General features: G+C 55.7%; 60 protein-coding genes and 1 pseudogene (1 of these 61 only partly in view). 40 read left to right on the top strand and 21 right to left on the bottom strand.

The window, feature by feature from the left end:
* The 3 genes from tuf to B5E42_RS17425 form a co-directional block, all read left to right on the top strand.
* Positions 1-465, top strand: partial view of an elongation factor Tu gene (gene tuf / locus B5E42_RS17435; RefSeq protein WP_087241987.1) — the 3' portion only. The gene continues 738 nt to the left of window position 1, outside the view; 465 of the gene's 1203 nt are visible here — the last part of the coding sequence; its start codon lies off the left edge, out of view; it ends in the stop codon at positions 463-465.
* Between the two features lie 504 nt (positions 466-969).
* Entirely contained in the window at positions 970-1833 is an 864-nt protein-coding gene (locus tag B5E42_RS17430; RefSeq protein WP_087241985.1) for a mechanosensitive ion channel family protein, read from the top strand.
* Positions 1830-2312, top strand: a complete 483-nt coding sequence (locus B5E42_RS17425) for a hypothetical protein (RefSeq protein WP_087241983.1) — start codon at positions 1830-1832, stop codon at positions 2310-2312. The genes B5E42_RS17430 and B5E42_RS17425 overlap by 4 nt, the downstream gene beginning before the upstream one ends.
* A 50-nt stretch (positions 2313-2362) precedes the next feature.
* On the opposite strand, the gene B5E42_RS17420 is transcribed toward B5E42_RS17425, so the two are convergent.
* The gene (locus B5E42_RS17420) at positions 2363-2839 is read right to left on the bottom strand and encodes a DUF4830 domain-containing protein (protein ID WP_087241981.1); all 477 of its coding nucleotides are present in this window, start codon (positions 2837-2839) and stop codon (positions 2363-2365) included.
* Between the two features lie 105 nt (positions 2840-2944).
* Here B5E42_RS17420 and B5E42_RS17415 point away from each other — a divergent pair, with 105 nt between their 5' ends.
* The 9 genes from B5E42_RS17415 to B5E42_RS17375 all read left to right on the top strand — a co-directional run bounded on the left by B5E42_RS17415 (position 2945) and on the right by B5E42_RS17375 (position 13207).
* Positions 2945-3649, top strand: coding sequence for a pseudouridine synthase (locus B5E42_RS17415; RefSeq protein WP_087241979.1), 705 nt, complete (start codon positions 2945-2947; stop codon positions 3647-3649).
* Between the two features lie 563 nt (positions 3650-4212).
* The gene (locus B5E42_RS17410; RefSeq protein ID WP_087241977.1) at positions 4213-5304 is read left to right on the top strand and encodes a helix-turn-helix domain-containing protein; all 1092 of its coding nucleotides are present in this window, start codon (positions 4213-4215) and stop codon (positions 5302-5304) included.
* Positions 5305-5389: 85 nt separating this feature from the next.
* The gene (gene ftsE / locus B5E42_RS17405; RefSeq protein ID WP_087241975.1) at positions 5390-6082 is read left to right on the top strand and encodes a cell division ATP-binding protein FtsE; all 693 of its coding nucleotides are present in this window, start codon (positions 5390-5392) and stop codon (positions 6080-6082) included.
* Positions 6066-6956, top strand: a complete 891-nt coding sequence (ftsX, locus tag B5E42_RS17400) for a permease-like cell division protein FtsX (RefSeq protein WP_087241973.1) — start codon at positions 6066-6068, stop codon at positions 6954-6956. Before ftsE ends, ftsX begins: the two co-directional genes overlap by 17 nt.
* Before the next feature lie 18 nt (positions 6957-6974).
* Positions 6975-8219, top strand: coding sequence for a M23 family metallopeptidase (locus tag B5E42_RS17395; RefSeq protein ID WP_087241971.1), 1245 nt, complete (start codon positions 6975-6977; stop codon positions 8217-8219).
* A 28-nt stretch (positions 8220-8247) separates the two neighbouring features.
* Entirely contained in the window at positions 8248-9507 is a 1260-nt protein-coding gene (locus B5E42_RS17390) for a M23 family metallopeptidase (RefSeq protein WP_087241969.1), read from the top strand.
* 269 nt (positions 9508-9776) lie between these two features.
* A complete protein-coding gene (locus tag B5E42_RS17385; protein WP_087241967.1) occupies positions 9777-10910 on the top strand; it encodes a S41 family peptidase in 1134 nt (377 codons plus the stop codon).
* Between the two features lie 89 nt (positions 10911-10999).
* Positions 11000-12439, top strand: a complete 1440-nt coding sequence (locus B5E42_RS17380; protein WP_087241965.1) for a MerR family transcriptional regulator — start codon at positions 11000-11002, stop codon at positions 12437-12439.
* 114 nt (positions 12440-12553) lie between these two features.
* Positions 12554-13207 (top strand): YitT family protein, encoded by a 654-nt coding sequence (locus B5E42_RS17375; RefSeq protein ID WP_087241963.1) that lies wholly within the window; start codon positions 12554-12556, stop codon positions 13205-13207.
* Here the strand turns inward: B5E42_RS17375 and B5E42_RS17370 are convergent.
* Together B5E42_RS17370 and B5E42_RS17365 are read right to left on the bottom strand one after the other, a co-directional pair.
* Positions 13152-14360: a YibE/F family protein gene (locus tag B5E42_RS17370; protein WP_087241961.1), complete on the bottom strand. Its 1209-nt coding sequence runs from the start codon at positions 14358-14360 to the stop codon at positions 13152-13154. The genes B5E42_RS17375 and B5E42_RS17370 overlap by 56 nt on opposite strands.
* 102 nt (positions 14361-14462) lie before the next feature.
* Positions 14463-16031, bottom strand: a complete 1569-nt coding sequence (locus B5E42_RS17365) for an alkaline phosphatase (protein WP_087241959.1) — start codon at positions 16029-16031, stop codon at positions 14463-14465.
* Between the two features lie 311 nt (positions 16032-16342).
* Here B5E42_RS17365 and B5E42_RS17360 point away from each other — a divergent pair, with 311 nt between their 5' ends.
* From B5E42_RS17360 to lysS, 4 genes are all read left to right on the top strand, one after another.
* The gene (locus B5E42_RS17360; RefSeq protein ID WP_087241957.1) at positions 16343-16762 is read left to right on the top strand and encodes a YjdF family protein; all 420 of its coding nucleotides are present in this window, start codon (positions 16343-16345) and stop codon (positions 16760-16762) included.
* Between the two features lie 113 nt (positions 16763-16875).
* Positions 16876-17580, top strand: a complete 705-nt coding sequence (locus B5E42_RS17355; RefSeq protein ID WP_242967222.1) for a hypothetical protein — start codon at positions 16876-16878, stop codon at positions 17578-17580.
* A gap of 151 nt (positions 17581-17731) precedes the next feature.
* Entirely contained in the window at positions 17732-18205 is a 474-nt protein-coding gene (greA, locus tag B5E42_RS17350; protein ID WP_087241953.1) for a transcription elongation factor GreA, read from the top strand.
* A gap of 12 nt (positions 18206-18217) precedes the next feature.
* The gene (gene lysS, locus B5E42_RS17345; protein ID WP_087241951.1) at positions 18218-19723 is read left to right on the top strand and encodes a lysine--tRNA ligase; all 1506 of its coding nucleotides are present in this window, start codon (positions 18218-18220) and stop codon (positions 19721-19723) included.
* A gap of 170 nt (positions 19724-19893) precedes the next feature.
* On the opposite strand, the gene B5E42_RS17340 is transcribed toward lysS, so the two are convergent.
* Together B5E42_RS17340 and B5E42_RS17335 are read right to left on the bottom strand one after the other, a co-directional pair.
* Positions 19894-21123: a site-specific integrase gene (locus tag B5E42_RS17340; protein ID WP_087241949.1), complete on the bottom strand. Its 1230-nt coding sequence runs from the start codon at positions 21121-21123 to the stop codon at positions 19894-19896.
* Positions 21124-21180: 57 nt separating this feature from the next.
* Positions 21181-21381 (bottom strand): hypothetical protein, encoded by a 201-nt coding sequence (locus B5E42_RS17335; RefSeq protein ID WP_006573960.1) that lies wholly within the window; start codon positions 21379-21381, stop codon positions 21181-21183.
* Positions 21382-22313: 932 nt separating this feature from the next.
* On the opposite strand from B5E42_RS17335, the gene B5E42_RS17330 reads away from it, so the two are divergent.
* The 17 genes from B5E42_RS17330 to B5E42_RS17250 all read left to right on the top strand — a co-directional run bounded on the left by B5E42_RS17330 (position 22314) and on the right by B5E42_RS17250 (position 41928).
* The gene (locus B5E42_RS17330) at positions 22314-23378 is read left to right on the top strand and encodes a lambda-exonuclease family protein (RefSeq protein ID WP_087241947.1); all 1065 of its coding nucleotides are present in this window, start codon (positions 22314-22316) and stop codon (positions 23376-23378) included.
* Between the two features lie 17 nt (positions 23379-23395).
* Complete coding sequence (locus B5E42_RS17325) at positions 23396-25669, top strand: ATP-dependent RecD-like DNA helicase (RefSeq protein WP_058963805.1); 2274 nt, start codon at positions 23396-23398, stop codon at positions 25667-25669.
* A gap of 68 nt (positions 25670-25737) precedes the next feature.
* Positions 25738-26826, top strand: a complete 1089-nt coding sequence (locus tag B5E42_RS17320) for a hypothetical protein (protein ID WP_087241945.1) — start codon at positions 25738-25740, stop codon at positions 26824-26826.
* 38 nt (positions 26827-26864) lie between these two features.
* On the top strand, positions 26865-28643 hold the full coding sequence (locus B5E42_RS17315) for a YodL domain-containing protein (RefSeq protein ID WP_087241943.1): 1779 nt from the start codon (positions 26865-26867) through the stop codon (positions 28641-28643).
* A gap of 10 nt (positions 28644-28653) precedes the next feature.
* Complete coding sequence (locus tag B5E42_RS17310; RefSeq protein ID WP_087241941.1) at positions 28654-28905, top strand: hypothetical protein; 252 nt, start codon at positions 28654-28656, stop codon at positions 28903-28905.
* 73 nt (positions 28906-28978) lie between these two features.
* Positions 28979-29953 (top strand): Cas9 inhibitor AcrIIA9 family protein, encoded by a 975-nt coding sequence (locus tag B5E42_RS17305; protein ID WP_242962711.1) that lies wholly within the window; start codon positions 28979-28981, stop codon positions 29951-29953.
* Between the two features lie 11 nt (positions 29954-29964).
* Positions 29965-30510 (top strand): hypothetical protein, encoded by a 546-nt coding sequence (locus B5E42_RS17300; protein ID WP_087231245.1) that lies wholly within the window; start codon positions 29965-29967, stop codon positions 30508-30510.
* 1 nt (position 30511) lies between these two features.
* The gene (locus B5E42_RS17295) at positions 30512-32704 is read left to right on the top strand and encodes a PcfJ domain-containing protein (protein ID WP_087241937.1); all 2193 of its coding nucleotides are present in this window, start codon (positions 30512-30514) and stop codon (positions 32702-32704) included.
* A 64-nt stretch (positions 32705-32768) separates the two neighbouring features.
* Positions 32769-33251 (top strand): hypothetical protein, encoded by a 483-nt coding sequence (locus B5E42_RS17290; RefSeq protein WP_087241935.1) that lies wholly within the window; start codon positions 32769-32771, stop codon positions 33249-33251.
* Positions 33252-33263: 12 nt separating this feature from the next.
* Positions 33264-33482: a hypothetical protein gene (locus B5E42_RS17285; protein ID WP_006573947.1), complete on the top strand. Its 219-nt coding sequence runs from the start codon at positions 33264-33266 to the stop codon at positions 33480-33482.
* Positions 33475-33795 carry a hypothetical protein gene (locus B5E42_RS17280; protein WP_006573946.1) on the top strand — a complete coding sequence of 107 codons (321 nt, stop codon included), beginning with the start codon at positions 33475-33477 and terminating at the stop codon, positions 33793-33795. Before B5E42_RS17285 ends, B5E42_RS17280 begins: the two co-directional genes overlap by 8 nt.
* The gene (ligA, locus tag B5E42_RS17275) at positions 33795-35816 is read left to right on the top strand and encodes an NAD-dependent DNA ligase LigA (protein ID WP_087241933.1); all 2022 of its coding nucleotides are present in this window, start codon (positions 33795-33797) and stop codon (positions 35814-35816) included. The genes B5E42_RS17280 and ligA overlap by 1 nt, the downstream gene beginning before the upstream one ends.
* 79 nt (positions 35817-35895) lie before the next feature.
* Positions 35896-36120 carry a hypothetical protein gene (locus B5E42_RS17270; RefSeq protein ID WP_040647389.1) on the top strand — a complete coding sequence of 75 codons (225 nt, stop codon included), beginning with the start codon at positions 35896-35898 and terminating at the stop codon, positions 36118-36120.
* A 16-nt stretch (positions 36121-36136) separates the two neighbouring features.
* On the top strand, positions 36137-38254 hold the full coding sequence (locus tag B5E42_RS17265) for a hypothetical protein (RefSeq protein ID WP_087241931.1): 2118 nt from the start codon (positions 36137-36139) through the stop codon (positions 38252-38254).
* Entirely contained in the window at positions 38251-40725 is a 2475-nt protein-coding gene (locus B5E42_RS17260; RefSeq protein ID WP_087241929.1) for a hypothetical protein, read from the top strand. The genes B5E42_RS17265 and B5E42_RS17260 overlap by 4 nt, the downstream gene beginning before the upstream one ends.
* The gene (locus B5E42_RS17255; RefSeq protein ID WP_087241927.1) at positions 40718-41350 is read left to right on the top strand and encodes a hypothetical protein; all 633 of its coding nucleotides are present in this window, start codon (positions 40718-40720) and stop codon (positions 41348-41350) included. Before B5E42_RS17260 ends, B5E42_RS17255 begins: the two co-directional genes overlap by 8 nt.
* A gap of 158 nt (positions 41351-41508) precedes the next feature.
* Entirely contained in the window at positions 41509-41928 is a 420-nt protein-coding gene (locus B5E42_RS17250) for a regulatory YrvL family protein (protein WP_058963793.1), read from the top strand.
* Here B5E42_RS17250 and B5E42_RS19785 read toward each other — a convergent pair.
* The 4 genes from B5E42_RS19785 to B5E42_RS17235 all read right to left on the bottom strand — a co-directional run bounded on the left by B5E42_RS19785 (position 41909) and on the right by B5E42_RS17235 (position 43670).
* Positions 41909-42049, bottom strand: a complete 141-nt coding sequence (locus tag B5E42_RS19785) for a hypothetical protein (RefSeq protein ID WP_242868335.1) — start codon at positions 42047-42049, stop codon at positions 41909-41911. The genes B5E42_RS17250 and B5E42_RS19785 overlap by 20 nt on opposite strands.
* A gap of 239 nt (positions 42050-42288) precedes the next feature.
* Positions 42289-42510, bottom strand: coding sequence for a winged helix-turn-helix domain-containing protein (locus B5E42_RS19780; protein WP_242967220.1), 222 nt, complete (start codon positions 42508-42510; stop codon positions 42289-42291).
* Positions 42511-42729: 219 nt separating this feature from the next.
* Entirely contained in the window at positions 42730-43023 is a 294-nt protein-coding gene (locus B5E42_RS17240; protein ID WP_077138516.1) for a metalloregulator ArsR/SmtB family transcription factor, read from the bottom strand.
* A gap of 92 nt (positions 43024-43115) precedes the next feature.
* Positions 43116-43670, bottom strand: a complete 555-nt coding sequence (locus B5E42_RS17235) for a helix-turn-helix domain-containing protein (RefSeq protein ID WP_227604675.1) — start codon at positions 43668-43670, stop codon at positions 43116-43118.
* A gap of 169 nt (positions 43671-43839) precedes the next feature.
* Here B5E42_RS17235 and B5E42_RS17230 point away from each other — a divergent pair, with 169 nt between their 5' ends.
* The 3 genes from B5E42_RS17230 to B5E42_RS17220 are packed head-to-tail and all read left to right on the top strand — an operon-like array spanning position 43840 to position 45712.
* The gene (locus B5E42_RS17230; protein ID WP_058963791.1) at positions 43840-44043 is read left to right on the top strand and encodes a PLDc N-terminal domain-containing protein; all 204 of its coding nucleotides are present in this window, start codon (positions 43840-43842) and stop codon (positions 44041-44043) included.
* The gene (locus B5E42_RS17225; protein ID WP_058963790.1) at positions 44040-44957 is read left to right on the top strand and encodes an ABC transporter ATP-binding protein; all 918 of its coding nucleotides are present in this window, start codon (positions 44040-44042) and stop codon (positions 44955-44957) included. The genes B5E42_RS17230 and B5E42_RS17225 overlap by 4 nt, the downstream gene beginning before the upstream one ends.
* Positions 44954-45712 carry an ABC transporter permease subunit gene (locus tag B5E42_RS17220; RefSeq protein WP_058963789.1) on the top strand — a complete coding sequence of 253 codons (759 nt, stop codon included), beginning with the start codon at positions 44954-44956 and terminating at the stop codon, positions 45710-45712. Before B5E42_RS17225 ends, B5E42_RS17220 begins: the two co-directional genes overlap by 4 nt.
* A gap of 132 nt (positions 45713-45844) precedes the next feature.
* Here the strand turns inward: B5E42_RS17220 and B5E42_RS19775 are convergent, their stop codons facing one another.
* From B5E42_RS19775 to B5E42_RS17160, 11 genes are all read right to left on the bottom strand, one after another.
* On the bottom strand, positions 45845-46066 hold the full coding sequence (locus tag B5E42_RS19775) for a winged helix-turn-helix domain-containing protein (RefSeq protein WP_242967218.1): 222 nt from the start codon (positions 46064-46066) through the stop codon (positions 45845-45847).
* A 194-nt stretch (positions 46067-46260) separates the two neighbouring features.
* Positions 46261-46467: a helix-turn-helix transcriptional regulator gene (locus tag B5E42_RS17210; RefSeq protein WP_087241923.1), complete on the bottom strand. Its 207-nt coding sequence runs from the start codon at positions 46465-46467 to the stop codon at positions 46261-46263.
* 87 nt (positions 46468-46554) lie between these two features.
* A complete protein-coding gene (locus B5E42_RS17205; protein WP_087241921.1) occupies positions 46555-47199 on the bottom strand; it encodes an ABC-2 transporter permease in 645 nt (214 codons plus the stop codon).
* The gene (locus tag B5E42_RS17200) at positions 47196-48062 is read right to left on the bottom strand and encodes an ABC transporter ATP-binding protein (RefSeq protein WP_343214205.1); all 867 of its coding nucleotides are present in this window, start codon (positions 48060-48062) and stop codon (positions 47196-47198) included. The genes B5E42_RS17205 and B5E42_RS17200 overlap by 4 nt, the downstream gene beginning before the upstream one ends.
* On the bottom strand, positions 48059-48436 hold the full coding sequence (locus B5E42_RS17195) for a GntR family transcriptional regulator (RefSeq protein WP_087241917.1): 378 nt from the start codon (positions 48434-48436) through the stop codon (positions 48059-48061). The genes B5E42_RS17200 and B5E42_RS17195 overlap by 4 nt, the downstream gene beginning before the upstream one ends.
* Positions 48437-48697: 261 nt before the next feature.
* Positions 48698-48919, bottom strand: coding sequence for a winged helix-turn-helix domain-containing protein (locus tag B5E42_RS19770; protein ID WP_242967216.1), 222 nt, complete (start codon positions 48917-48919; stop codon positions 48698-48700).
* Between the two features lie 610 nt (positions 48920-49529).
* A complete protein-coding gene (locus tag B5E42_RS17180; RefSeq protein WP_087241911.1) occupies positions 49530-50144 on the bottom strand; it encodes an SdpI family protein in 615 nt (204 codons plus the stop codon).
* A complete protein-coding gene (locus B5E42_RS17175) occupies positions 50131-50430 on the bottom strand; it encodes an autorepressor SdpR family transcription factor (protein ID WP_087241909.1) in 300 nt (99 codons plus the stop codon). The genes B5E42_RS17180 and B5E42_RS17175 overlap by 14 nt, the downstream gene beginning before the upstream one ends.
* 31 nt (positions 50431-50461) lie before the next feature.
* Complete coding sequence (locus tag B5E42_RS17170) at positions 50462-50668, bottom strand: DUF1648 domain-containing protein (protein WP_087241907.1); 207 nt, start codon at positions 50666-50668, stop codon at positions 50462-50464.
* Between the two features lie 44 nt (positions 50669-50712).
* Positions 50713-52308, bottom strand: coding sequence for a hypothetical protein (locus B5E42_RS17165; RefSeq protein ID WP_087241905.1), 1596 nt, complete (start codon positions 52306-52308; stop codon positions 50713-50715).
* Positions 52259-53029 (bottom strand): ABC transporter ATP-binding protein, encoded by a 771-nt coding sequence (locus B5E42_RS17160; protein ID WP_087241903.1) that lies wholly within the window; start codon positions 53027-53029, stop codon positions 52259-52261. The genes B5E42_RS17165 and B5E42_RS17160 overlap by 50 nt, the downstream gene beginning before the upstream one ends.
* A gap of 160 nt (positions 53030-53189) precedes the next feature.
* On the opposite strand from B5E42_RS17160, the gene B5E42_RS17155 reads away from it, so the two are divergent.
* Both B5E42_RS17155 and B5E42_RS17150 read left to right on the top strand, forming a co-directional pair.
* Positions 53190-54101 (top strand): ParM/StbA family protein, encoded by a 912-nt coding sequence (locus B5E42_RS17155; RefSeq protein WP_087241901.1) that lies wholly within the window; start codon positions 53190-53192, stop codon positions 54099-54101.
* A 5-nt stretch (positions 54102-54106) separates the two neighbouring features.
* Positions 54107-54541 carry a hypothetical protein gene (locus tag B5E42_RS17150; RefSeq protein ID WP_087241899.1) on the top strand — a complete coding sequence of 145 codons (435 nt, stop codon included), beginning with the start codon at positions 54107-54109 and terminating at the stop codon, positions 54539-54541.
* A gap of 38 nt (positions 54542-54579) precedes the next feature.
* Here the strand turns inward: B5E42_RS17150 and B5E42_RS17145 are convergent, their stop codons facing one another.
* On the bottom strand, positions 54580-54915 hold the full coding sequence (locus B5E42_RS17145; protein ID WP_006573917.1) for a helix-turn-helix transcriptional regulator: 336 nt from the start codon (positions 54913-54915) through the stop codon (positions 54580-54582).
* Between the two features lie 131 nt (positions 54916-55046).
* On the opposite strand from B5E42_RS17145, the gene B5E42_RS17140 reads away from it, so the two are divergent.
* On the top strand, positions 55047-55592 hold the full coding sequence (locus tag B5E42_RS17140; RefSeq protein WP_242962713.1) for an SLOG family protein: 546 nt from the start codon (positions 55047-55049) through the stop codon (positions 55590-55592).
* 161 nt (positions 55593-55753) lie between these two features.
* Positions 55754-55986: pseudogene (locus tag B5E42_RS17135) on the top strand (DUF4368 domain-containing protein); the annotation flags it as partial.

Genomic DNA, 55986 nt, shown 5'->3' with positions numbered 1-55986 from the left:
GAAGTCGAGATCGTCGGCCTGTCCGATGAGAAGAAGAAGACCGTCGTGACCGGCATCGAGATGTTCCGCAAGCTGCTGGACTACGCTGAGGCCGGCGACAACATCGGCACCCTGCTGCGCGGCGTTGCCAAAACCGACATCGAGCGCGGCCAGGTTCTGTGCAAGCCCGGCTCCATTCACCCCCACACCAAGTTCACCGGCCAGGTGTACGTCCTGAGCAAGGACGAGGGCGGCCGTCACACCCCCTTCTTCAACAACTATCGTCCTCAGTTCTACTTCCGTACCACCGACGTGACCGGCGTCATCACCCTGCCCGAGGGCACCGAGATGTGCATGCCCGGCGACAACGTGGACATGAAGGTGGAGCTGATCACCCCCATCGCCATCGAGAAGGGCCTGCGTTTCGCTATCCGTGAGGGTGGCCGCACCGTGGGTTCCGGCGTTGTTATCGACATCGAGGAGTAATTTTACTTCCTTGGAAAATCCCCGCCATCCGGCGGGGATTTTCTTTTGCCGCGGTGCGGCCACCCGGGGCCCCATCGCAGATGGGGCGGCGCGAAGCGCCGTGCGAGCATTTTTGCGAAGCAAAAATCTCGGCGCAGGCGGAATTCATTTCCGCCGAGCATGTAAAATGGACAGGGTTCCCGCAGAAGCGGAGCTTCTGTGGGACAGGCCTCGCAGAGTTCCTGCGGCCGCAGCCGCAGGAATAAAATCAAAACCTGTCATTTCCGGGGACATGCGCCTCGGAAATGACACTTCTCATGGCGGAAGGGGCGACAATTTCGCAAGAAATCGAGTCCCTTCCGCCATGCAGCCTTTCTCGAAAAAGCGGCTTTGCCGCTTTTTCGACAGGCAGGGAAAATCCCGCCATCCGGCGGGGATTTTCTTTTGCCGCGGTGCGGGCCGTCCGGAAAAGAACTTGCCCCGTCGGCATGCCTATGATAGAATACGGGGGAAAGAAGGGATGCTATGCTGCTGACCAATCTGACAGAGGTCACCACAGAGGAGACCCAGGAGACCTTGGAAGCCCTGGGCGGCTTTTTCCACAACCTGAATCTCCGGACACTGCTCACCATTGGGCTGCTGATTGTGGGCTGCCTAGTTGTCATGAAAATCGTTCTCAGGCTGCTGGATCGCACCTTCCGGAGGCTGGAGCTGGAGCGGGGGCTGTGCACCTTCCTCCATGCCGCCCTGCGTGTGGTGCTGTGGCTGGTCACCGTATGCATTGTGCTGGGCTATATCGGCGTGCCCATGACCAGCCTGGTGGCGCTGGTGGGCGTCATCGGCCTGGCGGTGTCCCTGGCCATCCAGGGCACGCTCTCCAACCTGGCGGGGGGCATCCAGGTGCTGGTATCCAAGCCCTTCAAGGCGGGGGACTATGTGGAGGCCGGCGGGGTCTCCGGCACGGTGAAGGAGGTAGGTCTGGCCTACACCAAGCTGGCCACCGTGGACAACAAGGTGATCTCCGTGCCCAACGGGCAGATTTCCGGGGAAAAGATCATCAACTACACCACGGCGGATCAGCGGCGGGTGGATCTCACCTTCAACGCCTCCTACGACGACCCGCCTCAGAAGGTGATCGAGACCATCCGGCAGGTGGTGGGCGCCCACCCCCAGGCCCTGTTCACCCCGGAGCCCTTTATCCGGGTCAATGCCTACAAGGACTCCAGCGTGGAGTACGTGGTGCGGGTATGGTGCGCCACGGCGGACTACTGGCCGCTGTACCACGATCTGCTGGAACAGGTGAAGGAGGCCTTTGACAAGAACGGCATCCAGATGCCCTACAGCCATCTGAACGTCCACGTGGTGGAGCGGAAGGAGGAGAAGGGATGACGGACAACCGGGCTGTGAGCAGGGGACTGAAGCTGCTGTGCCTTGGGCAGGTGACCGCTGCGCTGATTCTCCTCCCCTTCCCCTTGCTGCGCGCGGCTGCTTTTGCGGCGACGCTGCTTCTGGCGGTGGCGGGCCTGTATCGGACGGGATGCCGGATAGCCATCCCGGTCGTCCTTGCAGCGCTGGCGGCCGGTCTGCTGCCCATACCGAGCATGCTCTCATACGCCGCCGTTGAGGTGCTCCGCCTGGCCGCCTTCTGCCTGGTGTATGCCGCTGCGCGAGAATGGAGGCGGCGGACGGCGGCCTGGGGCGGCGGGTGCAGGGCCTGTGCATCCCGCACGGCGCTGGAGCTTGCCGGCTATTTCTGCGCTGCTCTTTATCCAGGTTCGGAGATACCCAAAGTGCCCATGATGCTCTGCATGGGCGGCCTCCTGGTATCCACCTTGCTCTATCTGGCTTTCCTCGTCAGGGCATCCTAGGCTCTGAAAGGCTGACAGAAAAACGCGGCGCAGAAGCGCCGCGTTTTCGCCTATTCCGGCATCTGCAGTCCGTGGATGAAGCCCCCCAACTGGGGGGAGAGCACATCCCCGCCGATGACGGTATTTTTATAGATAAGCAGCCCCGCCTGAATGCCGGCCTCCCCGGTGGGGTAGTTGGTGATCTCATAGGTGTACCGCTTCACCCGCTTGCCGCAGTAGTCGGTGAGGTCGAAGCCCTGGCTCGCCTGGAGTTCCAGGTACTGGCTGTAGGTCTCGTCGAACGCCTCCGGGATGATCAGCTCCTCTACGGCGATGGGCTGGGCCGACACAGCCCAGCCGTAGCTCTCCAGATAGGCCACCCTGTCCTCGTTGGTGCGGACGCCCTTGGGGCTGACCGCGGCGGAGGCCGCCGTGCCCCGCCCTCCAGACAGTCCGGCGGCCGCCAGCAGAACCACGCATACCACGGCGGCAGCCGCCGCCACGGCCGCGATGCGTCCTTTGCGGATCTTGGCGGTGAAGATGAACACAGCGCAACGCTCCCTTCCCAAATTGGTTCCTGCTGATTGGTATGTTCTTTTTGCCCCTTCTATGCTAAAATGTTGAAAACAGGACAAGCAGATGGGGGGAACAGCATGGAGCGGCTGGACAAAATTCTGGCGAACACGGGACGCTGGTCGAGGAAGGAGGCCCGGGAGCTGATCCGGGCGGGCCGGGTGTCGGTGGACGGAGTGACTGCCCGCGCACCGGAGGACAAGGCGGATCCCGCCGCCGTCTTCACGGTGGACGGGGAGAACATCAGCGGGGAGAAGCAGGTGTACCTGATGCTCCACAAGCCCGCCGGGCTGGTGTCCGCCACGGAGGATCCCCGGCAGCCCACGGTGCTGGAGCTGCTGCCGGAGCATCTGCGCCGGGTGGGGCTCTTTCCCGCGGGGCGGCTGGACAAGGACACCGAGGGCCTGCTGCTGCTCACCAACGACGGCCCCCTGGCCCACCGTCTGCTCTCCCCCCGGCATCACGTGGACAAGACCTATTTCGTCCGGGTGGACGGCGCGCTGGACAGGGAGGACGCGGAGGCCTTTGCCGCCGGCATGACCCTGGCCGACGGGCTGGCGTGCCTGCCCGCCGGGCTGGAGCTGCTGGACACGCCGGATACCGCTATCGTCACCCTGCGGGAGGGCAAGTACCACCAGATCAAGCGGATGCTGGCCGCTCGGGGCAAGCCGGTGGTGTACCTCAAGCGCCTGACCATGGGGCCGCTGTCCCTGGATCCCGCCCTGGAGAAGGGGGAGTGGCGCCCCCTGACGGCGGAGGAGCTGGCCGCCATCCGATCCGTGTAGTGGCGGCCTGCGGCCGCCCCCGGGCGAACGCAGTTCGCCCCTACAACATATACGGGCAGTCCGGCGGCGCGTCAGGGATGCCGCGCCCTACGAGATGGGCCGCGGCCGCCATATATGGCGGCCCTACACGGCTTTGCCGCCATCTGTCCGTAGGGCCGCGATATATCGCGGCCGCCCACACATGCGCAGAGGTTTGGAGAAGGTGCGGGGCCCCGCCGAAGCCCAGCGCGGCAACCCGCAAGGGGTACGCCGTATCCGTAAGGCGGCAAAGCGAACGATCTGGAGCTTGCGGCGAGGCTGTCACGCTCCGCCTGTTCGCGACGCCCGGCTTCCCTCCGGCTCCGGGCACAAACAGCCAGTTTGCGAACTGGCCTGGTTTGTACCCGTCGCCCCGGTCCATCCGGGCTGCTCACGACGGCTTCGCGCTTCTCTTTCGGCAATTTCCACAAAAGTTTTTCAGAAAGCTATTGAAAAGGGCAAAAAGAACCGGTATAATAGAACGGCAGTGTATGTAGAGAGGGTTATCCCCCGAGGGGGAATCAATAAGTTAAGGAGGCATCACCATGTCCAGCAGGGTTTTTCAGAGCGTCGTTTTACAGATGAAGGACAGCACAGACAGAGCCATCGGCGTGATTGATTCTGAGGGAACGGTGGTGGCCTGCAACGAATTGAGCTGCATTGGCGAGCACTGGCCGGGCGTGGTGGAGGCGGTCAACCGGGGGGACGGCGGCGCCGTCCGCTTTGAGGGCCGCACCTTCAAGGCACTGGCCGGCTGGGGCGCCCAGTTCGACTATGCCGCCTTTGTCAAGGGGGAGGACGCGGAGGCCCAGACACTCTGCGCCATGGCCGTGGTGGCCCTCAACGGGGCCAAGACCTACTATGAGGAGAAGCACGACAAGGCCACCTTTGTCAAGAACATCATCTCCGACAACATCCTGCTGGGGGACATCTATGTCCGGGCCAAGGAGCTGCATTTCGTCTCCGAGGCGCCCCGGGCGGTGCTGCTGATCCGCCAGGTGGAGACCACCGATCCGGCCCTCATCGACGTGGTGCAGACCATGTTCCCCGACAAGCAGGTGGACTTTGTCCTGTCCATCAGCGAGACCGACGTGGCCCTCATCAAACAGCTCTCCGAGGGCACGGAGCCCCGGGATCTCTACCGCCTCGCCAAGCAGATCGAGGAAAAGATCACCGAGGAGCTCCACCTGCGGGTGGTCATCGGAATCGGCACCATCGTGGGCCACATCCGGGAGCTGGCCCGGGCCTACAAGGAGGCGGGCATCGCCATCGACGTGGGCCGGGTGTTCGACACGGAGAAGACCATCATCACCTATGAGAACCTGGGCATCGGCCGGCTGATCTACCAGCTGCCCACCACCCTGTGTGAGATGTTCCTCCAGGAGGTCTTCAAGAAGAACCCCATCGACGCCCTAGATCAGGAGACCCTGTTCACCATCAACAAGTTCTTTGAAAACAACCTGAACGTGTCCGAGACGGCCCGGAAGCTGTTTGTCCACCGGAACACCCTGGTGTACCGGCTGGAGAAGATCAAGAAGCTCACCGGCCTCGACCTGCGGGAGTTTGACGACGCCATCACCTTCAAGGTGGCGCTGATGGTCAAGAAGTACCTGATCTCCCGGGGCATCGACAACTGAACCACACCAGGAGGGGCGCCGCTGGGGCGGCGCCCCTCCTGGTGTCGCGCATTTCTTTCGAATACGACAGATGAGGTAACCGAGCGTGATACGTCTAATTGACATACAGAAGTCCTATGACAACGGGACGAAGGCCCTCAAGGGGGTCAACCTGCGCATTGACGACGGGGAATTTGTGTTCCTGGTGGGCCCCTCCGGCTCCGGCAAGTCCACCATCATCAAGCTCATCACCGCCGAGATCGCCCCCTCCGGCGGGCGGCTGATGGTCAACGGCTACAATCTGAACAACATCCGGCCCCGGCAGGTGCCCTTTATGCGGCGCACCCTGGGGGTCATCTTCCAGGATTTCCGGCTCATTGAGAAAAAGACGGTGAAGGAAAACCTCACCTTTGCCATGCGGGCGGTGGGGGCCTCCCCCCGGGAGATCCGGAAGCGGGTGCCCTATGTGCTGGAGTTGGTGGGCCTGGATCAGAAGGGAGACCGGATGCCCAGCCAGCTCTCCGGCGGCGAGCAGCAGCGCGTGGCCATCGCCCGCGCCCTGGTGAACAATCCCAAAATGATCATCGCCGACGAGCCCACCGGCAACCTGGATCCCATGCGCTCCCTGGAGATCATGATGCTGCTGGAGCGCATCAACGAGCTGGGCACCACCCTGCTGGTGGTTACCCACGAGAAGGAGCTGGTCAACCGCTTCTCCAAGCGGGTGGTGGCCATCGAGAACGGCAGGATCATCAGCGACGAGACGGGCGGGTATTACAACAATGAGACAACGATATGATTTCGGCTATTTCCTCTCCGAGGGCTTTCACAGTATCTTCACCCACGGCTTCATGTCCTTTGCCGCGGTGTGCATGATCGTCTGCTGCCTGCTCATCATGGGTTCCTTCACCCTGGTGGCGGTAAACGCGGAGAACATGTTCAGCGATCTGGAGGCGGAGAACCAGTTCACCGCCTTCATCGACGAGTCCATTCCCCAGGAGGAGGCCCGGGCCCTCCAGGACGACATCGAGGCGGTGCCCAACGTGGCCCGGGCGGAGTTCGTCACCAAGGAGGAGGCCCAGGCGGACTTTGAGGCGGACTACGAGGGCAACCCCCTCTTTGAGGGCCTGCCCTCCACGGTGTACCGGGATCGCTTCCACATCTATCTGGACGACATCAGCCAGCTCACCGAGACCGAGGAGGCGGTGAAGGAGGTGGCCGGCGTGGCCGACACCCAGTCCGCCCCCGAGATCGCCGAGGGCTTCACGGTGATCCGCAACATCGCCGGGGCGGTGGCCGTGATCCTGGTGGTGATCCTGCTGGCGGTGAGCCTGTTCATCATCGCCAACACCATCAAGCTGGCCACCTTCAACCGGCGGGAGGAGATCGCCATCATGAAGATGTGCGGCGCCACCAACGCCTTTGTCCGCTGGCCCTTCGTGTTTGAGGGCCTGATCCTGGGCCTGGTGGGCGCGGTGGCCGCCTTCTTCCTCCAGTGGGGCATCTACGTACTGGTGGGCAGGGCCATCAGCGGGGAGGACACCATCTCCCTGATCACCGTGCTCCCCTTCCAGCCCATGGCCCTGCGGGTGCTGGGGGTATTCGTCCTCACCGGCTTTGTCATCGGCGCCGGCGGCTCGGTGCTGGCCATTCGGAAGTTCTTGCAGGTTTGAGGAGGCCGGATTGCGGACATGTCTGGAAACCGTGTAAAGCACAGGGTGCGGCGGGGCGCCTGCGCCCTGCTGACGGCGGCCCTGCTGGCCCCCGTGTGGGGCTCGGCCCTGCCGGTGGGGGCGGTGACCCAGAGCGAGATTGACGCCCTCAAGGCCAGGCAGGCGGAGAGTCAGGAGCGGCAGGCGGAGCTGGAGGAGCAGCTGACCCGGGCGGAGGCCGACCGGGACGCGGCCCGGGAGCAGCGCCAGCTGCTGGGGCAGCAGCTGGACGCCATCAACGCCGAGCTGGAGAGCATCAACGACCAGCTTACCTGGTACGACGGGGAGATCGCCCGGAAGGAAGCGGAGCGCCAGGCGGCCGAGGCCCGGGAGGCGGAGCAGTACGAGCTGTTCTGCCAGCGGGTGCGCGCCATGGAGGAGGAGGGGACGGTGTCCTACTGGTCTGTCCTCTTCAACTCCGGCAGCTTCTCCGAGCTGCTGGATCGCCTGGCCGATGTGGACGCGGTGATGGCCTATGACAACCGGGTGATGGACGAGCTGATCGTCGTCCGGCAGGAGCTGGAGGCCGTCCAGGCCCAGCTGGAGGAGGCCCGGGCCGCCGAGCAGGCGGCCAAGGAGGCCCAGGAGGCCGTGAAGGCCCGCCAGCAGGAGAAGGTGGCCCAGGCCCAGGCGCTGCTGGACGAGCTCAACGCCGACGTGGCGGAGGTCAACCGCCAGCTGGACGAGGAGGACGCGTCGTGGGCCGCCATCGGGGCGGAGATCGACCGCAAGCAGAAGCAGCTGGAGGAGCAGCGGAAGCAGAACAACGTGCAGCTGCCCCCCGCCGGCAATGGCTGGATGTGGCCCCTGCCGTCGGCGAATAGGAAGCTGACCTCCGCCTTCGGGTTCCGGATGCACCCGGTGGATCACGTGCCCCACAGCCACACCGGCATCGACGTGGCGGCCTCCACCGGCACACCCATCTATGCGGCCCGGGGCGGCCAGGTGATCATGTCGGAGTACGGCACCGGGGTCAACTGGTCTTACGGCAACTTCGTGGTCATCGACCACGGGGACGGCACCACCACCCTCTACGCCCACATGTCCTCCCGGGCGGTGAGCGAGGGGGAGCTGGTTCAGCAGGGCCAGACCATCGGCGCTGTGGGCACCACCGGCAACGTGAAGGGGGCCCACCTCCACTTTGAGGTGCGCATCAACGGCCAGCGGACGGATCCGGAGGCCTATTACACCGGCCTCCCCCTGATCCGGGCCTACAACTGGTAAACGGACTGACGGAAAAAGGAGCGGCGACGTGGCAAAGAAGCAGAATCCCAATCAAAAACCCAAAAAGCAGAAGGTGGAGTGGCGCCGGGTGCTCTTCGGCGGGCTGGCGGCGGTGCTGGCCCTGCTGCTCCTGCTGCCCATGGTGACCATGATCCTGGGCGGCGCCGGGGCGGTGACCCAGAGCGAGATCGACGCCCTCAAGGCGGAGCAGGCGGCCAGCCAGGCCCGGCAGGACGAGCTGGAGGAGCAGCTGGCCGACGTGGAGGCGGATCAGGCGGAGGCCCAGCAGCGGCGGCAGCTCCTCCAGGCCCAGCTGGACGCCATCAACAATGAGATCGAGAACATCGACAAGCAGATCGCCTACTATGACGCGGAGATCGCCCAGAAGGAGGAGGAGCAGGCCGAGGCCGAGGCCAATGAGGAGGCCCAGTACGAGCTGTTCTGCCAGCGGGTGCGCGCCATGGAGGAGGAGGGGACGGTGTCCTACTGGTCTATCCTCTTCAACTCGGAGAGCTTCTCCGAGCTGCTGGATCGCCTGGCCGACATCGACGCGGTGATGGACTACGACAACCAGGTGATGGACGAGCTCATCGCCATCCGGGAGGAGATCATAGCCCTGCGCACCCAGCTGGAGACCTCCCGGGCGGAGGAGCAGGCGGCCCGGGATCAGCAGGCCGCCAAGCAGGCCGAGCAGCAGGCCAAGGTGGCCGAGGCCCAGAAGCTGCTGGATCAGATCAATGCCGATGTGGCGGAGGTCAACCGCCAGCTGGACGCGGAGAGCGAGGCGGCCGCCGAGATCCAGGCGGAGATCGCCCAGAAGCAGAAGCAGCTGGAGGAGCAGCGGCGGCAGAACAACATCACCATCGACTCGGAGACCAGCTATCTGTGGCCCCTGCCGGGCTACTACCGGCTGTCCTCCCTGTTCGGCTACCGCATCCACCCCATCACCGGCGAGGCCCACAGCCACACCGGCATCGACATCCCCGCCCCCGGCAATACCCCCATCCTGGCCTGCAAGAGCGGACAGGTGGTCACCTCCGCCTACCACTACTCCTACGGCAACTACGTGGTCATCGACCACGGCAACGGCAATTCCACCCTCTACGCCCACATGTCCTCCCGGGCGGTGAGCGAGGGGGATATGGTCACCCAGGGCCAGACCATCGGCTACGTGGGCACCACCGGCAGCTCCACCGGCAACCACCTCCACCTGGAGGTGCGGGACAACTACACCCGGGTGGATCCCGAGAGCAAGTTCCCCAGCCTGAGTTTGACACATCCGTGGTAAACACTCGAACAAGCGGCAAAGCCGCTTGTTCGAAAAGGGCTGCATGGCGGAAGGGCCTCGGTTTCTGACAAAACAGTCGGCCCTTCCGCCATGAGAAGTGTCATTTCCGACGCGCATGTCGCCGGAAATGACGGACTTTTATTTGATTCCGCCGTCTGCGGACGGCGGAACTCTGCGAGGCTTTTGGCGGAAAACGACGAAAACCTGGGGCGGGCGGAGGCGTTGGCCTCCGCCCGCCCCCTTTGATACCCGGAAAGGAAGGAACCCCAATGCGGCAAAAACGATTTTCCCTGTTCCAACTGCTTCTGGCCGCGGCGCTCACCGCCGCGGTGGTGCTGGCGGCGGGCGCCCTGGCGGTCAACCACCTGCTGGGCGGCGCCGGCGGCCGCTCCCTGGTGGAGGCGTGGCACCTGATCAACACCCGGTTTGTGGGGGAGTACGACCAGGAAGCGGTGATCGACGGCGCGCTGGAGGGCATGGTGAACGCCCTGGGCGACCGGTGGAGCTACACCCTGACGGCGGACGAGCTGTCCGCCCAGAACCAGCGGCGCACCAACCAGTATGTGGGCATCGGCATCACCGTCAACTACGCAAACGAGGAGGGCCTGGAGATCCTGGAGGTGGCCGCCGGCGGCCCGGCGGAGGAGGCGGGGCTTCTCCCCGGCGAGGTGATCACCGCCGTGGACGGCATCTCCCTGGCCGGGGAGGCACGTTACGAGGGGGCCGATCTCATCCAGGGGGAGGAGGGCACCACCGTCACCCTGGAGGTGCTGGGCGCCGACGGCGGCACCCGCACCGTGGAGGTGACCCGTGCCAGCATCGAGACCGACCCGGTGGAGAGCAGGATGCTGGAGGGGGACGTGGGCTACGTGGCCCTGTCCAACTTCTACGACAACAGCGCCCAGCGGCTGGAGGAGGCGGTGACCGCCCTCCAGGAGCAGGGGGCCCAGGCCCTGGTGTTCGACATGCGGGACAACGGCGGCGGCTACCTCCGGGAGCTCACCGACATGCTGGACTTCCTCCTGCCCGAGGGGCCCATCTTCATCAGCCGGGATCGGGCGGGCAATGAGGAGACCACCTATTCCGACGCCTCCTGCGTGGAGCTGCCCATGGCGGTGTTGGTCAACGCCAACACCTACTCCGCCGCCGAGTTCTTCGCCGCCGAGCTCCAGGAGCAGGGGGTGGCGGTGATCGTGGGGGAGCCCACCAGCGGCAAGGGCTACTCCCAGCAGACCTTCACCCTGGCCTACGGCGGGGCGGTCAACATCTCCACCGCCGCCTACTGCACCGGCAGCGGCACCTCCCTGATCGGCACCGGCCTGACCCTGGACGCGGAGGTGTACAACACCGACGACGGCACGGACGCCCAGCTGGCGGCCGCCCTGGAGCTGCTGGCGGAGTGATTTCCGCCCCAAAGCCGGAAAAACCTGCGAAAACCCTTGACTGTAAACCCGCTTGATACCTTACACTTGAGGCCAAGGAGGGGATCAGAATGACCATCGGCGAGCTGGAGGCCCTGCTGGACATGCCCCGGGCCAGCATCCGCTTTTACGAGCAGGAGGGCTTCATCCACCCGAAGCGGGAGGCCAACAACTACCGGGACTACTCGGAGGAGGACGCGGACACCCTGCGGAAGGTGAAGCTGCTGCGGCAGCTGGGCCTGTCCCTGGAGGACATCCGGCAGGCCCAGCGGGGGGAGCGCCCCCTGGCGGCCCTGCTGGCGGAGCAGGAGGCCGCCCTGGCCCGTCAGAGGGCCGATCTGGACTGGGCGGGGCAGATATGCCATGCCATGCGGGAGGACGGGGTGGACTTCGCCACCCTGGACGCTCCCAGGTACTTGAACCGGCTGAACCGCCCGGCGGATCAGCCCGGCTTCTTCGATCTGCGCTCCGACGCGGCCCCCACCGTGTCCCACCCCTGGCGGCGGTTCTTTGCCCGCAGCCTGGATCTGGGCCTGTGCAGTCTGCTGTGGATGGCGGTCTGCCTGTTCCTGTTCCGCTGGCACCCGGACAACACCTGGCCGATCCGCCTGCTGAACAGCTATGTGGCCTACGGCATCCTGCTGGTGCTGGAGCCCGTCCTCCTGTGTACCTGGGGCTATACGCCGGGCAAGTGGATCTTCGGCCTGGCGGTGCGCAATCCCCTGGGGCAGAAGCTCACCTGGGGCAAGGCCGTGGATCGCACGTGGGGGGTGTTCGCCCGGGGCGAGGGCTACGGCATCCCGTTTTACAGGCTCTGGCGCAAGTACAAGTGCTACCGCCAGTGCAAAGACGGGGAGCCGGAGGCGTGGGAGGAGGACACCTCCTACACCATCCGGGACACCAGGGTGCGGCGGTGCTGGGGCTTCGTGGCCGCCCGGGCGGCCTTGATTGGGCTGAGTGCCTTTCTGGCGCTCCAGTCCATGCTGCCCATCCACCGGGGGCCCCTCACCCCGGAGCAGTACGCCGCCAACGTCAACGACATGTGCCGGATCCTGGACATACAGTCCTATGAGCGGATGGACGCAGAGGGAAACTGGGTAGACGCGCCAAATTCCCATGTGATAAATCTGTTCGGCGGGAGCACGCCGTCCCACCAGCTCACGGTGGATGAGGACGGCCATGTCACCGGCGTGTGCATTGAGGTGGAGCAGCTCGGGGGAGAGCTGGTGTCCGGCAGCACCACCCAGCGATCCCTGGCGGCCCTGGCCTTCGCCGCCGCCCAGCGAAGTTACAACGGCATCTCCTGGTGGAGCAGCGGGGTGCTCCAGGCCATTGAGAGCCGGCGCTTTGACGACTACACCCTCCAGGCCGGGGACGTGACCATCACCCAGACTGTGGATGTTCAGGGCTATGATGGATTGGATGGAGGGAATCCTTTGGTTCTGTTACCCTCGGAGGATGGGGAGGCCCCCTATTATCATCTGGTGTTCACCCTGGAACAGACGACATAGACAAAAGCGGCGGCCCGATGGGCCGCCGCTTTTGTTTGAACTGCAAAGGGTGCGCCTCTTGACCCTCGTATGATACGAGGGTTTATAATGTGAGACAAATAAGGAGGTTTTAGTTTGATACCCGAGATACTCGCGGGCCCCGTCCGGAAGCTGACGGAGGGGCTCACCTGGAAGAAGATCCTTTGCATTGTGCTGGGGGCGGCCATTACCACCTTCGGCATCCACAACATCCACCAGCAGGTGGGCATCACCGAGGGGGGCATCATGGGCCTGATGCTGCTGCTCCACCACTGGTTCGGCCTGTCGCCGGCCCTGCTGACGCCCCTGCTGGATGCGCTGTGCTACCTGCTGGCCTTCAAGTGCCTGGGCGGGCAGTTCCTGAAGATCTCCGTCCTGTCCACCGGCAGCGTGGCCCTGTTTTACAAGCTGTGGGAGCAGTTCCCCAACATGCTGCCCGACCTCTCCCGCTGGCCCCTGCTGGCCGCCCTGGCGGGCGGCGCCTTCGTGGGAATCGGCGTGGGCCTGATCGTCCGGCAGGGGGGCTCCGCCGGGGGCGACGACGCCCTGGCCCTCACCATCTCCCGTGTGACCCACTGGCGGCTGTCCAGGGCCTATCTGTTCACCGATCTGACGGTGCTGGCCCTGTCCCTCACCTACATTCCCGTGGGGCGCATTGCCTGCTCCCTGGTGACGGTGACCCTGTCGTCCTTCCTCATTGACCGGATTCAGACCGCAGCGTTGCCCCGTCGGGCCGCGGAGGCGGAGTAAGGCCCGCCTCTGCGGTTCCCTTCCGCCCGGCCAGCAGGAAGCCGCTGGTGAGGGCGGTGAGGGGGGCCACGGTGACCAGGCCGAAGGAGCCCACCACGGTGTGGATGATCTCCGAGGCCACATATTTGTAGTTGAGAATGTTGTACAGGGGGGTGCCCTGGGCCATGAACACCATGAGCAGAGCCACATAGCCCCCGGAGTAGGCCAGCAGCAGGGTGGTGGTCATGGTGCCCATGGCGGCCCGGCCCACGTTCATGCCGGAGCGCACCGCCTCCCACCGGGAGAGATCGGGCCGCTTCTCCACCACCTCGTGGACGGCGGAGGTGATGTCCACCGCCAGATCCATCACCGCGCCGGAGGAGCCGATGAAGATGGAGGCCATGAAGATCTGGGTGAGGCTGAGATCCTGGAACCCGGCGTAGAGCAGGCTCTCGGAGTAGGACATGACCGCCCCGTGGATCTGGAACAGGTCGGTGAAGATCACACCCAGCACGCAGGTGACCAGCACCCCCAGGAAGGCCCCCGAAACGGCGGCGGCACACCGCCGGTCAAAGCCGTAGACCAGGGCGATGATGAACAGGGTGAGCACCAGGGTCACCGCCAGGCCCATGAAGATGGGGTTGTACCCCTTGAGGTAGAGGGGCACCAGCACCTTCCACAGCATGAGCACCGTCATCACGAAGGAGACGATGGCCCGCACGCCGGTGCGCCCGGCAAAGAGGATGAGGAACACCGCGAAGATGGCGGCCAGCAGAACCTCCTTGTTGAGGCGGTAGTGGTCGGTCATGGTGACCGAGAGGATCTCGTCCCCCTGGTAGCTCACCACCACCATGGCCTTGTCGCCGGGGGCGAAGATCTTGTCCTGCTCCAGGGAGCCGTTGAGCATGTTGACGCCGGTGGCGGTCTGGCCCTTGAAGCGGCCGCCCAGCAGCTCCAGGGTGCAGGTCTGCTCACCGGAGCGCACCAGGCCGGTGTCGATGATGGCGGAGTCGTCCACCGCCAGCACCCGGGCGGCGCAGCGGTCGGCCTCCCGGTACTGGAGGGCCCCCTCAAAGCCGGTGGGGATGGCCATCAGGATGACGATCAGCAGCAGGCACAGGGCCAGGGGGGCGTAATACCGGCGCTTGGCCGGGTCGCGGAGAAGGGAAGTCATAGGGTGTGATTGTCCTTTCTGCACCAGCAGACGGATGCGGCATCTGCCGCATCCGTCTGCTGGTTTTTTATGGAGTGGGAAAGTGGAAAGCGGGGGGAAGGATTACTGGACGCCCAGCATGTCGGCCAGCTTGTAGTAGACCTGGGTGTTGTCGTAGTAGCCGCTGAACACCTCGGCGTTGAGGCCGTGGGCCAGCACGGCCACGGGCAGGCCGGTGTGGCTGTAGGAGGTGAAGGAGATGCCGGACTTGTTGTTGATGATGTGGGTGATGGTGACGCTCAGGGGCTCGTAGGTGCCGTAGAGCACGTACTCCTCCTGCTCATACTGGCTGGTGGCGGTGCCGTTGATGCTCTTCTCGTAGGCGGCGCGGAGCTGCTCCAGCTCGTAGTCGGTGAGCACCAGCTTGTCGCCCTCCTCACCCTCGGTCTTGAGGCCGAACAGGGCCTCGATGTCCACCAGCACGTCCTCGAAGGAGGTCTTGTTCTCCTTGTACTTGGCCACGTAGTCGCTGTCATACTTGGCGAAGGAGATCTTCTGGTTGGCCAGCAGATCCAGGTAGGTGTCGTAGTCGGTGCCGGCGAAGCCGATGGTCAGGCCGCCGGTCTCGTGGTCGCCGGTGACCAGGATCAGGGTCTCCTCGGGGTGCTCGGCGGCGAAGTCGATGGCCACCTGCACCGCGTCGGCCAGGGCTTGGGTGTCGTGGATGGTGGAGGCGGCGTCGTTGGCGTGGCAGGCCCAGTCGATCTTGCCGCCCTCGCACATCATGAAGAAGCCGTCCTCGTCCTGGGAGAGCACCTCGATACCCTTGGCCACGTAGTCGGACAGGGCCCACATGTCGTCGGTGCGATCCAGCTCATAGGCCATGGCGTCGGAGTCGGCCAGGTGTTCGTCGATGATCACCACGGGGCCGGCGGTGACCTTCTCGGCCTCGGCCTGGGTGGTCACCACGTTGTAGCCGGCCTGCTCGGCCAGGTCGTACAGGTTCTCCTGGTCGCCCTCAGCGCCGTCGGGATCCAGCAGGCCGCCGCCGGCGAAGTACTCAAAGCCGGAGTCCACCAGCTCCAGGCCGATGTCGTAGTAGTCGTTGCGGCTGGCCTGGTGGGCGTAGAAAGCGGCGGGAGTGGCGTGGTTCAGGTTGACGGAGGTGATCACGCCGATGGAGTAGCCCTTCTGGCTGTGCAGCTTCTCGGAGATGGTCTCATACTCCACGGTGCCGGTCTCGTCCACGTTGATGGAGCCGGAGTAGGTCTTGTGGCCGGTGGACAGGGAGGTGGCGGTGGAGGCGGAGTCGGGGGCGAAGGAGTTGGAGTCATAGGTGACGGCGGAGCCGACGCCCTCGAAGTTCATGAAGTTCAGGTACTCGGGGCCGTCCAGAACGGCGCCGCCGTTGTCGTCCAGGCTGGGCTGGGCCTGCCAGTAGTCCTCGTCGGCCAGGGCGCCCAGATAGTCGGACGTGGACTGGATCTGGGGATAGCTCATGCCGTCGCCGATAAACAGGAACACATACTTGGGCGCGGTCAGGGCCTGAGAGGTGGCGGCCAGGGCCTGCACCTCAGCGGCGGGGGCGGACGTTTCCTCCGGGGTGGACGCGGTGGGAGTTCCGCAGGCGGTCAGGGCGCCGCCCAGGGTGAGGGCGGCCAGGGAGAGGGCCAGGGGACGCTTCCAGTTCATGCTCAATTCCTCCAAAGTTTGTTGTTAGACTGGTTGAAACCGTGAAGATCATAGCGGAATTCTGCCCCATGCCGCTATCAGCCCCCGGTAAAGGATTGCAAAAAACGGGTAAGAAATTGTAAAGAAGGATGTCGGTAGGGATTGACGGGGCGGGGCGGGCGTGGTACCATGGCCCCGCGAAGCGAAAAACACGGCCCGGTTGGTAGTCCGGGCGCGGCGGGGCGAGTCCCAGCCCCATGAGCCGTCAGTAACCTGCCTCCTTGGTTGTCCGCGCTCCGCGCAGTATCTATATTTAAGGAGGACAACTGCATATGGAATGTGACTGCGCGAGACTGACGGTCTGCTTTGAAGCGCCCTTCTGGGTGGCCGTCTACGAGCGGGAGGAGGCCGGGTGCCTGACGGTGTGCCGGCAGGTGTTCGGCGCCGAGCCCCGGGACGGAGAGGTGTATCAGTGGCTGCTGACGTCGTGGCGCACCCTGGCGTTCAGCCCGGCGGTGGCTCTGGAGCGGCGGGAGGCCGGACGGCTCAGCCCCAAGCGGGCTCAGCGGCAGGCCCGGGCCGCGGCGGAGCAGCGGGGGGTGGGTACCAGGGCCCAGCAGGCCCTCCAGCTCCAGCGGGAGGAGCGGAAGCAGGCGCGTCAGGCACAGAGCCGCCATCGGGACGCGGCGGAGGCGGAGCGGAAATTTCAGCTCCGCCAGGAGAAGAAAAAGGAGAAGCGCCGGGGGCACTGAGGCTTTTCCTGAGAACCGGAGGCACCGGGAGCATCCGCTCCCGATGCCTCCGGTTTTCCCTCCGGCATAAACCGGCCCCTGACGCATATCCTGTATCCGAGGTGGTGGACTTGGTGGGAATTGTGGCGCTGGAGGCGCGGAAGGGCCGCAGGCCGGCGCTGGAGGAGGGGGCGGTATGGGGCATGCCCGCCCTGCGGGCGGGCGTGCCCGCGCCGCCCGGCCTGCGGGATGCCAGGCTTCGCCGGAGGACGGAGCGGGCCGCGGCGGCCCTGGCCCGGGCTGGGGTGCGGCGGGTGCTGGCGGCGGAGGATTTCCCCTGCTGGCCGGTGCTGGAGGCCGCCGGGCTGCGCCCGGTGGAGACAGAGCCTTTCTGCCAGGCCATGGCCGTCCCCCTGGCCCTGGCGGCCCTCCGCCGGGCCCGGATCCTGCGCGCCCAGGCCACGGTGGCCCTGGCGGGGCAGCGGGTGAGCCGCCCCCTGTTCGCGGCGGCGGAGGCCCTGTGCCCCCAGGTGCGCCGCCTGGTGGTGGATGTGCCCGGCGAGGGGGAGGAACTGGCGGCCTGGCTGCGGGAGGAGTACGGCGCGGCGGTGCTGCCGCCGGGGACGGCGGCGGACGTGACGGCCTGCTTCGGCCCGGCGGGCGGGGAGAGCGGGGGCGCGGTGCTCCGGCTGTACGGCCCGGCGCCGCAGCTGGACGGGCTGCGCCTGCTGCCGGAGGAGGGAACGCTGCCGCCGGGGCTGGCCCCGCTGCCGCTGCTGACCCTGCTGTGGGAGTGCGGCCGCCTGCGCCCGGAGCAGATCCGGATTTTCCCCGCGTGACGGCAAAGAATTGACTTGACAGGAGGATGGAAACTACCTATAATATCGTATTAACGTGGCGGATTGTTTCTATTGTGACGATTGGACGGGCCCGGGCGGGCCCGTGAAATAGAGAACGGGAAGCAAAAAGGAAAGGTGTGCGCAGACAACCATGGCGAAAGAATTCAAGCTGAGCGCGGAGCGCTTGGAGGAGCTCAAGCAGGAGCTCAACTACCTGAAAACCGTCCGTGAGAAGGAAGTGGCCGACCAGATCAAGGAGGCCCGCTCCTTCGGAGATCTGTCCGAGAACAGCGAGTATGACGAGGCCAAGAACGAGCAGGGCAAGCTCTACTCCCGCATTGCGGAGGTGGAGAACATCCTGTCCAACTATGTGGTCATTGAGGAGCATGAGTCCGACCCCAACTCCGTCCGCCTGGGCTCCACGGTCAAGGTGATGGATCTGGAGTTTGAGGAGGAGGAGACCTACCAGGTGGTGGGCTCTCAGGAGGCCGACCCCATGAACGGCCGGATTTCCGAGGACTCCCCCTTTGGGAAAGCCCTGTTGGGCAAAGCCATCGGCGACGAGGTGCAGGTGGAGGCACCGGCCGGTGTTTTGCGATACCGTATCCTAGAGATTCAAAAGTAAGGAGCCAGAACAATGAGTACTGAAGAGAGAAGTGTCAACCAGCCTGAGGAGCAGCCCTCCCTGTCCGAACAGCGCCTGATCCGCCGCGCCAAGCTCAAGGAGCTCCAGGATGCCGGCCAGGATCCCTTCCAGATCACCAAATACGTGGTGAAGCACCACTCCGCCGACATCAAGGAGAACTTCGAGGCCCTGGAGGGCACCGAGACCTCCATCGCCGGCCGCATCATGTCCAAGCGGGGCATGGGCAAGGCCATCTTCTGTGATCTGCAGGACGTGAAGGGGCGCATCCAGATCTACGTCCGCATCGACGAGCTGGGCGAGGAGGCCTTCGCCAAGTTCAAGAAGACCGACATCGGCGACATCGTGGGCGTGGAAGGCGAGGTCTTCAAGACCAAGCGGGGTGAGATCTCCGTCAAGGCCCACAAGGTGACTCTTCTCTCCAAGTCTCTTCAGCCCCTGCCCGAGAAGTTCCACGGCCTCACCGACAAGGAGATGCGCTACCGCCAGCGGTACGTGGATCTGATCATGAACGAGGACGTGCGCCGCACCTTCCAGATCCGCACCGCCTTCATCAAGCACGTGCGCAAGTATCTGGACGACCGGGACTACCTGGAGGTGGAGACCCCTGTCCTCAACACCATCTCCGGCGGCGCCACCGCCCGGCCCTTCATCACCCACCACAACACCCTGGACATCGACATGTATATGCGCATCGCCACCGAGCTGAACCTGAAGCGGCTCACCGTGGGCGGCTTTGAGCGGGTGTATGAGATCGGCCGCATCTTCCGCAACGAGGGCATGGATCCCAAGCACAATCCGGAGTTCACCACCATCGAGCTGTACGAGGCCTATGCCGACTTCCACGACATGATGGACATCGCCGAGGGCATCCTGTCCACCGCAGCCAAGGAGATCCTGGGCTCCTACCAGGTGAACTGGCTGGGCGTGGACATCGACCTGACCCCTGGCTGGCCCCGCCTGACCATGACCGACGCCGTCAAGCAGTATGTGGGCGTGGACTTCGACGCCATCTCCGACGACGAGGAGGCCTGCAGGGCCGTGGAGGCCAAGGGCATCGACATGGAGGGCTGTGAGCGCACCTGGGGCACCGCCCTGTACGAGGCCTTTGACCAGCGGGTGGAGGAGAAGCTGGTGCAGCCCACCTTCATCACCATGTACCCGGTGGAGGTCTCCCCGCTGACCAAGCGCTCCCCCAAGGATCCCCGGCTCACCGAGCGGTTTGAGCTGTTCATCAACCACTGTGAGTTCGCCAACGCCTTCTCCGAGCTCAATGACCCCATCGACCAGCGCGGCCGCTTCGAGCACGAACTGGCCCTGCGGGAGATGGGCAACGACGAGGCCGGCATGATGGACGAGGACTTCATCAACGCCCTGGAGTACGGCTTGCCCCCCACGGGCGGCATGGGCATCGGCATTGACCGCTGTGTCATGATGCTCACCAACTCCGACTCCATCCGGGACGTGATCCTGTTCCCGACAATGAAGCCTCTGGACTAAAATTCCACAATATATAGTGTCTGACGAAACCGGACGGCACAAGATGTAGTAAAAAGGGCTTACAACTACAACTTTTCTACAACTTTTGCTTGAAATCAGACGGCATCAGACGGGCCAAAATGAAGGGCAAATCCGTGTTTTTTATGCGGATTTGCCCTTTTTTGCAATTTTCACATTAGCACCAAATTACCCTTGATTGCCTCTGCTTTTTCCCTCATGTTTTCTTGCGTAATATGCGTATAAATATCCATAGTTGTGGAAAAATCAGCGTGGCCCATCACCTGCTGGATAAACTTGATGTCGTTGGTGCTTTCACAGAGCCGCGTGCAGAATGTGTGTCTCATGTTATGTACGCTAAAATGCGGCAGCAGTTCCGGCTCACGATCTTCCAGTTCAGCCTGATCCATTTCTTCGGCGTTGTAGGCGATGGAGATACGCTGGATGGCCCGATTGATATTATGGGCACTGAGAAAGTAACCTTCCCGATTCCTAAAAAGGAAACCGTGATACCCATTCATCACAAGGTCTTCCGGATAGAGTGTGTCCATGACTTCAATCAATGTGCGGAGCTGTTCAGCAACCTGCGGATACAGGATAGGGATAGTGCGGGTGCCGCTGGCTGTTTTAGGGGTGGTGATATGAAAACCTGCTTTCCCATCGATCACGCGATAGATCAAGTTGTGATTGACAGAGATGGTGTTGTTCTCCAGGTCCACATCATTTTTAGTTAAGCCGGTACATTCCGCAACACGCATTCCCGTACCGAGCAGTACGACCATGACAGGCAGCCAGTGGCTATACATCGGTGACTTGGAAATGAACTGAAGGAAGTTCTTCTGCTGTGTCATGGTCAGCGCGATTCTTTTCTTCGGGGGCGCCCCGGCTCCCTCTGTTTTGAGAGAGCGGTAGACGCCTTTGCTTGGATTTTTTCGGATGTAGTCATCATCGACCGCCAATTCAAGCGTGGGGTGAATCAGGTTATTGATGCTTTCCAAGGAATTGACCGCAAAGCCTTTTTTCAAAAGCTTCGTGTAAAATGTCAGGATGTCGCTCTTTCGGATGTTGGGCAGGGGAATGTTGGCAAACGGCTCATCCTTCACATAGTTGCTCCAAAGATATTCGTAATTCGCCCGTGTAGAAGCCTTTAACTGGATCTTCGTATCCATGAGGACTTTGAACATATCATTTAGGGTGATTTTCATAGCCTCCTGGGTGCGAATACCGTCTTCGCTGTCACGGTTGAGAACTTTTTCTTTGGCCCGCAGGCTGGCAAGGTCAAAATCATAAATGTACTTTTTCTTCTTACCCAGCTTATAGACAAACATATAGCTGCCGTCTGAGCGTTGTGTTTCTCCTGGCCGCAGGTTGCGGCCTTTGTTGTCTTTTCTAACTTTTGGCATAGGCTGATACCTCCCGATGTTTTGTGTGTTGCTGCGCCCGGAATGGGCAAGGTTCTGTTAGCATGAGATCTCGTACAAATATTCCTTCACTCGCTGAACGCTCCAAAGGACACGAGAATTCATGGTGATGCGGGCGTGGGCCAGGTCGCCGATCTGAACGGCCGTATGCCGCCCGCAGTCGAGCAGTTTGCAAAGCGATTCCGTATCGACCGCCAAGCACTGATCCGGTGAAAGGTCATTGGGTTTTCTTTTTTCCATAATTGCCCTCCTTTATTTGCAATTACATATATCCCCTACGATTTGTAGTGGAAGGTTTTCAACAAAAACAATGAAGTCATTCAAATTCATCGGGAAGTGTAGGGTCTCTTCCAAAGGCCATTTCCTGCGCCGGGGCTTTCCGCCGCGTATTGCCAGGGCCCGCTGTGCGGTATTTCAATCGTGGGCGGGCTCCATGTGGTCATCGCACACTGTCCGCGATCCCTGTATAACTCCAATGGAAAAGGTTATGGGGCTTGTCAAGGTACAAAAAGAGCGTGCAGACCGGCTACGGAGTCCCATGCCATGTCTGTACGCCCTATATATAGGAGATGGCGGCCAAATTTCTGCAAATCCTGTGCCTTTTGATGAGTTTTTTTGAGCAATGCCATTTTCAGCAACAGAAAGATACTATATATAGATGATATTCCTTGACTAACGCAAGATATTGTGTTACACTGTTTCTGTAATTGATTTTTGTGCGTTTTCCCCTTGTGGGATACAGACCTAGTTTCTGTACCGCGGATTGAAAAATCTGCATTGCACACGCAGTCAAGATTGTACTTGTGCCAGTAGTATTACTGCGCCCCTCTGGGCCGGTATATTACTGGCTTTTTTGTTTTCCGGGACTTTTGCTCCCGTCAGCGAGGATGACTTTGGTTCATAGGCAACTATGGACATCAGGCGTTACGCCCACTGTCACCCTCGCTTTTTTCTGCCCAAATGCCGGGAACGGCTTTGAGGATATACCAAAATCACAGAAAGGCAGGTATGAACATGAATGTAAAAAAGCGGAGTCAGGAGTCTCTGACGAGTAAGAGAAAACCGATGGAGAGCTGGCGGCAGTACCAGAAGCTGAACCAGTCCGCACAGAAGCATTGCCCGGTGATTCGGGCGCCCGTCATTCCCCGCAGGACACGGAGGGGGTGTTGAGTATGCCGGCAGGCAGTGTGGCTGTCAAAGAGCGGCATCAGCCCCTGGTGCTGGTGGATACGGCAGGCTTGTCCGAAGAAGAATGGCTTGCTTACCGCCGGAAAGGCATTGGCGGCAGCGATGTTGCAGCTCTGCTGGGCATTTCACCGTGGCGGACGGCCCGGGATCTGTTTTATGACAAGCTGAACATTGCCGTGGTCGAGGACCATGAGGACAACTGGGTGGCCCTGGAGATGGGACACCTGTTGGAACCGCTGGTGGCGAAGATCTTCCAGCACAGGACCGGCTACAAGGTCTATCAGATCAAAAAGATGTTCCAGCACCCGAAGTATCCCTGGATGCTGGCGGATGTGGACTACTTTGTAGAACTGCCGGACGGCACCACCGCTATTCTGGAGATCAAGACCACAAACTACAACGCCAAAGACAACTGGTGGCTGGATGGTGAGGAAACCATTCCGGCCTACTATGAGTCCCAGGGACGGCATTACATGGCCGTTATGGATGTGGACCGCTGTTTTTTCTGCTGCCTGTATGGCAACAACGAGCAGGAAAGCATTATCCGTGATATGCAGAGAGATCTGGCCTATGAGGATGAGATGATTTTCCTGGAGCAGAATTTCTGGGAAAATCATGTGCTTACCAGAACGCCGCCGCCTTACACCGAAGATGGCGACCTCGTGATCGAGAGCGTGCGCCGGTACACTGGCCCCGCTGACAAGGAGGCCCCCGCTGTATCACTCGACCTGCCCCTGACGGCCAAGCTGATGCGTTTTCTCCAGCTCCAAGAGCAGAAAAAAGGCGCAGAAGCAGGCAAAAAGGAAATCGAGGAAGATATGAAGCGGCTGAAGGCTGCCATCATTGCCAAAATGGGGAAAAGCTGCAAAGCCATCTGCCAGCAGGATGGGGTGAACTATACCGTCACCTACAATCCGGTGCGGACCCCCGGTATTGACAAGGATAATCTGAACAGGCTGAAGCTGGAACATCCGGACATCTATGAGCAGTATGTGACTGTTTCCGTGCACCGCCGCTTCACGGTCAAGAGTGACGCCGAGGCGGCATAAAAGGAGGGAAAAAAGAAGTGATCCATAGAGGAACTTATGACGGGACGATCTACCACAACCCGGTGAACAAGTTCTGCATCATCAGCGTAAAGACCGCTGATAAGGAGGTGCCCCAGGAGGCCCGTTCCACCCGCCGGTACAGAGATCATCTGATCCGCTTTGTTGCGACGGGCTATGAACTGCCCCGCACGGACGCGGTAGAGCTGGAACTGGACGGCGAATGGACAAAGGGCAAATATGGTGTGCAGCTTCAGGTGGAACAGTGGCGCGAGATCGTTCCCAAGACCAAGGACGGCGTGGAAGGCTATCTGGCCTCCGGCCTCATCAAAGGTATTGGGCCGGCGACTGCCGCGCAGATCGTCTCCCGGTTTGGCGTGGAAACGCTGGATATTCTGCAAAACCATCCCGAGCGGCTGCTGGAGGTCAAGGGCATTACGGAAAGCAAGCTGGAGGATATCAAAACCTCGTATGCGGAGAGCCGGATGCTCCAAGACCTGATGACGCTGCTCTCCCCATTCAAGATCACGCCGAAAACGGCCCTGAAGATCTACCAGCACTTCGGGCCCGCCAGCGTGGACATCTTGAAAAGGAGTCCCTTTGAACTGTGCCAGGTGTCCGGTTTTGGATTTCTCCGGGTAGATGCCATCGTTCAGAAAAACGGCGGCGACCTGCATGACCCCATGCGGGTCAAAGGCGCGCTGTTCTGGGCGCTGGAGGACAGCAAGGGCGGCAAAGGACATTTGTTCCTGCCTGGTGAAACTTTGCGGAAGGAGGCTCTTCGGCTTCTCAACACAAAGATCCCCGTCCCGTCTCTCCGGCTTCATGAACAGGAGGTCGCGGATGTGCTTCAGGACATGATCCTTCATGGCGAGGTGGTATCCGTCAAAGATAACATCTACCTGCCCCGCACATTCGCACAGGAAGATGAAACGGCCCGGCGTATTGCCATGCGGCTGATAGAGCCGTCTGCGCCGGAGCGCATTGAGCAGGCGCTGGAGCAGGTCAAGCGTGAAATGGGGCTGGTGCTGTCTTCCAAACAGGAGGCAGCGGTCTACGCGGCTTACCGCCACAGCCTGTCCATTATCACTGGTTCTCCCGGCACCGGCAAGACAACGGTGCTCAAGACCATTTTGGAAGTTTATCGCCGCCTGCACCCGAAAGGTGAAATCGTTCTGATGGCGCCGACCGGCCGTGCCAGCCGTCGTATGGCGGAAAGCACTGGCTTTGACAAGGCGCGGACGCTCCACAGCGGCCTGGGCCTCGGCAGTGAAGAAGATGACGCCAACCGCAGCAGACAGCAGGAGCCGTTGTCGGCGGACCTGATCATTGTGGACGAGTTTTCTATGGTGGATATGTGGTTGGCAGACAAATTTTTCTCCCGCATCAAGGATGGGGCCCGTGTCGTTCTCGTGGGCGACCCCGACCAGCTCCCCAGTGTGGGCGCCGGGACTGTGTTCCGCGAACTGATCGACTGTGGCTTGATTCCCGTCACGGTGCTGGACCAGATCTTCCGTCAGTCCAAGGACAGCCTGATCGCTTATAACGCCAAGTTTATCAACGAGGGCAACACCAAGCTGTACTTTGGGCCGGACTTTGTATTTATGGCAAGCGATAACCAGGCGGAGGCTGCGGAGCGGATCATCGCCCGTTACTGCCGGGAAATCGCGGAAAGCGGCATCGACCGGGTGCAGATTTTGTCTCCCTTCCGTTCGGAAGGCGCTGCGTCGGCGGAACAACTCAACGAGGCCATCCGCGAGGTGGTCAACCCGTTCCGCTCTGCCGAGGAAGAAATCAAGATCGGCGTCAAAGTGTTCCGGGTCAACGACCGGATCATGCAGACCAAAAACACCGCCAAGGTGTCCAACGGCGACCTGGGATTTATCCGCTATATCAAAGACGATGAAGATGGCAAGCGCGTCGGCCTGGATTTCGGTGTGGGCCGAGAGCTGGAATACAGCGTAGAGGATATGGTCAATCTGGACCTAGCCTACGCCACCACCATCCACAAGGCAATGGGCTCTGAGTATGAAACGGTCATCATGCCGCTTTTGAAAGCGCACACCGTCATGCTCTACCGCAACCTGCTCTATACCGGCATCACCCGGGCCAAAAAGCGCGTGGTGCTGATCGGCCAAAAGCAGGTGCTGTTTATGGCGATCCACCGGAATGAAATCGTCAAGAGGAATACGCTTCTGGGCAAGCGCATCGGCATGTACTATAAGGCCTATGCCAAGCGGGCCGGAATCCCGGTCCCGGCGGCTCTGGAAGAAGAACTGAAATACGCTGGTTAAAAAAGAGGCGCAAGGTGCAGAAAATTGCCCCGCGTCTCCTATTTATTACACAGGAAGGAGTATATGACATGAACGACAGCAATGCGAAAACGATGTACGAAACTGTGCCTGCGGCCGCTGAACTGAACAAGGTGCCGGGCTTTGACCCGCTCAAGTTCCTCCGCCGCACCAAGGACACCCTGAAGCTGGACCTGCCTTACCAGAAACTCTGGTTCCGCATGGCCCATCCCAACGGCCGTATGCGTCTGACGGCGCTGCGGATCACGGAGCAGATGGCGATTTTTGAGGCCAAGGTATTCCTGGACCGCAGTGACGCGGAGCCGTTCAGTATGAGCACGGCCCAGCAGACTACCCAGGACAGCCGCGACTTCGTGAAAGCCGCCCAAAATGAGGCGCTGAGCCAGGCCCTTACGGACGCCGGTTTTGGCATCCAGCTGATCAGCGCCGGCGCCCAGGCCGATCTGATGGAGAAAAGCGCCGGAGCGTCTGTCAAAAAGGCCGCAGAACCGCCTGCCGGGCCGGCGGAATGCACGGCACCGCCGCAGGAGCCCCACAGCGCCCCTCAGAGGGCCGATGAGCCTGCCGAGGGGAAATCCCCTGCCAGCCCCGTTGAAACGCCGCAGAGGGCGTTTGAGGGCGAAAAGGCGGCAACAGCGACAACGGCCCCGTCGAAGGAAAACACTGCTTCGGAACCGGTGAAGCAGCACCTGCCGGTGGAGCCGGCGAAGAAATTCGATACGCTCCCGGTTGACGCTTCGCCAAAGACGGAACAGCCGGCGGCTGAAAATGAGCAGGCGGATGAATTGCCCGTCCGCGGCAATGTAACGGAGCTGCCGGTCCAGCACACGGAGGAATCCGAACCTGCCGCCGAGCCTATGCAGCCCGAAGATGACGCTGCCGGGGCGGCGGATACTGCGGTGGATACCCCCTCTTACACGAAGGACACGCCTATGGAGGATATTCTGCAGGTCATGACGCTGGAACAGGCCCAGCAGGTCATCGTAGACGATGGCATCTGCAAGGGCATGACGATTGCCCAGGTGGCCGAGAAGCGGCCTGTCAACCTGCGGTATTACTTGATCCCGGGCAAAAGCAAAAACAACATGGTCCGCGCTGCCGCCCAGCTGGTTTTGAATTCGCTTCAAAAGGCCGGCTGATATGGCCCCCGGCGAGGGCATGAAGGGAGGAATGACAGATGGGCTCGTACCCGGATGAATTTCCCTTCGGTATCATGGAAGTTGTGGAACTGCTGCACCTGCGGGTCAGGCGCCAGCAGGCAAACAGCGTCTATGTGGACTGCCCGTTCTGCGGTGACCGCCGCGGGCGGATGAATGTCAATTTCGTCAAAAATGTCTGGCGGTGCAATCACTGCGACGAACATGGCGGAATGCTGGCGCTATATGCAAAATTGAATCACACGACGACCTCTGACGCTTATTGGGAAATTGCAGAAGCTCTGTGTGACAATACCCACGAGGAACACGCACGCTCCGGGAATGAAGCCCAACAGCAGCCGGTCAGCACCGGGTCCCCATCTTCGGGGGCCCGGGCGGCCGCTGCAGGTTATTCTTCTTCCGAGCGAAAAACTGTGCCGCAGTCGGACAAAGCCAGCCCGGCCGAGATCCATCAGACGCTATCCCTCCTGCTGGCCCAGCTTACGCTGCGGCCGGCACATCGGGAACATCTGCGTTCACCAAAGCGTGGGCTGTCTGATGAACAAATCGAGGCGCTGGGCTTTAAGAGTACCCCGCCGCCCTTCTTATGCCGCTCTATCACGGACCGGCTGATCAGGCAGGGATGCAGGGTGCAGGGCGTACCCGGATTTTACCGGGACGACAGCGGCCACTGGACAATGGCATTTTATAAGAAGACCTCCGGCATCCTGATTCCCGCCATAGGCTTTGACGGCCGGCTTCAGGGATTTCAGATCATGCTGGATGTACCGCTGAAACACAAGGATGACCCGCCGGAGAAACCGGGGGCCAAGTACATCTGGTTTTCCTCTTCCTCAAAGACAGACGGGACAGGCTCCGGCAGCCCGGTACATCTGATCGGTGACCCATCCGCCCGGGTGGTCTATGTGATCGAGGGGCTGCTGAAAGCAGATATTTCCCATTGTCTGACCGGGCGCACCTTTGCCGCGATTGCCGGGGCCAACAACACCAGCCCGCTGGACCCGTTGTTTGCCCTTTTGGCGCAGAACGGCACGGAGGAAATCATTGAAGCCCACGATATGGACAAGTACAACAATCAAATGACGATGGCCGGGGCGTCGAAAATTTATCTGACGGCCCGGAAGTATGGCATGAACTGCCGGAGGCTGACCTGGAATCCCAACTATAAGGGATTTGACGATTGGCAGCTGGCACTTCGCCGGGAAAATCAACGGAGAAAGGAGATCGATAGACTTAGTTTTAAGGCGCAGTACCTCCGCGGTTTGTGTGAACTGGCGCATATTGAGGACTGCATCGAACTATGGCAGCACTTGGCTGAAAACAAAACCTGCCTGACGGAGTATCTTGGTTTGACCAGAGAGGAACATGAAACTTTCCTGCGGCAAGGCAGGGATGCCCTCGGCACCCTGCTGGAACCCCAGCGGCGGAAACAGAGATTTGTGCTCTATCAGTTGGAACTGGACGAGCAAAAAGCGATCCCATTTGCTTTCAAGGAACTTGCGGCGCTGCAAAAGGCCGGCTATGAACAGCCGCCCGCCGCCATGTACCGCATGGCCGGGTCTGGCGAAGTCTACTGCCCGGTGGAACAGAGCGACGCAGAGATTTTGAAGCGCCTGTTTGCTGACTGCCGGGAGGAACTGCCGGAGGGCTGCCACGGGCGGCCAATGGCGCTCTCTGATGTGGTAGAACTGGACCATTCTCCACGAAGGATCTACTACTATGTCAATGGGGAGCATGAATTTCCGCAGGTCAAGTTTTCCCCCATGCTTGCCAAAAAGGACATCAAAGAAGGGACATAAAGAGGCTTCAATGGTTGTTGTAAATGAGACGAAGAGAGGGCAACTTCTGGCGCTTCTGGAGCAATGCGCCCATCTGAACGCTGATGTGCGGCCCCGCACGGATAAGGGATATTTTACGGTGACGGTCCCGCCGCCGTGGAATGGCCCGGCCCAGCGGAAAGCCCAGGAGGTGCAGGACAGGATCAAAAAGTGGTCGGAGCAGTATCCCAATGTGGTATGTTACTGTTTCGACAGCTTCAGCACACTACTCTATGTGCTGTGACACAGGTAAACGATGGCATGGAACAGGTTTTATCCTGATCCATGCCATTTTTGTCAACGGAAAGGAGTTTATTATGGGATATTTTTCGGAAATGTCGCTGGATATGCAGGAAGGCCGCAAACCGTCTGCCGCCTCGCTCACCCGCGAGTGCGCTTTTGAGGACGGGGAGAACTTTGACGAGCTGCCGGTGCCGCCGGCTGACCGTCAGCCCGTACCGCCTGCCGCAGAGCCGGCGCCGCAGCCTGCTTTTGAGGACGACGGAGATTTGGATGAGGCCCCGGAAGAGCTGGAACAGCCTGACGAGGCTGAGTCTCCCGCAGAAAAAACCGATGAGGAGGACAATGCCGATGAGGGTCAGGCGGAGCCTGCCAAGGCCGATGCCTCCAATGCGGACGCTGACGAGGAACAGCGACGTGCCGAGCATGAGGCCGCCGAAGCCAAACGGAAGGCTGAGTGGGAGGCGAAACAGGCGGAAAAGAAGAAGGCCCTGCAGGAGCAGATGGACCGCTTGGCCGCCATGAGCGACGATGAGGTGGTGGCTGCTTCCATGCAGCGGGTCAGCGGCGATGTGGAAAAGCTGACCCGGCGCAATATGAAGGAGTGCGTGTCGGAGTATATCCAGACCAAGTGCCTGGAAGATCCGGCCTTTGCCCGCCTCACCATGCACCCGAAGAAAACAATGGTTCACTGCTTCCAGTACATCAGCCGCAAGGCATGGGAGTACATCCAGGACGAATTGAAAGCAAACGGCATCCAGCCGGGCCAGGGCAGCCAGGGGTATGGCTGCGATATTCCGGATGACCTGTGCTATCAGTGGTCGGAGGACTATTTCCGCGATCCGGACGCCAAAGAGGACCAGGAGCAGGAAGAAAAGTTTGTCCCCCGCCCCTACTATGGCAAGTCTTCCGTGAAATCCTCCAAGAAAAAGAAAGCCGAGAAAAAGCCTGCCGAGAAGAAAAAGCCTGAGCCCAAGCCGGCGCCGGAAAAGAAGCCTGCTGCTGACGGCCAGATGTCCCTGATGGATTTTGGCATGGCAAAGGCCGGCTGAGGAGGCAGCGTATGATTGCGTATAAAGGTTTTCGGCCCGGCATGATCTGCATTGACTATCAGTTTCAGATGGGCCTCAATGTGACGGAAAAGGCCAACTGCCGCCAAAATGGATTCCATTGTGCGGAGGACCCGTTAGACTGCCTGAGCTATTATGGCGATGTAGACCATTCGGAATATTACATCGTCAACGCCGGCGGGGACATCGATGAGGACGAGGTGGATTCCAAGATCTCCTGCACCGAGCTGACGGTCCTCAAACGGCTGACGAAAGAAGAACTGTTTCTCCACGGCCTCGCCTTTATGGCAGACCACCCCAAGCGGAAGTGGAACAAGCATGTTCGGAAGGACAGGGCTGAAGCGCGGGGTGGTTATGCGGTCGTCCGCGGCGCCGACCCCATAGCCAAGGGCTGCCGGAAGGGTGATGTATTGGCCTTTGCCAAGGAGGACCCGGCCACCGGCAGCATCCAGCAGATCGTGGTGGCTACCATTGATGGAAAGACGCTCCTGCCGGATGTCTGGTATGGAGCGAATCTTGAGAAAAGGACGGTGAGTTAATTTGAAGAAATCCATGCTTCTGGCGATGCCGATGCTGACGGCATCGCCGGAGATGAAACAAGCAGCGATGGCGGACGAGCCCAAAAAGGAGACGACTTATTACGGCCATACCTATACTACCCGCACCTATTTCGCATATATGAATTGTCTGGTGCAGGATGGCATTCTGAAAGCCGCTTTTTTCCTGCCGGATCATCTGCGGCTGGATGGAAACAACCCTGTCTATGAGGTGTTTCTCGACAAGGAAAACCGCCAGTTTCTGACCTACGATCACTTGGAGAAAAAATGGCGGGACGCCAAATTAGACCGTTTGGAATGGCATGGCAGGAACTACTACGCTACCTGCTGGGTCAGCGAGGAAGATGCGGCCCTGGTTCAAGACTATTTTTCCGGCGAGCGCGGTGGCGCCCTCGGCATTCTCGATTTTCAACGGAATGTGCGGGATGAGCAGCTGGAGCGGCGCCACAAACGGATTACCGACCCGTGGGACCAGGATCTTGCCCAGGTGCCGGAGCTGCCCAAGGATTGGGCGCACTGGGCCGACAAGGTGGCCGTGCGGGAAAATTTTATATTTTACCATTACAAGCGCGGTGGCGCTAAAACAGGCTACTGCACCTTCTGCGGGAAGGAGGTGCCCATTTCCGGGCATCCCTACCACAACAAAAAAGGGCGCTGCACCCGCTGCCGGCATCCCGTAATGTTCAAGGCTTTGGGGCGCGCAGGCTATTTTCAAACAGATAAGTATTATGCTTATCTGGTCCAGCGGTGCAGGGATGGATTTGTCGTTCGGGAATTCCGGGCGGACAGGACCTACCGAAAGGATACCCTGCCGCACAGCGAGCCCTATTGGCATGAGTTCCGGCGTTCGATTTATGACCGCACCGGCGAAATCCGCTCCTATTACTGGGGGATGTACTGCCAGCGGGAAACACGCTGGATCGCGGGAAGCCCCTGCTATTACGCTTATTATGGTGATCAATCCGGCCGGGTATATGGAAAGACTTTGCCCAGCCTGGAGAAAAAAGAACTTCGTCAAACCGGCTTGGCCGAGTGGATACGAAGCCATCCGATCACTGATCCTGAAAAATACTTGGCAGTCTGGAAAAGGCTTCCCCAGATGGAGCAGATCTGGAAGGCTGGACTGCAGCGGCTGACAAAGGAGTGTTTCCATAACTGCGACAATGTGCGGAAGCTGGTGCTGAACCCCAGTGAGCCCGGGCTGATCCGCGCTCTGGGTCTGGATGCCTCAAAATTCCGCCGCCTGCGGCAGATGGATGGAGACACAGAAACTTTGGCCTGGCTGCAGCTTGAGAAGCGGACCGGACAGCGTATCACGGACGACATGCTGCGCTGGAGCAAAAAGGAACAGATCAGCGCCAAGGATCTGGTGTTTATCGCAGACCGAATGAGCCTGGTGCAGATCAAAAATTATCTGGAGCGGCAAAAAGAGTATTTTGATGGCAGCTGCCAGCAGGCGCTGACCACCTGGCAGGACTATCTTGCTATGGCGGAACGGCTGCACTATGACACCAGCGATGAGATCGTCTACCGTGTGCGAAAACTGCGCCAGCGGCACGATGAACTGGTCCTTCAGAGTGAAGCCGGGAGCCTGGAAGAGCAGGCGTCGAAAATGGCGGCGAAATATCCCCATGTTAATGCCATCTGCGTGGAACTGCAGGAAAAATATGCCTACAGCGATGACGACTACACGGTGCTTGCGCCCCAAGACATCTTTGAAATCATCAAGGAGGGGCGCATGCTTCATCACTGTGTCGGCAATGATGGCGCCGGCGAGCGGTACTATGACCGCATGGAACGCCGGGAAAGCTTCATCATGTTCCTGCGCCGGACGGAGGAACCTAACGATCCCTACTATACTCTGGAGATTGAACCAGATGGAACAGTTCGTCAGAAGCGCACTTTGTTTGACCGGCAGTATGAAGATATTGAACAGGCAACAGAATTCCTGATCAAATGGCAGAAGGTCATTGCGGCCCGCCTTACCGGCCGCGACCTGAAGCTGGCTGAGCGGAGCCGTGAGCTGCGGAAGGAGGAATTCATCCAGATGCAGAAAGACCGTGTGATCATTCACACCGGGCATCTTGCCGGCCGTCTGCTGGCAGAGGTGCTGCTGGCCGATTTGATGGAAAATACGGAAGTCATGCAGCCGCAGGCACTCCCTGCTGCCGCGTGAGACAGGTTCAACGGCCGGGCGTCTTTCGGGGCGTCCGGCCCACTTTATAGAATGGAGGTCTTAGATGGGGAGAAAACGATTTGAGTACGAGATACGCGGTTACAGGTATGCGCCTGAGAGTTTCCGGGCTTTTAAAGGATTGCCGGGACAGAAAATGGAGCAGATCTCGTTGTCGGGTGAACAGCGTCGGAAAATGGGCTATCTCTGTATGACCCAAGGCGGCAAGGCGGGTGTAGCCTATGTAAAGCACATCGAGCGGGAGCGGGAACACAAGTGCCGGCGGTACATGACCTATGGCTTTCTTCTCAAAGACGAGCCGCATCGGTATGTGTATTGCTCCAATCTTCGGTGTAGGGAGAGTGACACGCCCAAAGAGCGCCTGCGTATCCTGCGCCTCTACCGGGAACATCTGGCCCAGACCGGCGGGCGTATTGAACAGAGTACCGAATGTGAGTTTGACGGAAATTTCCGCCCGGTTCATGTGCGGAAAAATTATGTGGTTGCCGACTTGAGCCGGCCGGTAGTGGTCTGGCTTTATACGGCATGAAAGGAGAACTCCATGAAACAGCTTGGAAATCTGGCCGTGGTCTGCGCCCAGCGCCCCGATGTGCTGATGCAGATTTATGGCAGCGAGGTAAGCGTACACACAGGAGAGGGGCCGGAACGGGCCGTCCTCACTGCAAAATGGGATGATGATGAGACGATCCAGAGCATCATCCGGGAATTGAATTTTGGCCGGTATGCCCCGGACAGGGAAAGGATGGTGCGGCATGATTAAAAACCTGAACCAGCTCAAACGCGCTCTTCGGCCTGGTATGCGTCTGGAAGTTATCGGCCACTGCCGGCCGGGGTGCATTGGGCAGCTGCGGGAGGTCACTTGGGTCAATACCCAGGGCTTTTATACCAAAACGCTCAATCCGCCCGATCCGAAGCTCAATGCGGCAAACGAGGGGCGCGGCGCCATCCTCTGGTGGGGAGCCGCGCGCACCTGGGAATTTGAAGATGGGGTGTGCAAGTCATACACCCGTAGCGAACATACGGCGGAGACGCTGATTATGGCGTTCCGTGTTTTAGAAAAGGAGGCGGCCTGATGGACCAGAATTTGTTAATGAAGCAGCGGGAGCTGAACGACCGGCTCAACCGCTACCGGAATGAGTATTACAATCTCAACAGCCCAAGCGTCAGTGATGCGGTCTATGACCGATTGTTTGAGGAACTGCAGGAGTTGGAAAGTGCAACGGGCGTCCAGATGTCAAATTCGCCCACCAATACCGTAGGATACCCGGCGGTCAGCAAACTGGAAAAAACAAATCACTCGATTCCGCTGCTGTCTCTGGATAAAGTGAAGAATGCGGAGGATTTGTGCCGCTTTATGGGAGAGCATCAGGTGATGTTCATGCTCAAGTTGGACGGCCTTACCATCAAGCTGACCTATGAAGGGGGCAAATTGGTGGAGGCAGCTACCCGGGGCGACGGTGATGTGGGCGAAATCGTGACCCACAACACCCGCGCTATTGGCGGCATCCCCGAGAATATCCAATATGAAGACCGCCTGGTGGTCACCGGCGAGGCGTTCATCCGCCCCAGCGATTTTGAACAGCTGAAGACCACTCTGGTGGACAGCGATGGGAAACCCTACAAGAACGGCCGCAATCTGGCGGCCGGCTCAGTGCGCCTGTTTGACGCCGGGACCTGCCTGGGACGGCGACTGATGTTCATGCCGTTCACTGTGCTGGAGGGCATGGAGGAACTGCCTCGCAAGTCGGAGCGCCTCAAGGCGCTGCGGCCGCTGGGCTTTCTGCCCTGCAAGTACATGGTCACCAAGCGCCCTTTGACGCAGAAGGAAACCGAGGACGGTATCCGTCAGCTCAAGGAGTATGCGGCGGACGCTGATATTCCCATTGACGGTATCGTTATTACTTACAACGACATCGCGCTGTCCAAAAGCTGCGGGCGCACGGGCCATCACTACAAGGACGGCCTTGCCTTCAAATTTGAGGATGATTTGTTCCAGACAAAGCTCCAGACGATTGAATGGACGCCCGGCCGCACCGGCGAGATTGCCCCGGTTGCCATTTTTGAGCCGGTGGAGATCGACGGATGCGAAGTGTCCAGAGCCAGCCTGCACAACCTGTCCTTCATTGAGGATCTGGAATTGGTGCCGGGCTGCCGTATCCTGGTGAGCAAGCGAAACATGATCATTCCCCATGTGGAGGAAAACCTGGACCGGGGCAATTTTTCTATGGATGCCGTGATCCCGCACCAGTGCCCCTGCTGCGGAGAACCGACCAGAATCCATGAAACCAGTGGCCGCGGTGAAAACGGCGAGGAACGGGTCATCAAGACCCTGTTCTGCGACAACGCCGCCTGCGAGACCCGGCGCCTTAAACAGTTCGTCCATTTTGTGAGCAAAAAGGCCATGAACATTGAGGGACTGTCGGAAGGAACGCTGGAAAAGCTGATTGGCCGCGGCTGGATTCACAGCTATCTGGACATTTACCGCCTGGATCAACATAGGAATGAGATCATCCGGATGGACGGTTTCGGTGAAAAGTCCTGGCAGCGTCTTTGGGACGCCATCCAGCAGAGCCGCAGCACGACATTCGAGCGGTATGTTATCGCTATGGACATCCCGATGGTCGGCAATACCGCCAGCAAGGTCCTTTGCCGGGAATTTCACGGCAGTCTGGACGAATTCCGGGATGCCGTCTATGGGGGCTATGACTTCCGACAGCTCCCGGACTTTGGAGAGACGCTGCACAACAACATTCAAGAATGGTTTAACAAGGAAGAAAATTTCTGTATTTGGGAGGAATTACAGATGATGATGAACATTCAGAAACCGGTGGAGGCCGACAACCAGACCATCAACAGGGACAATTCTTTTTCCGGAAAGACCATTGTGGTCACGGGAAAGGTCGAGCCTTACACCCGCGACGAGATGAACAGCCTGATCGCCTCATTGGGGGCAGTGGCCGGCAGTTCGGTGACCCGCAAGACCGATTATCTGGTCTGCGGCGAGAAAGCCGGCAGCAAGCTGTCCAAGGCGCGGGAACTGGATATCCCGGTGCTGACGCCGGAGGAATTTTTCCGCATGGCCGGTGTGGCTTAACCAGTCGGTTCATCAGAGTTTGACAATGGGGAGAGGGCGGTCTGCGTCCTCTCCCTATATTTTTATGGAGGAACACCATATGGAAAGAAAGTATTTCATCCCTGTTGTCAATCGCGTTTATACCAACCGCAATAATAAACAGTACCGCTGCACCGGCTTCGTGGAGGGCAGCTGCCCGTGGGAAACGGTAGCCTATTTCACAAGGCTGTCCGACGGCTGGAGCCTGACTGCGCATGGACCGCAAATTTACGAAGATGGGACGATTGAATGGAACTATTCTACCGGCGGGCATTGGCCGCAGTGAAAAGGAGGGAAATATTGTGACCCAAGAAATTATACCTGCATACAGCACCTTCCAGAAGGACATAGATCTTACGCTGTATCACGCCTTTGCTGAATTGGTTGTACAGACAGCCCAGGACGGTGAGGCGAGAATCCTCTACCGCCAGCTGGAAGCGAGACAAATCTGGCAGGAAGATCAGAATGTTTCCAGCTATTTTGAAGCTTACAGCCTGCGCTATCCCGGCGAAGTGCTGGAACGCTTCGAGGAAAAACTGGGGACAGACATACGCATCCTGCGCGCGCTGGCGCTGGCCCTGGGCTACACCCGCCGGTGCCAGGCCGACACAATGTTTGTGGGCAATCAGCGGAACGATTTTATTCAAAAACTTCGCAGGACCACCGGGACGGATGTTTACCTGCAAGGCGCGCTCTATCTGCTGGAAACCGACGCTCTCCGGCGCCGCACGCGGCTGGATGAACTGGCCGCCAGGGAATACGCCAGGACGGAGGAGGCTCTGTTTGTGCTCTCCCTGTTTGATGATCCGGAGACCGGCTATCGGGCTATGCGGCCGCAGCTGACGCGGCTGTTTGGACCAGAAAGGACGATTTCTATGGCACGGGATTTCGGCGTGCTGGAATGGTTCATCCGTTTCTACGCTGAAGAGGCAAAACGCTATCGGGGAAAAAACGATCTGGTATTGCGGACGCTGATGAAGCTGCCCTACATGAACATGAAGCCGGACAGTCGGGAATTTTCGGTTTTGCATACTGCCGGGTACAGCATGGAAGAGATTACAATGGCAAATTCCCTGGCGGTGTGGGCCGACCGGATACCGGACCGGCTCTCATCCAAAGGCATTGTGGCGGAAAAGATCGCGGTGGCCTGCGTCCGAATGCTGCTGAACGGCCCGGATGGACAGCCGGAAGAGATCTATGCGTACATCAGCTGGCTGTTCCAGGTTTACAAGAAATTTGAGGTCAGGTACGAGGGATATCAGGATCTCTGGGCAGCCATCCAGACGGGGCTTGCACCCACAGCCCCCCAGACTATCCTCTGGATGAATCAAACAATTAAAAGACAGTTCCCTTATCGCTTCGATGTCTTCGACCCGCGATACGACATTCTGGCAAACGAGCTGAGTAATGAGGAATATGCGGAACTGTTTACCGTGCAGATGCTCCGTTCCCGTGCGGCGATCCCGCTACGGCGCTGGCTTACGCGGTATCAGGCCCTGACTGGTGTGGAGTATATTGAGTATTTTAACAAGCGCCATTGGCTTACGCTTCGCAGCTTTGTTTTGCTGGTGGAGCGAAAGGAGATCAATTTGTGGCAGTTTTTTGAGCAGCACAAGGGGGACGGGGCTCGTGCCCATCCTCTGGAGCTTTTAGAGGAATATGCGCTGAAAATCTCCAGCTGTCGGTGCTTTCGGTTTGCGCAAAAGCTGTTCAGTCAGTACACTTTCTCCCAGCTACAGGAAATTTTCGGAGATAACTTTTATTTCCACCAGAAGTTTGTCAAGAAGGAAAGCTATTATAACAAAAAAGTCCAATCGTTCTCTATGGTCCGGCCGTTCCTGACAGCGGAGCAGCACCGCCAGCTTTATGACTGGATCGATGCCTCGCTCTTTCAGACAGAGCCGGAATACTATGATTCGTTTGTCCTCTGTGCCCTGAAGGCCCCGGTGATCCAGCGCATCTATGACAAACCGCTGCTGGCGTCTGTGCTGAGGCAGCTTCTGACACACGATGCCTGCAATGGCTACGAAGTAAATCAGTTAAAGGAGCGGTTCTATTCCAAGGAAGAAATGGAGACCGACCGAAAAGCCACCGCCGAACAGGAAGAACAGGAAAAGGAACGCCAGTGGCAGCAGCAGGTCATGAAGTGTCAGGAGAAACTGGCAAGTTGCTATAATGGCAGCGCGGAATCCCTGATCCAGTTCATGCACGGATATCATTTTGGTGAGATCAGGAAAGCTGCGCTGGGTATGGTCTATGAAAAATTGTTGGAATGGCCGGCAGGCTACGCTCAGACCCTTGAGGCGGCGGAAATGTGGAAATTTTTTGAGCTGTGCGGGAGTCTTGTGATGTATGAGCCTCGGCCGCGCAGAGAGATATTGACAATGGTGCAAACCATCGTAGGAGGTGAAGCAGCATGACAAACACATTGAAGCATTTAGCCCTGCTCGTCCGCATGGAGAGCAGCGGCCTGAAACTGGGGTTGACGGGAAAATTCCCGGAGGATGCCCTGGACCAGACCTGCGAGCGGGTGGAAACTTTTCAATTACAGAACAGGCTCCGCACCGGAAATGACAATACGCAAATTCAGAAGGAACTTGTACGGACGCCGGAATTTGCGGCGCTCTACCATGCGCTGTGCAATGATGGGGTGGATGACCGGTCGATCACAAGTATGCTCCAGTCGGCTGTAGCCTGCGATGAGCAGTTGACGCAGTATCCCAAAGAACAGGTGCTGGCGGCAGCGGGAACGGATATCCCTTTGTCCCTGCGATTTTATTACATGAAATTCTACCTGCCGTTTATCAAGTATGAGGAAGAAGGAGAGGCCATCATTGACAACATCAATGCCTTCCCGGCCACAGAACGGGAGGAATTATCCGCATTGACGGACGCACAGAAGAACATGATGCGGCAGCCGTTTCTCGGCCCGTACCTGTTCAACTGGAACAACAATGCGCGCGAGGCGCTGGAGCTGCTGGAACAGAACAAGCCCCTTCAGCGGGTCCTGACACTGCTCTACCGGCAGGGGGTGGCGCTTGATCTGAACGCGGCACGGCTCAAAGACCTTTGCTGGGTAGAGACGGCCGATGTGATGAAATTCCGCCGCCTGCTGGCCGCCTTTGAATATGATACCGAAGACATCGATGCCTTTTTTGAGCGGTGGCTGGAAAATCACGCGGGGCAGTATGACCTTAACTGGTTTATCTCGCACACAGCGCCGCTGGACAAAGGACAGCGGCAGGAGATCCTGCGAAATGACCTGAGCTATCTCAACGCCCTGTACTCCGGGAGGCTCCATCTGGATTTCAGCTCTATCCGGCGTCATCAATTCCCTATCCTCACTTATGCAGTGCGGCATGGGAAGAAGCATTTTCTGGATCTGGTGAGCGAGCACAGCGAGCTGTTCCTTTCGCTGGGACGGTATGCGCTGCTGTTTGAGGATAAGTTCTGTGAACACTGCAACCTCAACAGCCTCACAGCCAGGAACCTGCAGGCGTGCGATACAGTAGAACGCGGCAGCAGCCATTTTGACCTGCTGGAAGACGGCAGGCAGTACACCTTTGAAGAGATGTGGCTGCTGTGGCAGCAGGATGAAATCTATGTCCGGCTCTACGCCATGCTGACGCCCCTTTCCGTGGACAGACGGCTGCTCACTTTGCGCCAGCTATTGAAGCATGGGCTGGTCAGCCACCACATGGAAGACCAGGAACTGGAACAGCTTGCCCGGTGTCTGCTGGAAAAGCCGTTCAGTGAGTGGTATCGAGGCACTTTTGGACACATCCGCGGCCTGACCCGGAGGACGGCCATGTGGCTGCTGCGGAAATATGAGCAGCTGCAGGTATTTATCCAGGAGATGCAGTCCGAGGCGGACGCGATCTTTGCGCTCAACAACGGGGCGGTGATTGCCGGACAGAAAAACTGGACGCAGGTTCGTGCCGCTGTTTTGACGATGGATCGGGACTGGCTTGACCTGAAAGAAAGGTTTTCCATTACCGATGAATTTGTGGAGCAGCACAGGGAGCCGGTCACCAATTTCCTGCTGCGCGGCGGCAGTGCGATGGTGCGCTCTCTGTACGGCTACCTGCAAGGCAACGACAAGGCTATTGAGGCCTTGAGAAGGATCGTACAGGCCGAACTGATGGGCCAATTCTATGCGTTGAAATATTTTGCCGATGACCTGCAGCGGGAGATTCGCTATCCCATCAGCGAGGTGCAGGAGGCAACATGGAAACCCAATCTCACACTGAAGCGGGGAGCATTTTCCGCGGAAGAAGCGGATGATTTCTACTTTACGATGAGGCTGGGAGAATTGCCCCGCACCACATGCCTTTCCTGCTGGGACGGAAACCAGAGGGACTGCCTGCTGGCAGCCTTTGATTCCAACAAGAAGATGATCTTGATTCGGAAAGGTGAAGACATTGTGGGCCGCGCCTGCATCCGGCTGACAAAAGGGGCGTTCCAACGACCTGCGGACTTTAATTTTTCTTTTGCTGATCTGGCTCAAGTGCAGTCGGCGGATAAAAAGCGCGCTGCTGACGAAATGCTGGTTCTGTTTTTGGAGCGCATCTATACTTCCAGATTGAACGATGAAGAAGTGAAAACCGCAATGAAGCTGGCCGTTTCCCTGGTGACGCAGAAAGCGGCGGCCATCGGCGCCGTCGCTGTGCTGGCGCGGCGCTATCTGGGCTGCTATGACCGCGATCAGTATGTTGGCAGCCACTTCTATGTGTATATCTCAAAATCCAAAAACGGACAGCAGTATCTGGATTCAATGGGAGGCGCCGCGGTGACTTCCCACAAAGAGCAATATACGGGGGCTGTTTTTCTCGTAGAACAGGCGGCGATGCGCACGGCAGCGCCGCAGAAGGAGGATGAATTATATGAATGACCGCACTCTGGTAAAATTACGATGCAATAAGGAAATGTTGGATATTCGGACTGTATCCTGGACCCGGAAATCCCCCTACAGTTTTTCCATTTTGAGAAGCGAACTCCAGCAACTGGAGCAACGGCCACAAAACCGGCTGATTTCCGGTGACTGCGGTTCCTTTGCCGTCCTGCGGCTGACGCAGAGGCCAGGTGACATGAAGATGCTGGAGATCCGGTTCACCTGGCTTCAGGAGATCGGCGCCGGTAAAGTACACGGCTGGCAGGAGAATATTCGGCTACCCTATGAGCCGTTCCATGTTTTTGTGGAAAATGGAGAGGATATGGATGGCGCAGAGTGGCGCCACCTTTCCGTTCCGGAAATGCTCATGCCTCGTTATGAGTTCCACAGCCGGAAAAATCTCCATGAGGTTGCCCGGCGGCCCGTTCTCCGGCGCAAGCTGGGACGAGTCCTGGGGCGGCATTTCCAGTGGCGCGGCACAGAAAAGATCGTCATTTATGATGACGGCCAGCCTTACAGCTTCTTTTTTGAAGAATACACGCCTTATGGCATAGGGATCTGCGGCGGTATCATCCTGAATAGCGCCGAGGACTTGGCAAAGGCCCAGTACAGCGTACATACCTAAACAGTACGCTGATTTCGTGTAACAAACGCAACGCCGCCGGGCAGAGGGATTTTCCTTCTGCCCGGCGGTATTTTTTGTTTCCAATGGAAAAGTTCATATTCCTATGATATACTCATATCAGCTTCAAATTCAAATCACGATATAAGGGGGCGAAACTCTTGGATAATAACAGCAACAAAAAGCGGGAAAAAATAATCACATTCATTTTTGGGGCGCTTCTAATCATCATCGTCCTGGCCATAATCGCCATATTCAGCGGTGCAATTATGCGTCTGCTCGGCTTTGAATATGAGAGCGTCGGCGGCTTTATCCTCTATTTTATAATCGCATCGGTTGTTTCGTATCCCATAAATTTAATAGCGGGCGCACTACCAAAAGCTTTGCTTAATCTTGACAGAATAACAAGGGAAATAGCTGTCTGTATGTATGTGTTGTTAGATACTATCGCTACATTTTACGGTTTCTATATCGTCGATTATTTCATGCCCTCTGTATCTGCAAATACTATTTCGCTGATTGTTTTGGCTCTGGTGTTTGCGCTCTTTGGGATTAGCGATATCAAGAAAAAAGAGTGCTAAGTTCACTTTTTTCACATTTTCCATTATGATACTTTGTATAGTCGCCGTATTTATCTGCACTTGCAGTTATGGCAGCTTCGTTCCGCTCCCAATACAATCCGATGATTTCATTGTCCTTCATTGCGTCCTCCTTTCCTGTTGCGTAAAGGCCTTTCACCTATATACACAACAAAATTTGTTATTCATTGCATGAAAAATGAAAAAAGGTTAAAAAATTTGGGGGACTCAAAAGTATAATTTCAACCGCGAACTCTCAGTGCAATTTAGCTTTTCAAAAAATTATACCACAGTGCTTCGGAAATCTGTACTGAACTGTGAAAAGTAGCGCCGCCTCGATTCTAACGAGGCGGCGCTGTTCTTCTATTTTGTTGTGAAGCGGTAGCCGTGGCCCCGCACTGTTTCGATGATGCCAGTCCCCAACTTGCGCCGGAGCTTATAGACCATGCTGGAGATCCCCGTCCAGCCGGCGTCAAAGGAGTCCGTGGCGACAGCTTCATAGATCTGGCGGGCAGTGAACACCTGCCCCGGCCGGCGGGCCAGCAGGAGCAGAATATCAAACTCCATCGGCGTCAGGTCTACCATTTGGCCGGACTGCCACACAAGCCTGCGCTGCGGGTCGATTTGCAGAGAGCCAAAGAGCAGCGGGGCATCTGCGGAGGCGGTCACTGTGGAGAAGTTCGCAACAGAAGCAAGAGCCGTCACAGTGTTTGCAAAGATGGCGTCCTCGTCGTCGCTGAAGGATAGAATTATAAATTTCCCAATTTTCCCCCACCTCCTAATTTTTGCTCGAATAATTTACAATCACTTATTTGACTTAGCATTATATAGCCCCATTAGCCACAGATACACTTCATCCAATGCGCCGCGATTGATGCTATATATCCTCTGTTTTTCTACTTGACGACAGCAAATTAAGCCACTCCTTTGCAACAGAGAAAGATGATAAGAAATCGAGGCAGGTGTTATCTGAAAATATCCTGCAATCTCTCCGGCAGAGTGTGGTTTTTTGCTTAGCCGCGTTAGAATTTCTCGTCTGGTTGAATTTGATAACGCATGGAATTTTTTGTCCAGTGCATTTTCGCGCCCATTTCTCATAATGTATCTCCATTGTTCCCGATAACAAAATATTACCATTATGGGAATATTAAGTCAAGAGAAAACGCCCTGTGCATATAGGGCGTTTTTCTCTATTCGTCCGCTTTATGCTCCGGGGAGATAATCAATCCAACCGTTCTTAATCTGCGACCCGGCTCTGGTTTATTATCTTGAAGTGGATATAAGATTTGAGCAATATCCGATACCACTTTTTCCAGTTCCTCATCTGTCAAATAAACATGAGAAAGGCTAAGACCAGACCGATCCCTTTTTATGTCAATTCCCGGTGTGTCGCAGTATTCTTGAAAAATCTTGGCGAAGGTCAAAAAATACTGAAAGAACATCTGCATATAAATGGCACCAGAATTTTCTCCGAGAACTGATGGAGGATCAGACGGGTCAAAAGTTAATGCGTAAGTCTTTTCAACTGTTCCGCGTATTGGTGTTTCATTAACGATTTTCAATAGTCCATCATCGGTCATTCGTTTCAAATTACGATATAGTGTAGTTTGAGGAATATCTGAGCATTTTTCAGCCAAATACTTTGCGGTAACTTCCCCTCGACGCATTATTTCTATCAGCAGGCGGCTCTTGGCCGGATTTGAAATACATTCCATAATCTTTTCATTCAAATTCTTACTGCCCATGTTCAACCTCCTTTTTGAAAATATTATCATTTCGGAAATAAAAAGTCAAGGGAGGGTATTGCTTTTTTGTTTCCATAGTGGTAATATAACCTGTGCGGGAATATTAAGGCGAAAATGTCGAACCCCCGCAAATATCGATACGAATTATAACAATAGGAGGTAAATTGGTATGTCTTTGTTGCAGGAAATATTTCCGCTTCTTATTCCCATCTTTGTGATTGATGTGATCCTTGCCGTGGCCGCTGTCCGGCATATTCTCCGGCATCCGCATTATCGCTTTGGGAACAGGGCTATGTGGCTTGTAATCTCTCTGGTTATCCTTATGTTTGGCCCGATTATCTATTTTGTTTTTGGGAGAGGTGAGGAAAAATGAATGTGCTTTCTATCCGCAATCTATCTAAAAGTTTTGGACAGCAGCAAATTATAAAAGATCTGAATATGTCTGTTCCAGAGGGGAGCGTTTTTGGCTTCATTGGACAAAACGGTGCAGGAAAAACAACAACAATGAAAATGGTTTTGGGGCTTTTGCAGCCCGATCAGGGAGAAATCCTTGTGTGTAATGAACCGGTTCGCTTTGGGCAGACCAAAACAAATCAGTATATTGGATATTTGCCGGATGTGCCGGAATTTTATAACTATATGACTGCAATGCAGTATCTTACACTGTGCGGAGAAATTGTTGGCCTTCCCAAAGAAAGCATTTCTCAAAAGGGAAAAAAGCTACTTTCCCTTGTCGGTCTTGATGGCGTAGAAAAGCGTGTTGGCGGTTATTCGCGTGGTATGAAACAGCGCCTTGGAATTGCACAGGCGTTATTGGCTGATCCTAAACTGCTGATTTGTGATGAACCTACCAGCGCCCTTGACCCGGTGGGAAGAAAAGAAATCTTGGACATTCTTTATAAAATCCGTGGGACAACAACGGTTTTGTTTTCAACGCATATTTTATCCGATGTGGAGCGCATTTGCGATCATGTGGCACTCTTGAATGACGGTAATATTGCTGTTGGCGGAACGCTTTCGGAAATCAAAGCGTTGCATAGCCATGACAGCCTGTTAATTGAATTTTCAACCGAGGCCGATTTACAGCATTTCAAAGAATGTATGACAGGACAATCGCTCCTGAACGGATCAGAAGAAAAGGGGCGGGAAATTGTAATACACAGCCGGGAGATGAAAAAGGCCCAGCATACCATCTTCTCCACTTTAGCCGAAGCAGACCTTGTGCCGGTCAAGGTGGAACTTATGGAGCCGTCGCTTGAAAGCCTATTTTTGGAGGTGATAAAATGAAAGGCTATATTGCATTTGTAAAAAAAGAGTTTGTAGAAAATCTAAAAAACTACCGCTTTTTAATCCTGTTTGCAATCTTTGCGGTTTTCGGAATGTCCAGTGCTTTTCTGGCAAAATTCACGCCGGAAATTATAGCTGCATTTGGAGCCGGATTAGAAATCACCGAGGAACCTGTCGCCCTTGACGCATGGCAGCAATTCTTTAAAAACATATCCGGCATTGGATTTAGCGCATTTATCATTCTGTTTGGAAGCTGTATGTCCAGTGAGTATTCCAAAGGGACATTGCTACTGCTGGTGACAAAGGGATTGGCAAGGCCATCTGTGATTATGGCAAAGTACACCGTAGCAGCAGTATCTATGACGGTTAGCTTTTGGGTGAGCTTTGTAGGTGCCTATGGATATACATATTACCTTTGGCCAGATGCTTCACTTTCAAATGTTGTACCGTCTGCGTTTTTTATGTGGATGATTGGATTTCTCTATCTTAGCATCCTCATACTCGGTTGTGTTCTATTCAAGCAGACTTTTACAAGTATCCTGTTTACTGGCGGGATTGTAGCCCTGTTCTCTGTTTTAAGTGTTGTAAAACCGTTATCTGCCTTTAACCCGGTTGTCCTCACTTCACGAAATGTTGACCTGATTTCAGGTGAGATTTCAATGACGGAGTTTCTTATTCCATTTATTGTTTCAGTGGTTTTATCTGTGGTATTTTTAGCGGCAGCAATCCGGGCATTTAATAAAAAGCAGTTATAAAGCCCGAAATTTTACTCCCTCATTCCCCAAAATAAAGAAAGGTTGCTGTCGATTACACTATCGAGCCAAATTGTTGAACATACCGATATAACAGCAGCGCCGCCCCGGTAGAGCCGAGGCGGCGCTGTTCTGCTATTCTGGTGTGAAGCGGTAGCCGTGGCCCCGCACTGTCTCAATGATGCTGGCGCCCAGCTTGCGCCGGAGCTTATAGACCATGCTGGATATCCCCGTCCAGCTGGCGTCAAAGGAGTCCGCAGCAACAGCTTCATAGATTTGGCGGGCGGAGAACACCTGTCCCGGTCGGCGGGCCAGCAGGAGAAGAATATCAAACTCCATCGGCGTCAGGGTCACCATCTGGCCGGACTGCCACACAAGCCTGCGCTGCGGGTCGATTTGCAGAGAGCCAAAGAGCAGTGGTGCATCTGCGGAGGCGGCCACCGTGGAAAAGTCTGCGACTGAAGCAAGGGCTGTCACGGTATTTGCAAAGATGGCGTCCTCGCCATCGCCGAAGGATAGAATTATAAACTTCCCATGTGGATCACCTCCAATTACTTCCGAATTCTATCAGTGAAGTCAAATACATCTTCAATTTTCATATCAAATAGTTGCGCAATATCAAAAGCCAGCCAAATAGATGGATCGAAACGACCTGATTCTACAGCATAAATTGTCTGGCGGGAGACATTAACCATTTGCCCTAGATCTGTTTGAGTCAACCCATTTTCTACTCGAAGTTGTCGGACTATATTTTTCAATCTTCCTTCCTCTATTGGTGTGGAGTTTGTTCTAAAACTTCTTTCAAATGATTTGTGCAGAGACATTGAAAGTGACAAGCGGCTTAATTAGCAATATTTTTTCTTAAAGAGTGCGACTGATAGAATATAGGAAATTGCAAAGAGTACCAGAACGCCAATAAAGCCGATAGCCATGCTTAAATCAAAATGCTCTACGATAAATCCCATAATTGCGTTATCAGTTACTTTTGACCAAATTCCAAGTACAACCAGCAGGATAATCAAAATGAACATCACCGCAAATCCTGCATTGACACCCATCCAATAGTTAGAGGGCAAAATAAAGGCGAGGAACAGCAGCACAATACAGAAAGAGGCTACCGACAAGAAAAGATAAAACCCATATCGATATGCGGGAAAACAGAAATAGGAAATGGTGTTTACTACAAGCGCAACACACAATCCAATGACAGCACCAATGCCTGCAAAGGCATATCGGCTGGTAACGATTTGTTTTTTGGAAAGTGGCAGAGCAACGGCATATTTACTCCATTTCCATTGTTCATCGGAGTTTGCAAGAGTAATAATCATAGAAGCAATTTCCAACGGAACAAGAAGAAAACTGATGTAAATAGAACCAGCTCCTTCCAGAATAATCATCAACGCAGCGATAATGGCGAGATCCATGATAAGGCGGGCAATTCCGTATTTTTTCTTGACTGTCAGAAAATCTTTTGTCAGTAACCCTTTCATTTCATTTCCCCCTTTACATAGAATAGCATGATTTCTTCAATCGTAGCAGGTCCAACGATTACATCTGGGTTCTTTTTAGTGATTGTGTGCCGATTCCGAACTAGGACCTTATATTGGTAATCTTCTTTTCGATAGGCAATAATCTGCGATTTGTCCATAGCATCAAATACGGCAGCTTTACAGTTGGCTATTCCGTAATTGTCAATCAAATCGTCTTTCTCATGAGAAAAGACTAGTTTGCCCTTATGGATGAAAGTAATATAATCTGCAACCTTTTCCAAGTCACTGGTGATATGAGAGGATACCAGTACAGAGTGCTTTTCGTTTTGAACGAAATCAATCAGCATGTCTAACACATCATCGCGAATAATTGGGTCTAGGCCGCTGGTAGCTTCATCCAAAATCAGTAGTTCTGCATTGTGAGATAATGCTACGGCAAAGGCCAGCTTCACTTTCATGCCTTTGGAGAAGTCTTTTATTTTCTTGTTTTTTGGCAATTCAAACTTTTCAAGGTGCTGATGGTAGAGCTGCCAATCCCAGCCAGAGTAAATGCCACACATGAATTTTCCGATTTCTTCTGGCGTGAAAATGTCAGGGAAGTGGTTCTCATCAAATACGACGCCAAGTTTATCCTTGATCTCAATTTCGTCTGCAATATGATCCTTGCCAAAGATGAGGACTTGACCATCGCTTTTTTGTGTTTCATTTAAAATACAGTTGATAGTCGTAGATTTGCCAGCCCCATTCTCTCCTATTAGGCCCATAATTACGCCGCGAGGTAAAGCAAAGCTCACTCTGTCAAGAACAAAATCGCCATAGTCTTTTGATAGCTCTCGGATTTCTAAAACATTATCAGTCATCATTCATCCTCCTGATACATAAGTGTAAGCAGTTCGGTCAGTTTATCCAGAGATATTCCGCTTGTGCGGGCAATCTCGATTGCCTCTGCAAATTTTTCTTCTATTCTCTTTTGTTGTTCTTCCAGGTAGAAGTCCTGATTTTGTGCTGATACATAGCAGCCTTTTCCTGCCGTTATTTCGATGAACCCATCATCTTGTAGGCAACCATAGGCTTTTTGAACAGTCAAAATACTGATGCGTAAGGATTTTGCCATAGCTCTCACCGAAGGAAGTGGCTCACCGGCACTTAGTTCACCGCTCATAATAGCGGCTTTAACTTGAGATGCGATTTGTTCATATAGCGGCTGGCTTGCCTTGTTGCTTACGACAATCTCCAATCTATCTCTCCTCCTCTCTGTTATGCACTGTATTAACTGTATTGCTCTATGATAACAGTATATAACGGAAATACGCTGATGTCAATAGACTGACAAAAATTATAGCTGCATCTCTTAATTTTTGAGGTACAGCTATTTGCAGAATTTCATTGTAATTTTGCCTTCACCTGAGGTATGAGAGCTGCATTGTCGCTGGCGCTCATACCTCTTTGCAATATAACAGTAGCGCCGCCCCGGTAGAGCCGAGGTGGCGCTGTTTTGCTATTCTGGTGTGAAACGGTAGCCGTGGCCCCGCACCGTCTCGATGATGTCGGAGCCAAGCTTGCGGCGGAGTTTATAGACCATGCTGGAGATCCCGGTCCAGCCGGCGTCAAAGGAGTCCGCGGCGACAGCTTCGTAGATCTGACGGGCGGTGAACACCTGCCCTGGCCGGCGGGCCAGCAGGAGCAGAATGTCAAACTCCATTGGCGTTAGGTCTACCATTTGGCCGGCCTGCCACACCAGCCTGCGCTGCGGGTCGATTTGCAGAGAGCCAAAGAGCAGTGGTGCGTCTGCGGAGGCGGCCACCGTGGAGAAGTCTGCGACAGAAGCAAGGGCCGTCACAGTGTTTGCAAAGATGGCGTCCTCACCGTCGCTGAAGGATAGAATTATAAACTTCCCATGTGGATCACCTCCTCTTAAATTTTTCCTTGTATAGTTACTTGATTATTTATTTTACTTAGTTTTATATAGATTTTGTAACCATAGATACAATTCATCAAGTGCATCATGGTTGAGGCGATATATCCTCCGTCTTTCTACTCGGTGGCAGGAAATCAACCCACTCTCTTGCAATAAGGAAAGATGATAAGAAATTGAGGCAGGTGTTATCTGAAAGCAAGTTGCAATCTCTCCGGCAGAGTGTGATTCTTGGTTTAACCGCATCAGGATTTCTCGCCTGGTTCGATTTGACAACACTTGAAATTTCTTATCCAGTGTGTTTTCAGACTCCTTCATCATGGCGCATCTCCGTTGTTTCAAACCAAATATATTATTTGCTAATCTGCACGGACGGGTATAACTGTCAATAGCAAATGCGCCCATTATTCTTGGGTTATATCTTTTTCGTGATTTGGCAAAAGATAATCAATGAGTATATGCAAACAGCTATAATCCAAAGACCAATTCCCAGCAAAAATATAAGATTGTTGTTTTGCACAAACAAGACAAGCAAACATTGAATAATCCCAAAAGGAATCGCCGTGTATCCAGCAAACCGATGTGTTTTTTGCCAGCATAGTTTATCCTTTAGAATCCAAGGCAATTTAAACCCAATGCGGCTGCGGTAAGGCATTTGTGGCAATAAATTCCCAACCAATACCATTACGCCTCCCACGATAAGCACTATGCCTTTCATGTAATTCATCTGCAAACCACAGTATTTAGCTACCGTGACAAAATAGAAAAGAAAAACTCCAAGCCCCAAGAGGTTAATCGCAGTCAGAGTAATATCATTTCTCACTTTGTTATCACTTTTGGAGATTTTATGAGGGAAAAATGCCACAATAGCTAACGCTAACAAAAGAGCAAAACAAATCCCGATAAAAACCCAGCGGGAAGGGCTTTGCATGAACAAAGGGATTTCACTGGGAAGGTACTTAAAACACAGAACCGTCCCTATGATGAATATAATCAAGAATATCGTATTCAGACTTCTATATAGTTTCATTCTCGTCTCCCTCTTTTCCTACCGTTTTATTGGTATCAAAAAACTCCAAAAATGCGCCTAAAGTTGTTTGCAATACAGAAGCATTCAGGGAATAAGTAACGGACATCCCCGTCCGCTCGCTTGTCACTAACCTTGCTTCTTTCAAAATGTCAAGGTGCTTTGATATGGCAGGCTTTGAAATCGTAAAGTTTTCAGAAATCTCTTTCGCTGTCATATCACCATTCGCAAGCAGCTTTAGGATTTGTCGTCTGGTATCATCAGATAGAGCTTTGAATACAGTAGTCATCTAAACGAATCTCCTTTCTATAATACTGTATTCATTTTTTCTTTCGCGTGAATTGATGGTAAATCAAATACGGAACCGGCGTAAGCAGCAGAATAAAATACTTGCTTGCATACCATCCTGCCTCGCCATTTGCATCAAAATGGAAAGGTATCTTGTCTGGAAGAAAAAATGTTGCCACAAACAAAATGACAAAGGCTCCGATCAATAGCGCCACAGGGATCAAGTTCTTCTTACTCATAGCTTCTTCCTCCTTTTGATTGATTGACATATTTTGAAAGGCAATTACTCCCGATGTGAAGCAATTCCTTTACACACAAGTAAAATTAAAATACATACGCTGCACAACAGAAAGGTTATAACGCCCCCGGCAAGGAATCCATTCTGAAGCATTTTTGCAACCGCAAATATATATCCTATTGAAATTGCGATGCAAAGCAAAATGGATAAAACCACATTAACATTCTGCTTAATCGCCTCTGTTTCATTTGTCCATTCCAATTTGGGCCGCTTCATGTCGATCCATACTCCGATCAAGTTCCATAACGCTGCAAATGATATGCCAACAAGAGCAATTACTCCAATCTGGATAAGACCATAGTGGAAGTAAACCTTAAATATGAAGCAATTTATGATAATCCCCATCATTGAAATACTTGTAGAAAACAGGGCCTTCACAAACGCTTGCTGCTTTAATGAATACGGAATAATCTTCGCTATCCAGAAACTTGCCCCCTCTCTGGAAAAACTGCTGGAAGCCACTACATTGATTGTGGATGTGAGGACTATAACCGCAATCGCAAATAACATTGCATAGAAGGAAAACTCCGGGGCAGATACCAAGGTTCTTATTTGTTCTATACTTTCTGCGGTTGTACTGATCCGGAAAGACAGCGGCAGTAAAAAGGGGGTAACAAAAATCCCAAACAGTCCATTTATGACATATACTGGATTACGGAAAAAAGTTTGATACTCTTTCTTAAAATAACTTCTCAGCTTTGACGACGAGCTGTATTCCATCGTCGATAAACGAATCCGTCCTTCTTTATCATAAATGGCATATTTCTTTCCGATCACAAGATAGCTCAAATAGTAATAGCCGCCAATAAATATCACAACAAGTATCATGCAGAGCAGCTTTAGTACGGGATGAAAACCGATATACTGATTATAGAATGGGAATGGTACAATGAAATCATTAACCCAGTTTAATAAGTCTCGTTTTTCATCTATTTGTCCATTGGATAATAGACCGCCAATCACGCCGCCCGCAAAATACACTATGATTCCTGCAACCACCAGCAGTGTCCTCATGCGTTTCAGAAGCATGGCAAATTTCAAGCATATTGTCACAAGAACCGCCAAAGGGAACACAACAATATGAGGAAGTATTGCTGCCGCAGAGATATATGTAATTATCACAGAAACATTTCCCATGTATTGCGCGTGAACTATACAGACGGGAAGCAGCAGTAAAGTTTCAATCCCATAGCAGAACAAGATTACGGTAATGTACTTGCCTGTAAAAACATCACATGGCCTCACAGGAAATAGCAGCAAGTGTCCTATATCCTTTGAAAAACAAAAAACGTTGATCAGCAGGAAGGCGCTCGCAATCGAGAGTATCATTGCCACTGCAAACAGTGTAAGCCGACAAAACAATGCTCCCAGCCCCAACTCGGAAAGTCCATCATAAAGCTGTCCCAGCATTTGAAAATAGTAGTAATAGAACACGCTTATAATACTTAAAACAAAGCAACTCAGCACAATAACGTAGGCGTCAGGGCGTTCTTTTAACTTATATCGGAAGTTCAAAAAGCTAAAATTGATCTTACCGATTGCTTTGCTTAATTGAAAAATCTTTGCCCATCGGTACATCATTAACCACCTCCATATAAATATCCTCTAAAGAAGTTTCGGAAGGGTTATCTCGAAGTTCGATTGTTTTCTTAATCATGCCAGCTTGCATAATTACAATTTTATCACATAGGTTCTCACAAATTTCCAATATGTGAGAGGAAAACAGAACCGATTTTCCGAAGGTCGCCCTGGATTGAATCAATTTCTTCAAGACCTGAACCGCTTCTACATCCAGTCCCGTCATCGGCTCATCTAACACCCAAAGAAGGGGATCATTCACCAGTGAAGCTATAATCGCAATTTTCTGCTTTGTCCCATGAGATAATTTTTTGATAGGGCTGTTCAGATATTTTTCAACCTGGAACGCCTCTATCAGCGGAGCATAAATTTTACCTCTTGTTTCAGAAGGTACTTCGTACATATCCGCTATAAAATTCAAATATTCCTTTCCCGTAAGATTGTTGTATATATCATGGCTGTCAGAAACATAGCTGATTTGTTTCTTGTATTGCATGGGGTGTTGCTCCAGAGAGTAATTACCAAGGCAGATAGAGCCTTTTTCAATCGGTAGTAATCCCAAAATCAGCTTTAAGGTTGTGGTTTTTCCAACTCCGTTTTTCCCTAACAGGCCAACGATTTCTCCATCCAACACAGAAAAGGTAAGATTGGTCAGCACAGGTACTTGCGGCTGGTAATGAAAAGACAAGCTGGACACATTCAACAAGGTGAACACCCCCTTCATAGCTTTTAACCTTTTGGTTAATTGGTTATTTTCAGTATAGCACTATGTTTGAGAAATGTCAATGCACAAGGCAATTTTCTCAATTTTGCCTTCGCCTGTTGAGAAAGGCGTCATCCAGGCGTAAAGGATATGTATAAAGCAAAAAAGGAGGCATTCACCTATGTTAATTGGTGTCGATCATGGCAATAAACAAATTAAGACGGTTCACTGCACCCCGTTCGTTTCCGGCCTGCAGCAGAGCATGACCCGGCCGTTTGGGCCGAGCCTGCAATACAGCGGCAACTACTATACGCTCTCCAACGAGCGCATTCCTTACCGCAAGGACAAGACTGGGGATGACCGCTTCTTTATCCTCACCCTGATTGCGATTGCGGAGGAATTGACGGCCCGCGGCGTTGACGAGAAAGAATTGTACCGTATCCAGCTGCCGGTGGGGCTGCCGCCGGCCCACTTCGGCGCCCAGGCGGAAAAGTTCACTGCCTATTTCCAGAAGAAAGGGATCGTAGAATTCCAGTACCGGGACAAGCACTATGCCATCAGCATTGATGATGTGGCCTGCTATCCCCAGGCATACGCGGCGGCGGCCACCATGCTCCACACGCTGATGAATGAGGCCAAGGCGGTAGTAGTGGACATTGGCGGCTTCACGGCAGACTATCTGCTGATGAAAAATGGAAAAGCCGACCTCAGCTCCTGTGATTCGCTGGAAAACGGCGTAATCCTGCTTTACAATAAGATCAGGTCCAGAGGCAACGCAGAATTGGATCTTCTGCTGGATGAGGGAGATGTGGACGCCATCCTCACCGGCAAGCAGACGCAGTACCCGCCGTCGGTAGTCCGGTTGGTGGAGCAGCTGGCACAGGAGTTCGTCAACGACCTGTTCAGCACCCTGCGGGAGCGGATGCTGGACTTGCGCTACTGCACGGTGGTCTTTGTGGGCGGCGGCGCCATTCTTTTGCGCCGGCAGATTGAGGCATCCGGAAAAGTGGGTAAGCCGTTGTTCGTCTCCAATATCAACGCCAATGCAGCCGGATATGAGTATCTGTACCGCCTTGAAGCTGCGGGCAGGTGACAGCTATGGCGGCCAAGAAAGAACGGGGGCGTTTTTCCCTGCGGTTCAATATCAGCGACCCGATCCATTTGGCAACGGTCGAACTGCTGGAAAAACAGCCTGACCACGGGAAAGCACAGTATATCGCCAATGCAGTCGTTTTCTACGATACCCACTTCGCGGATGATCCACAACCGTTAAGAGCAGCGGCACCGGCCATAGACCGGGCCGCCATTGAAGCCATCGTGCGTGAGATTCTGCTCCAAGAGACGAGGCACTCTGAAAAGCCTGCCGCCGCCCCCGCCGCCTGCCCGGATGCAGAAACAACAACGGCCCCGGTGCCGCAGGAGCGGACGCCGGAGCCGGAATATGTGTCGGAGCTGGGAGAGGAACCGGAGGCAGATGATGCGATCCTCGGCCTGATCTCCAGCACAATGGAAGCTTTTCGCCAGGGGAGATGATATAAAAAGAGGTATGAGGGCTGCATTGCCGCTGGCTCTCATACCTCTTTTTCTTCCTGTATAGCCGCGATGAAGTTGTCGATAATATTTTCCAGGTGTCGGTATTGGCAGGGAGTCAACGACGAGACCTTTTGATTGAGCAAGCGGGTGTCACCTTCCACGACCTGACCGCGCAGCAGATAGTCTGTGCTGATGTCAAGCGCATCGCAGATCTTCAGCATCGTTTCAGGCCGCATGGCTTTCGTGCCCAGCTCCGCAGTCGAAACGGTCTGGGGCGTGACATGCGCCATCTTGGCCAGAGCCTCTTGTGTCAATTTTAGTTGTTTGCGCCGGTCCAGCATCCGCTGGCCCATTTCTTTCAAAAGTTCGCCCATTCGCAACCCTCCATGCTATAGCTATATTTTATCCGCTATAACATAAAAAATTAAGCGGCCATGGTTGAACTTCATCAGCCATAGCAAGTATAATGGGCTATATTGAGAAAAAAGTTTCTGGAGGAGATGAGATGTCCCAGTTTTACTCGTGTGCAATTACCAGTCAGCGGCCTACACGGTTCAAATTCAAGTATCAGGAATATATGACCTCGTGCAAGCGCCTGAAGAAACGGCTGCACGATGTTTTTACCGAACTGTACCGGCGCGGTGTGCGCCGGTTCTATGTTGGTGGGGCCCTTGGCGTTGATCTATGGGCCGGCGAGATCCTGCTGGAAATGCGCCGGCAGGAAGAGTACCAGGAGCTGGAGATCGTGCTGGTCTACCCGTTTCCGGGCCATGACGAGCGATGGGACCCAAAGAGTCGGGAGCGTCTGCGCCATCTGAAGGAAAACTGCGACCAGTTTGTAATGGGCAGCAAAATCGTGGGGGCCCAGGGGTATCGGGAGCGCACTGCCTACATGGTAGAACACGCTGATTGCCTGGTGACCGTGTGTGATGATGAGACTGCTGGCCCGAGCGGCGTGGAGGCGGTGTTGCGGATGGCAGAGGCGAGGAAACTGCCTGTGGTATTGATCCATCCAGATACGGGAAAGGTATCGGGATTAACTCTGGTATAAAGGAAACCGTTCCTTTATGAATGTATGGCCGGTTATAGTAGTGATGGCCGTATCTATTATGAGCAGAGCTGTTACGGGATACATCTCTCCTATGCAGCAAATTAAAACAAGATATGGAATGGTATCAGAGCGGCACATCCATATCAGTAATCGGATACGCTACCGGCTATGAGCAGAGCCGGAAATCTGCGGAGAAGTTTATAGCCCTGATTGACAAGTATGAGAATTTCGACACGCTGACAAACACCATGCTCAACGAGTTTGTAGAGAAAATTCTTGTCCATGAGCGCGCCCGGAAAGGCAGCCAGGACACCACGCAGGAGGTTGAAATCTACTTCAACTTTGTGGGCCGGTATATCCCGCCCGCCTTGCAGCCGGTTCCCCTGACCCCGGA

Source organism: Flavonifractor sp. An10, assembly GCF_002161215.1.
Taxonomy (GTDB): domain Bacteria; phylum Bacillota; class Clostridia; order Oscillospirales; family Oscillospiraceae; genus Flavonifractor; species Flavonifractor avistercoris.
Note: the sequence above shows the minus strand (reverse complement) of the source record. Positions and strands in the feature narration are given on the sequence as shown.

Bases quoted from the DNA above. Each gene is read 5' to 3' on its own strand.
- B5E42_RS17255 (WP_087241927.1), top strand. From the start codon at position 40,718: ATGAATGACCGCACTCTGGTAAAATTACGATGCAATAAGGAAATGTTG.
- B5E42_RS17270 (WP_040647389.1), top strand. From the start codon at position 35,896: ATGGAAAGAAAGTATTTCATCCCTGTTGTCAATCGCGTTTATACCAAC.
- B5E42_RS17290 (WP_087241935.1), top strand. From the start codon at position 32,769: ATGGGGAGAAAACGATTTGAGTACGAGATACGCGGTTACAGGTATGCG.
- B5E42_RS17320 (WP_087241945.1), top strand. From the start codon at position 25,738: ATGAACGACAGCAATGCGAAAACGATGTACGAAACTGTGCCTGCGGCC.
- B5E42_RS17150 (WP_087241899.1), top strand. From the start codon at position 54,107: ATGGCGGCCAAGAAAGAACGGGGGCGTTTTTCCCTGCGGTTCAATATC.
- B5E42_RS17180 (WP_087241911.1), bottom strand. From the start codon at position 50,144: ATGAAACTATATAGAAGTCTGAATACGATATTCTTGATTATATTCATC.
- B5E42_RS17225 (WP_058963790.1), top strand. From the start codon at position 44,040: ATGAATGTGCTTTCTATCCGCAATCTATCTAAAAGTTTTGGACAGCAG.
- B5E42_RS17415 (WP_087241979.1), top strand. From the start codon at position 2,945: ATGGAGCGGCTGGACAAAATTCTGGCGAACACGGGACGCTGGTCGAGG.
- B5E42_RS17160 (WP_087241903.1), bottom strand. From the start codon at position 53,029: ATGAAGGGGGTGTTCACCTTGTTGAATGTGTCCAGCTTGTCTTTTCAT.
- B5E42_RS17285 (WP_006573947.1), top strand. From the start codon at position 33,264: ATGAAACAGCTTGGAAATCTGGCCGTGGTCTGCGCCCAGCGCCCCGAT.
- B5E42_RS17155 (WP_087241901.1), top strand. From the start codon at position 53,190: ATGTTAATTGGTGTCGATCATGGCAATAAACAAATTAAGACGGTTCAC.
- B5E42_RS19785 (WP_242868335.1), bottom strand. From the start codon at position 42,049: ATGAAGGACAATGAAATCATCGGATTGTATTGGGAGCGGAACGAAGCT.
- B5E42_RS17310 (WP_087241941.1), top strand. From the start codon at position 28,654: ATGGTTGTTGTAAATGAGACGAAGAGAGGGCAACTTCTGGCGCTTCTG.
- B5E42_RS17385 (WP_087241967.1), top strand. From the start codon at position 9,777: ATGCGGCAAAAACGATTTTCCCTGTTCCAACTGCTTCTGGCCGCGGCG.
- B5E42_RS19780 (WP_242967220.1), bottom strand. From the start codon at position 42,510: ATGGTAGACCTGACGCCGATGGAGTTTGATATTCTGCTCCTGCTGGCC.
- lysS (WP_087241951.1), top strand. From the start codon at position 18,218: ATGAGTACTGAAGAGAGAAGTGTCAACCAGCCTGAGGAGCAGCCCTCC.
- B5E42_RS17430 (WP_087241985.1), top strand. From the start codon at position 970: ATGCTGCTGACCAATCTGACAGAGGTCACCACAGAGGAGACCCAGGAG.
- ligA (WP_087241933.1), top strand. From the start codon at position 33,795: ATGGACCAGAATTTGTTAATGAAGCAGCGGGAGCTGAACGACCGGCTC.
- B5E42_RS17205 (WP_087241921.1), bottom strand. From the start codon at position 47,199: ATGAAAGGGTTACTGACAAAAGATTTTCTGACAGTCAAGAAAAAATAC.
- B5E42_RS17230 (WP_058963791.1), top strand. From the start codon at position 43,840: ATGTCTTTGTTGCAGGAAATATTTCCGCTTCTTATTCCCATCTTTGTG.
- B5E42_RS17395 (WP_087241971.1), top strand. From the start codon at position 6,975: ATGTCTGGAAACCGTGTAAAGCACAGGGTGCGGCGGGGCGCCTGCGCC.
- B5E42_RS17330 (WP_087241947.1), top strand. From the start codon at position 22,314: ATGCCGGCAGGCAGTGTGGCTGTCAAAGAGCGGCATCAGCCCCTGGTG.
- B5E42_RS17335 (WP_006573960.1), bottom strand. From the start codon at position 21,381: ATGGAAAAAAGAAAACCCAATGACCTTTCACCGGATCAGTGCTTGGCG.
- B5E42_RS17300 (WP_087231245.1), top strand. From the start codon at position 29,965: ATGATTGCGTATAAAGGTTTTCGGCCCGGCATGATCTGCATTGACTAT.
- B5E42_RS17220 (WP_058963789.1), top strand. From the start codon at position 44,954: ATGAAAGGCTATATTGCATTTGTAAAAAAAGAGTTTGTAGAAAATCTA.
- B5E42_RS17235 (WP_227604675.1), bottom strand. From the start codon at position 43,670: ATGGGCAGTAAGAATTTGAATGAAAAGATTATGGAATGTATTTCAAAT.
- B5E42_RS17280 (WP_006573946.1), top strand. From the start codon at position 33,475: ATGATTAAAAACCTGAACCAGCTCAAACGCGCTCTTCGGCCTGGTATG.
- B5E42_RS17410 (WP_087241977.1), top strand. From the start codon at position 4,213: ATGTCCAGCAGGGTTTTTCAGAGCGTCGTTTTACAGATGAAGGACAGC.
- B5E42_RS19770 (WP_242967216.1), bottom strand. From the start codon at position 48,919: ATGGTAGACCTAACGCCAATGGAGTTTGACATTCTGCTCCTGCTGGCC.
- B5E42_RS17240 (WP_077138516.1), bottom strand. From the start codon at position 43,023: ATGAGAAATGGGCGCGAAAATGCACTGGACAAAAAATTCCATGCGTTA.
- B5E42_RS17370 (WP_087241961.1), bottom strand. From the start codon at position 14,360: ATGACTTCCCTTCTCCGCGACCCGGCCAAGCGCCGGTATTACGCCCCC.
- B5E42_RS17365 (WP_087241959.1), bottom strand. From the start codon at position 16,031: ATGAACTGGAAGCGTCCCCTGGCCCTCTCCCTGGCCGCCCTCACCCTG.
- ftsX (WP_087241973.1), top strand. From the start codon at position 6,066: ATGAGACAACGATATGATTTCGGCTATTTCCTCTCCGAGGGCTTTCAC.
- B5E42_RS17315 (WP_087241943.1), top strand. From the start codon at position 26,865: ATGGGCTCGTACCCGGATGAATTTCCCTTCGGTATCATGGAAGTTGTG.
- B5E42_RS17260 (WP_087241929.1), top strand. From the start codon at position 38,251: ATGACAAACACATTGAAGCATTTAGCCCTGCTCGTCCGCATGGAGAGC.
- B5E42_RS17305 (WP_242962711.1), top strand. From the start codon at position 28,979: ATGGGATATTTTTCGGAAATGTCGCTGGATATGCAGGAAGGCCGCAAA.
- B5E42_RS19775 (WP_242967218.1), bottom strand. From the start codon at position 46,066: ATGGTGACCCTGACGCCGATGGAGTTTGATATTCTTCTCCTGCTGGCC.
- B5E42_RS17200 (WP_343214205.1), bottom strand. From the start codon at position 48,062: ATGATGACTGATAATGTTTTAGAAATCCGAGAGCTATCAAAAGACTAT.
- B5E42_RS17425 (WP_087241983.1), top strand. From the start codon at position 1,830: ATGACGGACAACCGGGCTGTGAGCAGGGGACTGAAGCTGCTGTGCCTT.
- B5E42_RS17145 (WP_006573917.1), bottom strand. From the start codon at position 54,915: ATGGGCGAACTTTTGAAAGAAATGGGCCAGCGGATGCTGGACCGGCGC.
- B5E42_RS17380 (WP_087241965.1), top strand. From the start codon at position 11,000: ATGACCATCGGCGAGCTGGAGGCCCTGCTGGACATGCCCCGGGCCAGC.
- B5E42_RS17165 (WP_087241905.1), bottom strand. From the start codon at position 52,308: ATGATGTACCGATGGGCAAAGATTTTTCAATTAAGCAAAGCAATCGGT.
- greA (WP_087241953.1), top strand. From the start codon at position 17,732: ATGGCGAAAGAATTCAAGCTGAGCGCGGAGCGCTTGGAGGAGCTCAAG.
- B5E42_RS17175 (WP_087241909.1), bottom strand. From the start codon at position 50,430: ATGACTACTGTATTCAAAGCTCTATCTGATGATACCAGACGACAAATC.
- B5E42_RS17140 (WP_242962713.1), top strand. From the start codon at position 55,047: ATGTCCCAGTTTTACTCGTGTGCAATTACCAGTCAGCGGCCTACACGG.
- B5E42_RS17360 (WP_087241957.1), top strand. From the start codon at position 16,343: ATGGAATGTGACTGCGCGAGACTGACGGTCTGCTTTGAAGCGCCCTTC.
- B5E42_RS17170 (WP_087241907.1), bottom strand. From the start codon at position 50,668: ATGAGTAAGAAGAACTTGATCCCTGTGGCGCTATTGATCGGAGCCTTT.
- B5E42_RS17340 (WP_087241949.1), bottom strand. From the start codon at position 21,123: ATGCCAAAAGTTAGAAAAGACAACAAAGGCCGCAACCTGCGGCCAGGA.